This is a genomic window from Streptomyces sp. NBC_00554 (assembly GCF_041431135.1).
In the GTDB taxonomy this organism is placed as follows: domain Bacteria; phylum Actinomycetota; class Actinomycetes; order Streptomycetales; family Streptomycetaceae; genus Streptomyces.
Genome location: NZ_CP107799.1, coordinates 3789949 through 3847619, shown reverse-complemented (window position 1 = coordinate 3847619; position 57671 = coordinate 3789949). Strand labels below are relative to the sequence as shown.

47 protein-coding genes, 1 pseudogene and 2 CRISPR repeat arrays (2 of these 50 only partly in view) are annotated in these 57671 nt (G+C 69.6%); of the genes and pseudogenes, 20 read left to right on the top strand and 28 right to left on the bottom strand.

Annotated features, from left to right (window positions below; all coding sequences use genetic code 11):
* Positions 1 to 753 carry the 5' portion of an FAD-dependent oxidoreductase gene (locus OG266_RS16550; protein ID WP_371546486.1) on the bottom strand. Its footprint begins 678 nt before the window's first position, so only the first 753 of its 1431 coding nucleotides appear in the window; the start codon lies at positions 751 to 753; its stop codon lies beyond the left edge, outside the window.
* 68 nt (positions 754 to 821) lie between these two features.
* Here OG266_RS16550 and OG266_RS16545 point away from each other — a divergent pair, with 68 nt between their 5' ends.
* A complete protein-coding gene (locus tag OG266_RS16545) occupies positions 822 to 1472 on the top strand; it encodes a TetR/AcrR family transcriptional regulator C-terminal domain-containing protein (protein ID WP_371546485.1) in 651 nt (216 codons plus the stop codon).
* A 3-nt stretch (positions 1473 to 1475) separates the two neighbouring features.
* On the opposite strand, the gene OG266_RS16540 is transcribed toward OG266_RS16545, so the two are convergent.
* A complete protein-coding gene (locus tag OG266_RS16540; protein ID WP_371546484.1) occupies positions 1476 to 2534 on the bottom strand; it encodes a class I SAM-dependent methyltransferase in 1059 nt (352 codons plus the stop codon).
* A 114-nt stretch (positions 2535 to 2648) separates the two neighbouring features.
* Positions 2649 to 3758: an acyltransferase gene (locus OG266_RS16535; protein WP_266463821.1), complete on the bottom strand. Its 1110-nt coding sequence runs from the start codon at positions 3756 to 3758 to the stop codon at positions 2649 to 2651.
* A 282-nt stretch (positions 3759 to 4040) separates the two neighbouring features.
* On the opposite strand from OG266_RS16535, the gene OG266_RS16530 reads away from it, so the two are divergent.
* Genes OG266_RS16530 through OG266_RS16520 form a run of 3 tightly spaced genes read left to right on the top strand, consistent with a single transcriptional unit; the run spans position 4041 to position 9613 of the window.
* Complete coding sequence (locus tag OG266_RS16530; RefSeq protein ID WP_371546482.1) at positions 4041 to 5519, top strand: glycosyltransferase family 29 protein; 1479 nt, start codon at positions 4041 to 4043, stop codon at positions 5517 to 5519.
* The gene (locus tag OG266_RS16525) at positions 5516 to 7852 is read left to right on the top strand and encodes a glycosyltransferase (protein ID WP_371546481.1); all 2337 of its coding nucleotides are present in this window, start codon (positions 5516 to 5518) and stop codon (positions 7850 to 7852) included. Before OG266_RS16530 ends, OG266_RS16525 begins: the two co-directional genes overlap by 4 nt.
* A 3-nt stretch (positions 7853 to 7855) precedes the next feature.
* Entirely contained in the window at positions 7856 to 9613 is a 1758-nt protein-coding gene (locus OG266_RS16520; protein WP_371546479.1) for a hypothetical protein, read from the top strand.
* Positions 9614 to 9669: 56 nt separating this feature from the next.
* On the opposite strand, the gene OG266_RS16515 is transcribed toward OG266_RS16520, so the two are convergent.
* From OG266_RS16515 to OG266_RS16495, 5 genes are all read right to left on the bottom strand, one after another.
* Entirely contained in the window at positions 9670 to 10938 is a 1269-nt protein-coding gene (locus OG266_RS16515; RefSeq protein WP_371546477.1) for an NAD(P)/FAD-dependent oxidoreductase, read from the bottom strand.
* A complete protein-coding gene (locus tag OG266_RS16510; RefSeq protein ID WP_266455478.1) occupies positions 10935 to 11375 on the bottom strand; it encodes a GtrA family protein in 441 nt (146 codons plus the stop codon). The genes OG266_RS16515 and OG266_RS16510 overlap by 4 nt, the downstream gene beginning before the upstream one ends.
* Positions 11365 to 12462, bottom strand: a complete 1098-nt coding sequence (locus OG266_RS16505) for a glycosyltransferase family 2 protein (protein WP_371546475.1) — start codon at positions 12460 to 12462, stop codon at positions 11365 to 11367. Before OG266_RS16505 ends, OG266_RS16510 begins: the two co-directional genes overlap by 11 nt.
* Before the next feature lie 244 nt (positions 12463 to 12706).
* Complete coding sequence (locus tag OG266_RS16500; RefSeq protein WP_266455475.1) at positions 12707 to 14038, bottom strand: alpha-2,8-polysialyltransferase family protein; 1332 nt, start codon at positions 14036 to 14038, stop codon at positions 12707 to 12709.
* Positions 14038 to 15024, bottom strand: a complete 987-nt coding sequence (locus tag OG266_RS16495; protein WP_266455473.1) for a glycosyltransferase family 2 protein — start codon at positions 15022 to 15024, stop codon at positions 14038 to 14040. The genes OG266_RS16500 and OG266_RS16495 overlap by 1 nt, the downstream gene beginning before the upstream one ends.
* Before the next feature lie 177 nt (positions 15025 to 15201).
* Here OG266_RS16495 and OG266_RS16490 point away from each other — a divergent pair, with 177 nt between their 5' ends.
* The 5 genes from OG266_RS16490 (at position 15202) to OG266_RS16470 (ending at position 21324) form a co-directional block, all read left to right on the top strand.
* On the top strand, positions 15202 to 16575 hold the full coding sequence (locus tag OG266_RS16490; RefSeq protein ID WP_266455467.1) for a DUF6716 putative glycosyltransferase: 1374 nt from the start codon (positions 15202 to 15204) through the stop codon (positions 16573 to 16575).
* A gap of 77 nt (positions 16576 to 16652) precedes the next feature.
* A complete protein-coding gene (locus OG266_RS16485) occupies positions 16653 to 17963 on the top strand; it encodes an N-acylneuraminate cytidylyltransferase (RefSeq protein WP_266455465.1) in 1311 nt (436 codons plus the stop codon).
* A 14-nt stretch (positions 17964 to 17977) separates the two neighbouring features.
* Positions 17978 to 18913: an N-acetylneuraminate synthase family protein gene (locus tag OG266_RS16480; protein WP_266455464.1), complete on the top strand. Its 936-nt coding sequence runs from the start codon at positions 17978 to 17980 to the stop codon at positions 18911 to 18913.
* Positions 18914 to 18942: 29 nt separating this feature from the next.
* Positions 18943 to 20073, top strand: a complete 1131-nt coding sequence (locus OG266_RS16475) for a hypothetical protein (RefSeq protein ID WP_371546471.1) — start codon at positions 18943 to 18945, stop codon at positions 20071 to 20073.
* A 63-nt stretch (positions 20074 to 20136) separates the two neighbouring features.
* Positions 20137 to 21324 carry a low temperature requirement protein A gene (locus OG266_RS16470; protein WP_371546469.1) on the top strand — a complete coding sequence of 396 codons (1188 nt, stop codon included), beginning with the start codon at positions 20137 to 20139 and terminating at the stop codon, positions 21322 to 21324.
* Positions 21325 to 21419: 95 nt separating this feature from the next.
* A CRISPR array of direct repeats spans positions 21420 to 22912; the repeat unit is 29 nt; unit sequence GGGACCATCCCCGCGTGTGCGGGGAGCAG.
* Positions 22913 to 23003: 91 nt separating this feature from the next.
* Here the strand turns inward: OG266_RS16470 and cas2e are convergent.
* From cas2e to OG266_RS16420, 10 genes are all read right to left on the bottom strand, one after another.
* Positions 23004 to 23357, bottom strand: coding sequence for a type I-E CRISPR-associated endoribonuclease Cas2e (gene cas2e, locus OG266_RS16465; protein WP_371546467.1), 354 nt, complete (start codon positions 23355 to 23357; stop codon positions 23004 to 23006).
* On the bottom strand, positions 23354 to 24334 hold the full coding sequence (cas1e, locus tag OG266_RS16460) for a type I-E CRISPR-associated endonuclease Cas1e (RefSeq protein ID WP_371546465.1): 981 nt from the start codon (positions 24332 to 24334) through the stop codon (positions 23354 to 23356). Before cas1e ends, cas2e begins: the two co-directional genes overlap by 4 nt.
* A gap of 4 nt (positions 24335 to 24338) precedes the next feature.
* On the bottom strand, positions 24339 to 25082 hold the full coding sequence (gene cas6e / locus OG266_RS16455; protein WP_371546463.1) for a type I-E CRISPR-associated protein Cas6/Cse3/CasE: 744 nt from the start codon (positions 25080 to 25082) through the stop codon (positions 24339 to 24341).
* The gene (cas5e, locus tag OG266_RS16450; RefSeq protein WP_371546461.1) at positions 25082 to 25834 is read right to left on the bottom strand and encodes a type I-E CRISPR-associated protein Cas5/CasD; all 753 of its coding nucleotides are present in this window, start codon (positions 25832 to 25834) and stop codon (positions 25082 to 25084) included. The genes cas6e and cas5e overlap by 1 nt, the downstream gene beginning before the upstream one ends.
* The gene (cas7e, locus tag OG266_RS16445) at positions 25831 to 27024 is read right to left on the bottom strand and encodes a type I-E CRISPR-associated protein Cas7/Cse4/CasC (protein WP_329550123.1); all 1194 of its coding nucleotides are present in this window, start codon (positions 27022 to 27024) and stop codon (positions 25831 to 25833) included. The genes cas5e and cas7e overlap by 4 nt, the downstream gene beginning before the upstream one ends.
* The gene (gene casB, locus OG266_RS16440; RefSeq protein WP_371546459.1) at positions 27024 to 27725 is read right to left on the bottom strand and encodes a type I-E CRISPR-associated protein Cse2/CasB; all 702 of its coding nucleotides are present in this window, start codon (positions 27723 to 27725) and stop codon (positions 27024 to 27026) included. The genes cas7e and casB overlap by 1 nt, the downstream gene beginning before the upstream one ends.
* On the bottom strand, positions 27722 to 29392 hold the full coding sequence (gene casA, locus OG266_RS16435; RefSeq protein ID WP_371546457.1) for a type I-E CRISPR-associated protein Cse1/CasA: 1671 nt from the start codon (positions 29390 to 29392) through the stop codon (positions 27722 to 27724). Before casA ends, casB begins: the two co-directional genes overlap by 4 nt.
* A gap of 70 nt (positions 29393 to 29462) precedes the next feature.
* Positions 29463 to 32246: a CRISPR-associated helicase Cas3' gene (gene cas3, locus OG266_RS16430; protein WP_371546455.1), complete on the bottom strand. Its 2784-nt coding sequence runs from the start codon at positions 32244 to 32246 to the stop codon at positions 29463 to 29465.
* A gap of 377 nt (positions 32247 to 32623) precedes the next feature.
* Positions 32624 to 33752: direct repeats of the CRISPR family, unit length 28 nt; unit sequence CTGCTCCCCGCGCACGCGGGGATGGTCC.
* Between the two features lie 216 nt (positions 33753 to 33968).
* Positions 33969 to 34172 carry a DUF397 domain-containing protein gene (locus OG266_RS16425; protein WP_371546453.1) on the bottom strand — a complete coding sequence of 68 codons (204 nt, stop codon included), beginning with the start codon at positions 34170 to 34172 and terminating at the stop codon, positions 33969 to 33971.
* Between the two features lie 3 nt (positions 34173 to 34175).
* Positions 34176 to 35108, bottom strand: a complete 933-nt coding sequence (locus tag OG266_RS16420; protein WP_371546451.1) for a helix-turn-helix domain-containing protein — start codon at positions 35106 to 35108, stop codon at positions 34176 to 34178.
* 211 nt (positions 35109 to 35319) lie between these two features.
* Here OG266_RS16420 and OG266_RS16415 point away from each other — a divergent pair, with 211 nt between their 5' ends.
* Positions 35320 to 35769 (top strand): ATP-binding protein, encoded by a 450-nt coding sequence (locus OG266_RS16415; protein WP_371546449.1) that lies wholly within the window; start codon positions 35320 to 35322, stop codon positions 35767 to 35769.
* A gap of 176 nt (positions 35770 to 35945) precedes the next feature.
* On the opposite strand, the gene OG266_RS16410 is transcribed toward OG266_RS16415, so the two are convergent.
* The 3 genes from OG266_RS16410 to OG266_RS16400 form a co-directional block, all read right to left on the bottom strand.
* Entirely contained in the window at positions 35946 to 36974 is a 1029-nt protein-coding gene (locus OG266_RS16410) for a hypothetical protein (RefSeq protein ID WP_371546447.1), read from the bottom strand.
* Entirely contained in the window at positions 36971 to 37513 is a 543-nt protein-coding gene (locus OG266_RS16405; protein WP_266455456.1) for a SigE family RNA polymerase sigma factor, read from the bottom strand. The genes OG266_RS16410 and OG266_RS16405 overlap by 4 nt, the downstream gene beginning before the upstream one ends.
* A gap of 66 nt (positions 37514 to 37579) precedes the next feature.
* On the bottom strand, positions 37580 to 37798 hold the full coding sequence (locus tag OG266_RS16400; RefSeq protein ID WP_329545830.1) for a hypothetical protein: 219 nt from the start codon (positions 37796 to 37798) through the stop codon (positions 37580 to 37582).
* A gap of 341 nt (positions 37799 to 38139) precedes the next feature.
* On the opposite strand from OG266_RS16400, the gene OG266_RS16395 reads away from it, so the two are divergent.
* The 8 genes from OG266_RS16395 to OG266_RS16360 all read left to right on the top strand — a co-directional run bounded on the left by OG266_RS16395 (position 38140) and on the right by OG266_RS16360 (position 48212).
* On the top strand, positions 38140 to 39378 hold the full coding sequence (locus OG266_RS16395; protein WP_266455450.1) for an amidohydrolase: 1239 nt from the start codon (positions 38140 to 38142) through the stop codon (positions 39376 to 39378).
* Between the two features lie 370 nt (positions 39379 to 39748).
* A complete protein-coding gene (locus OG266_RS16390) occupies positions 39749 to 40804 on the top strand; it encodes a BMP family protein (protein WP_266455447.1) in 1056 nt (351 codons plus the stop codon).
* Positions 40805 to 41106: 302 nt separating this feature from the next.
* The gene (locus OG266_RS16385) at positions 41107 to 42156 is read left to right on the top strand and encodes a BMP family protein (protein ID WP_371546444.1); all 1050 of its coding nucleotides are present in this window, start codon (positions 41107 to 41109) and stop codon (positions 42154 to 42156) included.
* A 271-nt stretch (positions 42157 to 42427) separates the two neighbouring features.
* A complete protein-coding gene (locus OG266_RS16380; RefSeq protein WP_266455443.1) occupies positions 42428 to 44044 on the top strand; it encodes an ABC transporter ATP-binding protein in 1617 nt (538 codons plus the stop codon).
* Positions 44044 to 45174, top strand: coding sequence for an ABC transporter permease (locus tag OG266_RS16375; RefSeq protein ID WP_326721035.1), 1131 nt, complete (start codon positions 44044 to 44046; stop codon positions 45172 to 45174). Before OG266_RS16380 ends, OG266_RS16375 begins: the two co-directional genes overlap by 1 nt.
* A complete protein-coding gene (locus OG266_RS16370) occupies positions 45171 to 46436 on the top strand; it encodes an ABC transporter permease (RefSeq protein WP_266455438.1) in 1266 nt (421 codons plus the stop codon). The genes OG266_RS16375 and OG266_RS16370 overlap by 4 nt, the downstream gene beginning before the upstream one ends.
* On the top strand, positions 46433 to 46846 hold the full coding sequence (locus OG266_RS16365) for a cytidine deaminase (protein WP_266455435.1): 414 nt from the start codon (positions 46433 to 46435) through the stop codon (positions 46844 to 46846). Before OG266_RS16370 ends, OG266_RS16365 begins: the two co-directional genes overlap by 4 nt.
* Positions 46847 to 46928: 82 nt before the next feature.
* On the top strand, positions 46929 to 48212 hold the full coding sequence (locus OG266_RS16360; RefSeq protein ID WP_266463818.1) for a thymidine phosphorylase: 1284 nt from the start codon (positions 46929 to 46931) through the stop codon (positions 48210 to 48212).
* A 27-nt stretch (positions 48213 to 48239) separates the two neighbouring features.
* Here the strand turns inward: OG266_RS16360 and OG266_RS16355 are convergent, their stop codons facing one another.
* Positions 48240 to 49160: an AEC family transporter gene (locus tag OG266_RS16355; RefSeq protein ID WP_371546440.1), complete on the bottom strand. Its 921-nt coding sequence runs from the start codon at positions 49158 to 49160 to the stop codon at positions 48240 to 48242.
* A gap of 123 nt (positions 49161 to 49283) precedes the next feature.
* Here OG266_RS16355 and OG266_RS16350 point away from each other — a divergent pair.
* Positions 49284 to 49523, top strand: a pseudogene (locus OG266_RS16350) (STAS domain-containing protein); the annotation flags it as partial.
* A 39-nt stretch (positions 49524 to 49562) separates the two neighbouring features.
* Here OG266_RS16350 and OG266_RS16345 read toward each other — a convergent pair.
* Positions 49563 to 50606 (bottom strand): sigma-70 family RNA polymerase sigma factor, encoded by a 1044-nt coding sequence (locus tag OG266_RS16345; RefSeq protein WP_371546438.1) that lies wholly within the window; start codon positions 50604 to 50606, stop codon positions 49563 to 49565.
* A gap of 318 nt (positions 50607 to 50924) precedes the next feature.
* A complete protein-coding gene (locus tag OG266_RS16340) occupies positions 50925 to 52214 on the bottom strand; it encodes an MFS transporter (RefSeq protein ID WP_371546436.1) in 1290 nt (429 codons plus the stop codon).
* Positions 52215 to 52279: 65 nt separating this feature from the next.
* Between OG266_RS16340 and OG266_RS16335 the strand changes: the two genes are divergently transcribed.
* Positions 52280 to 53239: a LysR substrate-binding domain-containing protein gene (locus OG266_RS16335; RefSeq protein WP_371546434.1), complete on the top strand. Its 960-nt coding sequence runs from the start codon at positions 52280 to 52282 to the stop codon at positions 53237 to 53239.
* On the opposite strand, the gene OG266_RS16330 is transcribed toward OG266_RS16335, so the two are convergent.
* The 4 genes in view from OG266_RS16330 to OG266_RS16315 are tightly spaced (each overlapping or abutting the next) and all read right to left on the bottom strand, a layout consistent with a single transcriptional unit that may run on beyond the window.
* A complete protein-coding gene (locus tag OG266_RS16330; RefSeq protein ID WP_371546432.1) occupies positions 53193 to 54080 on the bottom strand; it encodes an anchored repeat-type ABC transporter permease subunit in 888 nt (295 codons plus the stop codon). The genes OG266_RS16335 and OG266_RS16330 overlap by 47 nt on opposite strands.
* Entirely contained in the window at positions 54077 to 54802 is a 726-nt protein-coding gene (locus OG266_RS16325) for an anchored repeat-type ABC transporter ATP-binding subunit (protein ID WP_371546431.1), read from the bottom strand. The genes OG266_RS16330 and OG266_RS16325 overlap by 4 nt, the downstream gene beginning before the upstream one ends.
* Positions 54799 to 56202, bottom strand: coding sequence for a TIGR03773 family transporter-associated surface protein (locus OG266_RS16320; protein ID WP_371546429.1), 1404 nt, complete (start codon positions 56200 to 56202; stop codon positions 54799 to 54801). The genes OG266_RS16325 and OG266_RS16320 overlap by 4 nt, the downstream gene beginning before the upstream one ends.
* On the bottom strand, positions 56202 to 57671 hold the 3' portion of the coding sequence (locus OG266_RS16315; protein WP_371546427.1) for an anchored repeat ABC transporter, substrate-binding protein. The gene runs 15 nt beyond the window's last position; only the last 1470 of its 1485 coding nucleotides appear in the window; its start codon lies beyond the right edge, outside the window — the gene reads right to left on this strand; it ends in the stop codon at positions 56202 to 56204. Before OG266_RS16315 ends, OG266_RS16320 begins: the two co-directional genes overlap by 1 nt.

Genomic DNA, 57671 nt, shown 5'->3' with positions numbered 1-57671 from the left:
GCGGGTGGCGACGACCTTGCGGATGCTGTCGAGGGAGAGGTCGATGTCCGTGCCCTCCGGGAACTGGGCCACGATCTGGAAGTCCTCGGTCCCCGCCAGCGGGAAGACCGCCATGAAGCCCTCGGTGCCGGCGGGCGGGAAGACGTGCACGTTGTCGCGGTCGAGCCCGGTGAGGCGGACGTCCGCCACCAGTACCGGGTTCGGATCCACCGTCTCGCCGGTCATGCCGATGCCGAGCGCGCGCCGAACGGTGGAACGGCCCCCGTCGGCGGCGACGGCGTAACGCGCGCGGACCGGAGCGCCCGCCGCGAAAGTGGCCGTCACCCCGTCCACGTCCTGCGCGACCCCCACCAGCTCCCGCCCGAACGCCACCTCTCCGCCGAGTTCCGTCAGCCGAGCGAGGAGGATCTCCTGCGTCCGCCACTGCGGCAGCATCCACGGCTCGTGGTACGGCTCGGCCTCCGTCGCCTCGGTCTCGTCGAACATCCGGTGCTCGCCCGCGCGCTCCCCGTCCAGCCAGATCATCCCGACCGGGTAGCGGCCGCCCGCCTCGCGGACCGCGTCGAGCACGCCGAGGTCGTCGAAGACCTCCTGGGTGCGGGGCTGCAGACCCTTGCCGCGCGAGCCGGGGAAGAGCCCGTCGGCGCGCTCCACGACGAGGGCGCGGGCCCCGCGCCGGGCGAGGTCCACGGCGAGCGCGAGCCCGGTGGGACCGGCACCGACGATGAGTACATCCGAGTCGTACGCGTTCATACCCAGCTCCTTAACGCTGTTAAGTTCCTTGCTTGGAGCATGCCCTTAACGGCGTTAAGCTGTCAAGCGTGGTTACCCAGAGATCCCCCAAGCTGGACAGGAAGCAGGTCGTCGATACGGCCCTGCGGCTCCTCAACGAGGTCGGCCTCGACGGGCTCACCCTCCGGGCGATCGCCAAGGAGCTGAACGTCCAGGCCCCGGCCCTGTACTGGCACTTCAAGAACAAGCAGGCGCTGCTCGACGAGATGGCGACGGAGATGTACCGCCGGATGGTCACGGACGCGGGCATCCCTCCCGGCGTCAGCTGGCAGGAGCGGCTCCTGCTGGGCCAGCGCGGCCTGCGCCGGTCGCTGCTCGGCTACCGCGACGGCGCGAAGGTGTTCAGCGGCTCCCGCTTCACCGGCACCGAACACGCCGTCGAGCTGGAACTGAACCTCCGCGCCCTGCTGGACGCGGGCTTCACCCTCCCGCAGGCCGCCCGCGCCTCCTCCACCGTCTACCTCTTCACCATCGGCTTCATCACCGAGGAGCAGGGCGTCCAGCCGCTGCCGGGGGAGCGCCGCGAGGGCTACGACATCGAGGAGCGAGCCGCCCGCATGGCCGCCTACCCCCTCGCGGCGGCCGTGGGTGCCGAGGTCTTCCAGGGCTACGACGAGGGGTTCGAGGAGGGGCTGCGCCTCGTGATCGCGGGGATCGAGGCGCGGTACGGGATCAGCTGAGCGTCAGCTCGCCGCCGCCCGCTTGGCGGCGCGGGCCCGGCGGATCGCACGTGTGATGACGGGTGGCAGCAGGTCGAGGGCGATGCGGCGGACGTGGCGGCGGGGGCCCGGGGCGGGCCTGCGGCGGGCCTGGGGCGCCTGGTGGGGCTGTTGGACGGCGGACGGGCTCGCCTCGGACGCGGGCGGGTCCGCCATCGCGGGTTGCGATTCCGCCGGCTGCGATTCCGTCGGAGCCGCGACGGCGACAGCGACGGCGACCTCGGTCGCGGGCTCCTCCGTGACGACGGTCGTGGCGTGATCGGTGTAGTGCCGGGACGGCGGGAAGGCCGGGGCCTGCATGCCCTTGGCCTTGAGGCGGATGATGCGGTGGCCGGCCGCATGCTGAACGCTGAGGTGGCAGTCCGTCCGCTCCCGGGCCATGGCCAGCAGCTCCTCCTGGACGGGCTCGGGATCGTCCCAAGTCCCGTACAGCTTCTGGGCGCTCAGGCAGATCGGGTGCAGGCCCCTGCTGAGCACGGCCTCCCAGGCGGCCACGGCGACGCCGGGCGTGTGCTCCGAGCGGAAGTCGTCCAGGACGACGATGCCGCCGGGCAGCAGCGCTTCGCGGGCCGCCGCGATGTCCCCGTGGACGTGCTCGTACAGATGCGAGCCGTCGATGTGGACGAACCGGCAGGAGCCGGGAGCGATTTCGGACGGCACCAGCGAGCTGGGGCCCTGTACGACGCGGGGCAGCTCGTCGTGGAAGGAGAGGTAGTTCTCCTCGAAGGCCCGCCGGGTGAGCGCGCTGTACGACTTCGTGGACTCCGCCTGATTGGCGTTGTCGGGCGCGTCTCCCTCGAAGAGGTCGCAGACCGTGTACCGCTCGCCCTCCTGCGCGTGGCGTCCCAGGAAGATCGCGCTCTTGCCCATGTACACCCCGACTTCGAGCAGATCGCCACGCATCCCTGCGGATTCCTGCCGGTCCAGGCACCAGTCGAAGAGCATCTGGTCGAGGACGGGGAACCAGCCGGGAACGTCGTCGAGCTGGTGGGGCGGGCGGGTGGCGGCTTGTGTGGCAGTCATGACGATCAGTGTTTCCGCGACTGCCCGGAGAGAGAAATCCCCACGCACGACCAGGTGAACCTGAGGGCAAAATGCATTTTATCAGACTTTGTCGACCGGTGATGCTGTAAGGACTCAGGTCCGGGACTTGGCCAGCGCCGAGCGCAGTCGCGGCGTCAGCTGCTTCTCCACGTACCGGTTCATCAGCCAGGCCAGCAGCAGCATGGTTCCGACCGTGAGCAGGAAGGTCCCGTACGACGGGATGTGCAGGGTCTGGTGGTACGCCTTTATCGCCACCCAGCCCAGGTGCTCGTGGACCAGGTAGAAGGGGTACGTCAGGGCGCCCGCGACCGTCAGCCAGCGCCAGTTCGCCCAGTTCAGCCAGCCCAGCGCGATCGCCGCGACCGCCACGAAGCCGAAGGCGACGACGAGGACGATGCCGAAGGTGGTGCGGTGGGCGAAGGCGTTCGGGTCCGCGGCGTTCCACAGCTCGCGCACCGCGTAGTGCTGCCCGATCAGGAAGCTGACGACCACGATGCCCCAGGCGTAGATGTCACGCCGGTCGCGGTGGACGAGGTAGAGGCCGACGCCGCCGATGAAGAACGGCGCGTACTCGGGCATCAGCACGATGTCCAGCAGTGGCATCTGCGCGCCCTGCGCGATCACGTACGCCAGCGTCCAGCCCGCGCAGAACATGATCACCCGCTGCCTGTTGGCCCCGGGCAGCACCACGAACAGCGCGAACAGCGCGTAGAACCGGATCTCCGCCCACAGCGTCCAGCAGACCCCCAGCACCCGGTTTACGCCCAGGGGTTGCTGAAGCATCGTCATATTGACGAGCGCGTCGCTCGGCGACACCGCGTGGTAGGCCACCATCGGCAGCGCGAACACCACCGTCACCAGCACGACCGCCGCCCAGTAGGCCGGCAGCAGTCGCGAGGCGCGGGACGCGAAGAACGACTTCAGCGGCCGGCCCCAGCCGCTCATGCAGATCACGAACCCGCTGATCACGAAGAAGACCTGGACGCCGAGGCAGCCGTACGCGAAATACTCGTGGAGCGTGGGGAACTGGCGTTCGGCGGAGCTTCCCCAGGCCCTGGTGACGTCACCGCCCCGACCGCCGTAGTGGTACGCGGCTACCATCAGGGCAGCGATCAGCCGCAGTCCGTCCAGTGCGCGCAGCCGGGTCTCCCGGGGCCTCGCCCGCTCCGGCCGGGGTACGTCGGTCACCGGACGGACGGTCATGCTGGTCACGAAAAAATCCCCTCGCGGGTGCTCCTGTGGGCGGGTTGTCCCAGCACGTTAGTCCGAATCACAGACTCGGCCTGGTTGACAGGCCAACGATTTTCCCTCCGGTTCCAACGAGTTCACCTGGAAGTCGTTTTAGCTTCCTAATTTTTCTCATCATCGCCCCACCGGCGTGTAAACGTGCGCAAGATCGTGCCATCGGTCAGTCAGCAGCGTCATTCAGCAGCAGCGAACGCAGCAGTGAACACAGCATTTGCTTTGCAAAAAATCAGGAGTGCCATGACGAGGGTCCAGAACAGACGGGCACGTGCGCGTGGAGGGGAGCTGGACGACTGCTTGCGCGCCTGCGCGGCGCACAGCGGGAAGCTCGTGGGCAGCATCGACCGCCGCCGTATCGAGCTTGCCGAGCAGCTGAGGAAGCTGCTGGTGGCGTGGGGTATGTCCGCCACCAGCGCCCCCGCGCCCGCCCCGACGGGCGGCGGCGCCACCGCCCTGCTCAAGCGCGCCGTCAAGGGTGCGGCGACCCCCTCCTCAGGGATCGACAACGCGCTGCTCGACGCCCTGCTCGCGGTCGCCAACAAGGCGATGGAGTGCGGCTACGACGACGAGCTGAACCTCGCCCTGGTGATCAGCGACACGGTCCTCGCCGAGCGCAAGAACTCCCGCGCCGGCTGGCGGCTGCGCGCCCGGCTCCTCGAGGCCCTCGGTGAGGAGACCGAGGCGCTGGAGGCGTACGAGCGCTACCTCGCGCTCACCACCGACGACGGGTTCGGCGTCGCCGCCCGCATCGGCGGTATGCGTGCCGCCGCGGAGCGGGAGCGGGAACTCCTCGCGCTCCTCAAGCGCCAGGTCCCGCGCGCCCAGGAATTCGCCGGCGGCCCCGTCACCGAGGTGTGGGCCGAGGGCCTCGCCCGGCACGACGCCGGCGACTGGGCCGGCGCGGAGCCGCTGCTGGTCGGCGCGCTGCTCGCGCTGGCCGCCGAGGACGCCCCGGTGAGCGACCGGCAGGATCTGCTCAGCCAGTACCTGGACCTGCGCACCGGCGTCTCCCGCGGAGACCTCGCCGCACTCCCCGCGCTCACCGAAGCGCTCTCGCTCTACGCCGAGCAGCGCCGGATCCGGGCGCGCGGCCCGGTCGTCGACCCCACCATCGGCGGCGTGCAGTGGCTCACGCTGGGTGAGTTCCGCAACCAGATCGCCGGCAAGTCCGTCTGTCTGATCGCCAACTCCGGCCGGGTCGGCGCCAGTTCGATGGGCGCCGAGATCGACGCGTACGACCTCGTGGTGCGCTTCAACTCGTACAAGATCGACGCGAAGCACACCGGCAGCCGTACCGACATCCACACCACGATCCACAAGCACGGCTTCAACTGGGACAAGCCGGTGACCACCCGGCTCGTCTTCGGCGGCATCTCCGGCGACTGGAAGTACTCGCTGCGCAACCGTCTGGTGCCCGGAGCGCAGCAGTACCTCGGCGACGAGACGCTGCGCTGGCCGCTGCGGAACATCGGCCAGGTCGGCGCCGACCAGTGGTCGGGCATTCCGACCACCGGCTTCAACATGCTGTGGCTGTTGGACTTCCTGGACGTCAGCCCGACCCTCGACCTGATCGGCTTCGACTTCTACGAGAGCGGTGCCTACCGCGTCCCAGAAGCCATGAAGCTGGCCATCACATCCGTGCACGAATACACCAGCGAGAAGGAATGGGTCATGCAGCGGGCTCAGAGCGTGACCGACATGAGGATATCCCTGCGATGACCACGACCTCCCTGACCGGAACCGCCGCCGCGGTCCCGGCCGTCGGCGCTTCGGCGGCCGACCTCACCGGCAAGCGGCGCATCGCGTTCGCGAGCTTCGTCGACGAGAACTACCTGCCGGGCTTCCTCGTCCTGCTGCGCAGCCTCGCCCTGTCGAACCCGAACGTGTGCGAGGACTTCGTCGTTCTCTACGACGACCTGCGCCCCGGCTCGATCGCCAAGATCCGCGCCCTGCACCCGCGCATCGTGCTGCAGCGCGTCAACGCCGAGCACTACGACTCGTACGCCAAGGGCGACCAGGACAACTACCTGGTGCGCAAGGCGTACTTCATCCTCGACATCTTCCGGCTGCGCGCGTACGACACGATCATCACGCTCGACACCGACATGGTCGTCCTCGGCGACCTGAGCGAACTGCTGAAGCTGCGCGAGGGCCTTGCGGCCGTACCGCAGTTCTTCTACGGGCAGCACAAGCTCAACTCGGGTCTCCTGGTCATCCAGCGCGAGTACCTGAGCGACGAGTTCTGCGCGAAGATCGACGCCACCGGACGCAGCGGCGACTACGAGCTCGACAAGCACGACCAGGGCATCCTCAACGCCGTGCTCGACGGTGACTTCGTCCACCTCGACGCCCGCTACAACTACGTCAAGCGGCGGCTCTCCGGCGACCTGCCGGTGCCCGAGGACGTCTCGATCCTGCACTTCACCGGGCGCCACAAGCCCTGGCAGGGCGGCGAGGCCGGGTACGGCCAGGCGGAGGCGCGCTGGCGCGAGTTCGAGCTCACCGACGCCGAGTTCCACGGCGCCTACCTGGAGCGCTCCGGCGGTCTCCACCACGACCTGCTGGTCCACTTCGGCACCCCGCACGTCGCCCGCACGGGGGACCCGGAACTCGCCCGCAAGGTCGCTGCGGCCCACATCGCCGCCGGTGACTACCAGGACGCCGTCGACGTGCTCGACAGTGTGCGGCTCCCGGTCGACGAGTCCTGGGCGCACGAGACGCTCGGCCACGCCCTGATGAGCGTCTCCCGCTACGAGGAGGCCAAGGCCGAACTGCTGCTGGCCACCGCCGCCCCCAACCGGGCCGCCACCGCCTACTCCCGCCTCGCCCAGATGGCCTGGGTGCACGGCGACAACGCCGAGGCCCTGAAGTACGCCACGGCCGGCATCAGCGTCGACCCCACCCACCGCGCCAGCCGCATGTGGGTCACCCGCGCGGCCTCCGTGCCCACCCAGGAACTCGGCACCCCCGAGGACCAACTCGCGCACGTCGCCTTCTACATGGACCGCCAGGGCAACGCGGGCGACAAGCTGCTGCCGGAGAGCGTCCGGCTCGCCTTCGGGCCCGACACCGGCTCCCGCCGCTGGCACCCGGTGCACGCCCACCGGCTGTTCGACGAGGCCGCCCTCAAGCGCGTCAACGAACGCCGCGGCCTGGTCATCGGCGGCGGCGGCCTGTTCATCCCGGACACCATGCCCAACGGCAACAGCGCCTGGCAGTGGAACGTCCCGGACGACCTGCTCAACCGCATCGACGTGCCGATCGCGGTCTTCGCCGTGGGCTTCAACGCCTTCGACGGACAGTCCTACCGCGCCGGACGGTTCCGCTCCTCACTGCAACAGCTCGTCGAGCGCTCCTCCTTCTTCGGACTGCGCAACCACGGCTCCATCGCGAAGGTGCGGGCCATGCTCCCCGCCCACCTGCACGACAAGGTGCGCTTCCAGCCCTGTCCCACCACGGTCACCCGCCAGCTCGTCGCCAACTGGCAGGACCCGGCCAAGCGCGAGGACACCATCCTGATCAACGCGGCCTACGACCGCGCCGGTCTGCGCTTCGGCCACGACTACGCCTACTTCCTGGCGCAGATGGCCGACGCGGTACGGGGCCTCGGGAAGCTCGCCGAGGTGCAGTGCGCCGCCCACTCGCTGGACGACGAGAAGATCGCCTTCGACCTGCGCCGCGAGCACGGCATCTCGATGCCCGTCATCCCGATGTACAACTTCGAGAACGACGAGATCCGCGATCTGTACGCCCGCACCAAGCTGGTCATCGGCATGCGCGGGCACGCCGGCATGATCCCGTTCGGCTGCGGCACGCCCATCATCAGCCTGATCTCGCACCCGAAGATGGCGTACTTCCTGAGCGACATCGAGCGGCCCGAGTGGGGCGTGTCCGTGCACGACCGGCACCTCGGCGCCAAGCTCGTGGAGCGCGCCCAGGGCCTGCTGTCCGACCACGCCGCGACCGTCGCCGACGTGCACGGCCGTCAGCAGGAGCTGTGGAAGATCACCGAGGCGAACGCCTCGGACCTGCGCATCATCCTGGGCGGCTGATCCGTGGCGACCGCCCTGGCCGACGACCTCGACGGCGCCACCCCAGCAGCACAGCCGAAGCAGCGCGTCCGCCGGTCACCCCTGTGGTGGCCGGTGGTCGCGCTGCCGGCCGCGCTGGCCGTGGCATACGTCGTGGTCTTCCGGCGGCTGACCGGCGACCTGGAGTACGTGCTCGGCGCCCTGCGGACCGGTGAGCAGGCCGGCTACTCGCCGTCGGAGATCTTCACCCACCGGCCGTACTTCTACCGGTGGTTCATCGCCGGCCTCGACAAACTCACCTTCGGCGACCTGATGGTGAGCGAGGCGCTGATGGGCGCGGCGGGCGTGCTGCTCGCCGCCGCGGCCGCCTACGCCCTGTACGTGGCGCTCCTGCGCCACCTCACCGGGCGGGAAGCGGCCCTCACCGCGGGCGCCGTCGGCCTCGCCATGACGCTGGCGCCCCGCAACGACTTCCTCCAGCCCGAGTGGGCGGCGGTCGTCCTCACCGTGCTGGCCGTCGCCGCGACACTCGGCCCCGCGAAGCCCTGGCCGGCGGCGCTGCTCGCCGCGCTGCCCCTGGCGCTCGCGGTGATGATGAAGTACTCCACCGCCGCCTCGGCCGCCATCGGCGTGCTCTTCGTGTACGCCGTCGACCGGGGCCGGGCCGTACGGCTCGCGCTGGTCGCGGTACCCGGCGCGGTGGCCCTGTTCGCGCTGAGTGTCCTCGCCGGGTCCCACGAGTGGCAGTGGACCGAGGACATGCCGCAGCTCAACCAGGCGTCGATCGGCCGCACCGGCATCCACCCGCGGTTCATCATCGAGCGCTCCGTGGACTTCCTCGCCGACCGCGCCGTGGAGAGCCCGGTGCTGCTGCTCCTGCCCGGAGCGCTGCTCCTTGTGCTCTGCCGGGTGCGCGGGCGGCGCCGCCGGGCCGAACTGATCCTGGTGGCCCTGACCATCGGCTTCGGCGCCCAGGCTGTCGTGGTCGTGCAGGGCAACTGGTTCCTGTACCACGGCGCCCAGATGCCCGTGATCGCCGCCGCCGTGTGGGGCCTGGCCGTGGGCGGCGCCCGCCGCTCCCCGCCCTGGTTCTTCGGCGCCGTATCGCTGCTCTACGGCGCGCTGCCCGTGCTGTACACCCACCTGCCGAGAGACCTCCAACGGCCGTACGTCCTCTGGGCCGCGGCTCTGGTCCCCCTGCTCGCCGCTGTCCTGGACGCCTGGCTGGAGGCACGCGCGCGGGCGGCGGGCGTGCGCGCCCCGCGGCCGAGGATCGCGCGCGGCGTGTTGCCGGCCGTGCTGGCCGCCCTGGCCGGCGTGGTGTGCCTGGCCGGGAGCAGCTGGCCCGACTCACCGCACCTCGTGCAGTACGGCAAGGTCCTGACGACGAACACCGCGTACCTCAAGTCCCTGGAGGACTCCGAGCAGGCGGCGGACCGGATCCGGGCCCAACTGCCCGCCGACGCCCCGGTGTTGTACCTCGCCTTCGGTGACGCGGCTTACTTCGTCGACCACCCGGCCCAGTGCCGGTACCCGATCGCCACGTTCCTCCAGCGCACCCGCTACCTCGCGGACGTCACCGAGCTGAAGTCGTTCCAGGAGAACGCCGACTGCGTCGACCACGACCCCGCCCCGTACGCGGTCCTGGACCGGAACTGGTTCCGGCCCGGCAAGGTCGACCCGGCACTCGCGCGGCGCATCTCCGCCGAGTACGACTGCCCGACCGCCGACGAGAGCGGCAAGGCCAAGCTGGTCCTGTGCGAGCGCAGGAGCGGCACCTGACAGATCGCTGCCCAGGCCGGTGACACCGGCCGGGGCAGCGTCGTTTCAACGTCCGTTCAGCGCAGACCGAGCGAGGCCGTGACCTTGCGGGCCAGCGCCACCGAGTAGCTCTGCCCCCGGTCCTGCGGATAGATCTGCGCCATCGTCACCAGCTTGACCCGGCTCATCGGCGTGTCGTGCGGCGGGATCAGTGAGCGGTACTCGGGGGTCACCACCGGCTGGGCGAACCCGGCCTTCGAGAAGTGCCAGTCCTTGATCCAGGACTCGTCGAACTCCGGGTTGATCCGCCGCAGATACGGCACGAACGCCTTCAGCAGCTCGGCAGGCTCGGTCGTGAACCGCCAGTCCTCGCGCTCCACGTAGTTGCCCACGTAGAGGATGTGCCGGCCGCCGTAGACCGAGGGGTCGATCATCCTGGTGTGCTCGACCACCGCGAGGAACGGGAAGTCCGGCTCGTTGATGTTGAGCCAGTAGTACGGGATCACGCTGCGGTCCAGCTCGAGGACGAAGCAGGTCGCGCCGAGGTACTGGTTCTTCCACACGGCGTCGTCCGCGGGCAGCCCGGCCGCCTTGGCGAAGGCGGGCTGCGGAGTGGTGACGATCAGCTGCTCGAACTCGTAACTCGAGCCGTCCGCGCACGTCACCACCGCCGGCGCCTCGTCGCCATCCTGCCGGATCGACTCGACCGCCTTGCCGAACTCGACCTTGCCGCCCAGCTCCTCGACGCCGTCCCGCAGCGCCGCGTACACGCGCTCGAACCCGCCGTCCACATAGCCGAGTTCGAAGGTGCGGCAGTGGATACGGGCCCACAGCCAGGCCATCGACACCTGCTCGGCGCGGTCGCCGAACTTGCCGGTCAGCAGCGGCTCCCAGATCGCCGCGGTGGCCTTGCGGCCCGCCCAGCGGCGCAGCCAGGCCAGCGCGGTCAGATCGTTGAACCGCTCACCGCTGCGCACCGCCTTCAGCAGCGCGGAGGAACCGGCGAACCGCACCGCGTCCAGCGGGGAGAACTCCGGGAAGCGCAGCATGTCGACCGGGCTGGTGAAGTTGATCAGCTTGCCGCCGCGGAAGATGGCCGTGGTCGGCTTGTGGAAGCGCAGCGCGTCACCGAGCCCCAGCTCCTCGATCAGGCCGATCATGGCCTTGTCGCTGCGGAAGATGTGGTGGTAGAAGCGCTCCAGCGGAACGCCGCCCACCTCCAACGACGCGGCGAGACCGCCGAGTTCACCGGCCGCTTCCAGGACGGTGACCTGGTGGCCGGCGCGTACGGCGTCCCAGGCGGCGGTCAGGCCGCTGGCACCCGCGCCGATGATGCCGAGGTTCATGCGAAGCTCCACTTTTTGTTGAGCGCGAACTGAAGCGCCAGGACCAGCGGGAGCGAGCCGACCTTGACGAGGTTGGCGTCGATCCCCAGTGCGTCGGTGAAGGCGAGGAAGAGCAGGTTCGTCAGGGCGATACCGGTCAGCCCGACGGCGTAGAAGCGCAGGAAGCGCACGACGATCCGGTCGCGCCGCTCGAAGGTGAACAGCGCGTTGAGGACGAAGTTGTTGGCGATGCCGAGGGTGGTGCTGATCGCGTTGGCGAACTGCTCGTCCATCCCGGCCAGGTTGTGCAGCAGGAGGAAGACCGCGAGGTCGAGCGCGAGGCCGCTGCCGCCGATGAGGGTGTAGCGCAGCAGCTGGCGCAGGGTGCGCGCGCGACCCTCCGGGGCCTCGTCCGGGGTCACTGTGGGGGCGGCCGTGGAGGTGGTGTCAGACGCCACGGCGACCGTCCCGCTCCTCGGTGCGATCACCGGTACCGGGTCCGTCCCGCTCGTCCTTGCGCCGTCCGATCACCTCGCGCACCAGGTACAGCGGGCGCCCCTGCGTCTCGCTGTAGATGCGCCCTATGTAGCTGCCCAGCACACCCAGGGACAGCATCTGGGTGCCGCCCAGGAACAGCACGACGACCATCAGCATCGTCCAGCCGGAGACGGTGATCTCGGGCCGGAAGAACTTCATGGCCAGCGTGTAGAGGATGCCGACCAGCGACAGCACGAGCACCAGAAAGCCGAGGCGGGTGATCATCTTCAGCGGTGTGGTGGAGAAGCTGGTCATCCCGTCGACCGCGAGGCGGGCCATCTTGCGCAGCGGGTACTTCGTCTCGCCCGCGAACCGCTCGTCGCGGTCGAAGGCCACCGTGGTCTGCCGGTAGCCCATCGAGGCGACGATGCCGCGCACGAAGCGGCTGCGCTCGCGGTACCGGCGCAGCTCGTCGGCGACCCGCCGGTCGAGCAGCCGGAAGTCTCCGGTGTCCAGGGGGATGTCGACCTCGGTGCTGGAACGCAGGACGCGGTAGTACAGGTGCGCGGTGGCCCGCTTGAAGGCGGTGTCCTGCCGGCTGCGGCGGCGCGCGTGCACGATCTCGGCGCCCTCGCGCCAGGCGTCGACCAGTTCGAGGCTGACCCGCGGCGGGTCCTGGAGGTCGGTGTCCATGACGATCACCGCGTCGCCCTGGGCGAGGTCGAGGCCCGCGGTGATGGCGACCTGGTGTCCGAAGTTACGGGCGAAGTCGACCACCTGGACGCGCCCGTCGTTCTTCGACAGGGCCTTGAGGATGGCGAGCGAGCGGTCCGAGGAACCGTCGTTGACGTACAGCAGCTCGAAGTCGAGCTCCGGACGGCCCTCGATCGCGGCGATCAGCTCGGTGTGGAAGGCGGCGATGCCGTCCTGCTCGTTGTACACCGGCAGGACGTACGAGATCAGCGACCTCTTGGCCGGCTCCGGGTCCGGTTCCGGGGGCGCGAGCGTGACGCCGGCAGGAGCGGGGGACGAGGCGGGGGCAGGCGGACGTATGTCCTGCTGGGTCATCTCCACCCACCCGTAAACCCGAACGGGCGTATGGAGAAAGCTATTTGCTGCATTGGAGGAAGCTATGGAGCCTTGGTTAAGGAACGATGAACACCCCGGGTCCACGAGTTGTCTGCATAGTCTCCCTTCACCCATTTGAGTGGGCTGCTCGATCGAGTCCGGGAATACGGGCAGCAGTAGACGGTGGGTGGGTGGATCACTGGCTGATCCACCCACCCACCGCACCGCTCTCAGGCGCCCGCGTTCAGCGCCGTACCGCCTTGCGCAGTGCACGCGCCTGCCGCACCACCCGGCGTGCCGTGGAGTTGCGGGGCACGAAGGCCAGCCGCTCCGGGATGCCGCCGGGAAGGCCGAGCGAGGTGAGCCGGCGGCGCTTGAAGTAGCGCTGGGTGCGCGGGCCGAAATGCTGGGACAGATAGCGTTCCGTGGCCGGGCGCAGCCGCGGGTGGATCTGCGGCTGCATGGTGAACCCGAGCGCGACGACCAGACCGTTCAGCTCGTCGGTGGGGAGGGCGTCGTTGTCCTTCTTGCCCTCCAGGTCGGGCAGCAGTGCGTCGGCGAGTGCGACGGGCACGCGGTTGCTGTTCTGGTAGGGCGTGAGGCGATCCAGTATCGGTTCGGTACCGATACGGGCGACCGGCAGGTCGTAGAACACGGAGGCCGTGAACAGCGCGGTCGAGAAGCAGCCGACGACCAGAGCGGGCCGGGCCTTCTCGAACAGCACCTCGGCGAGCACCGGTGTGTTCAGGACGGTGAGTTCGACGCCGAGCTTGGCGGCCTCGGTCTCCAGGGCGCGGCTGTAGCTGGCCGGGGCGGTCGGGTGCGGCTTGAAGACGATGCTGCGGTGCCCGCGGTCGACGGCTCCGCGCATCATCCGCACGTGCAGGTCTTCCTCTTCCTTCGCGGAGAGGATGTTCAGGGCCGACAGGTACTGGCCGAGCAGGAGTGCCGCGTTGTCGGGCAGCGCGGGCAGCTCCGGCACGGCGCCGCCGAGCCCGCTCAGCACCTTCAGGAACGCGTCCGCCGGCACGATCTCCGCGGGCACGTCGAACTCGGTCAGCAGCAGCGGTGTCAGTCCGGGCACCAGGTCCAGGTGCAGCAGCCGCCGCACCCGCGTGCCGACCAGCGGGTCGAGCTTGTTGCGGGTGGGCCCGTAGCTCATCAGCCCGTCGGCGTAGACGTCGATGGGAGCCCCGGTGAACAGCTGCGCCACCGTGAAGGCGGGGGTGACCTGGATGGACTCCAGGACCAGCTCCACCCGGTCGTCGCCGAGATCCCACAGCAGCCGCAGATAGCGCTCGAACAGCGGGATGTCGTCGGTGCGCGGCGTCCACGCCCCGGGGTGGAACGGCCGGATGGCCTCGTTCCAGGACAGCACCCCGTCGAAGTGGTCGCTCAGCGACGCGAACCCGGGCATCTCGTCGACGGCGGGGGTGGTCTCCGGAGTCGTGGAGTTGTTGAACACCAGCAGCAGGCGGCGGTCGGCCGCGGTGAACTGGTCGGACTCGATCGCGGCGGCCAGGGTCGCGGCGCCGTACAGCGTCGAGGCGCAGAAGATCTGGGTGGTACGGGACATCAGGCGGCCGCCTTCGCAGTGGTGATCCGGCGCCGCAGCCGCCGCAGTTTCGAGGAACGGCTCAGGTCCATGGTGTCCAGTACGTCACCGAGCGCGTCCTGCGGCATCCGCTTTATGGCCGCCGCGCTCATCGACCGCAGCTGCTTGGCGACGGCCGGTTCGAACTTGTCGATCTCCGAGAGGTGGTGGGCGATGATCGCGCAGTACGTCCGCACCGCCTTGGGCAGCAGCCGGTCGGCGTCCGGGTCGGCCGCGGTCTCCTCGACGACCTGATCGAAGGCACGGATGAAGTCGAGCTGACGGACATCACCGATTTGAGTGAGTGAGGAAGCGACCCCACGCCGGTAGAAGACCCCCAGCAGGCTCACCACGGCGAACGACTCCGCCTCGCGGTGCAGCTTCCAGATCCACGGCCGGTCCTCGGCCGTGCGCAGCCCGTCGGTGAAGTGCAGCAGCCCCCGGTCGAGCAGCCTGCGGTGGTAGGCGCCGGCCCAGGCGTACGCGTAGTCCACCGAGGTCGTCCGGTCGACGGGCAGGATCGCCTCGCGCGGGTTCATCACCTCGTCGCGCCGCCCGTGCGGGGCCCGGTGCACCGTACGGCCGCGGTTGGTGGCCTGTACGTGGTCGGTGCGGATGAAGTCGCAGCCCAACCCCTCAATGGCCGACACGAGTTCACCCAGGTAGCCGGGCGCGAGCCAGTCGTCGCCGTCCAGGAAGGTCAGGTACTCGCCCCGCGCCGCGTCGAGGCCGGTGTTGCGCGCGGTGGCGAGCCCCCCGTTCTCCTTGTGGCGGACGTAGCGCACCTGAGCGACATCCGAAAGTTCTTCGGCCGCTCGTTCCAGGATTGCCGGAGTTTCATCCTTCGAATGGTCGTCCACCAGCACGAACTCGAAGTCCTGCCGGGCGTTCAGGCGGAGGCTTCTGAGAGTGTCCGGTGCGTACTGCTGGACGTTGTAGAACGGCACGATCACGGAGAGCTTTGGCACGCCAGGAAGCCTATGAGGCTGCCCGGATCCGGAACTTTCCGGGACGGGTACGGGGGGTGAACTCGATGTGTCGGAACGGTGCATTCCGTACTCTTCCTGGTCTTCGACGGGCCAGTTGGGCTTGGGGAAGTGTGCTGTTAACTTTTTGTTGAGTTGAGGTTGGGTTATATCTAAGAAATGGTTCCTAGCGTCTTGGGTGTGCCACCAAGTGCAACTAGTACAACGAAATCTCTGCGGATCGCAGTACTCGCGGACTCGGACACCCGATGGAAATGGGGTGCGCTGACCGCGGACCGCATTGCCCCGGGCCCGTCCATGGAAGCCGGATCGCGCGGCGACGCGCAAGTCGGCCCTGCGCTGAGCGGATTCCTGCTGCGCGGCCGGGCCACGCCCACGGCCCGCCAGCTGGCGGAAGTCGGTGTCCGCGCGGACTCCATCCGTGAGGTGACGGCCGTCGAATTCCTGCGCACCATGGAGCGGGAGTCGTACGACGTCGTGATCCTCGCCCTGGTCGGCGGCGCCGTCCAGGCGATGCTGCACGGCCTGCGACGGATCTGGGACGGCCGCGCCGAGCGGCCCCTGGTCGTCACCGGCTATGTCGGAGTCGTATACGAAAAGCTCGCGGACGGCCTCCTGCTGCGGCACGGCGCGGACCTCGTCCTCGCCAACTCCCGTCAGGACGCGGACCGTTTCCGGGCCGTGTACGAGGGGGTGGGCGCCGACGCCTCGGCGGTCACCGAGGTGGCACTGCCCTTCCTCGGGGGCGAGCCCTACAAGAAGGGCAACGACCCGTACACCGTCGTCTTCGCGGCCCAGCCCTCCGTACCGGAGAACCGCAAGGACCGCACGTACCTGCTGAACCGCCTGATCCAGCACGCACGCCTGCACCCGGACCGCGAGGTGCTGCTCAAGCTCCGCTCCAAGCCGGGCGAACACACCACGCACATCGAGGAGTTGCCCTACCAGAAGCTGGTCCAGAAACTGGACCCGCCGGCCAACTTCCGCCTCGTGTACGGGCACATGGGCGAGGTCCTCGACAACACCGACCTGCTGGTCACCATCAGCTCCACGGCCGCCCTTGAATCCCTGCACCGCCGTATCCCCACCGTCGTCCTCAGCGACCTCGGGGTGCGCGAGGCGCTCGGCAACCACCACTTCGTGGGCTCCGGATGCCTGGCCTCCTGGGACCAGCTCGACGACGGACACCAGCCGGTGCCCGACGCGGCCTGGGTCTCCCGGCAGGGCGTCGCCGCCGACGGGTCGTACGAGACGGCCTTCGACGTGGCACGGTTCAGGATCACCGAGCTCCTCGAATCGGCCGAACTCCCGCCGCTCGCCCCGTACTACACGCCCGTCACCGCGCCCGGCTACCTGCCCGGCATCCTCGCCCGCCACCACCTCGGCCCGGACGGCACCCCGCTGCCCGGCGCGCCCGCGGCGGACAAGGAGCCCAGCCCAGTTCGGCAGATAGTGCGCCGTGCGGCCCGTGGCGCCTACCGCCACGGTGTCCAGCGCGTGGCACCTGTGATCCGGAGGATGGGCGAACTGTGAGCGACTCCAACCCAAGCGTCCCGGGCTCTTCGGGCCTCCCACGCCTCTCTCGCCTTCCTCGTCAAGGAGAACAGCGAATGTCCAACTCGGAAGCCGGCCAAGCGGGTCAGGCGGCCCCGGTGCGCCGTGTGCTCGCGGTGATCCCCGCGCGCGGCGGCTCCAAGGGCGTCCCCGCGAAGAACCTCCTCCCCGTGGGCGGTGTGCCGCTGGTGGCCCGCGCCGTGCGCGAGTGCCTCGCGGCGCGCCTCGTGACGGACGTCGTCGTCTCCACCGACGACCAGGCGATCGCCGCCGCCGCCCGTCACGCCGGCGCCGAGGTGGTCCTGCGCCCCGCCGCCATCGCCGGCGACACCGCGACCTCCGAGGCCGCCGTCCTGCACGCCATGGACGCCCACGAGGCCCTGCACGGCTCGCCGGTCGACGTGGTCCTGCTCGTGCAGGCCACCAGCCCGTTCATCGTCCGCGAGGACATCGACGGGGTCTCGGCCGCCGTCGTGGAGAACGGCGCGGACACCGCCGTGACCGTCGCCGCCTTCCACGGCTTCATCTGGCGCGACGCCGACGACGAGGCCACGGCCGTCGACACCGGCGCCACCGCGTCCGTGGGCGGATCGGCGGTGGCGGTCGCCAACGCCAAGGTCACGAGCGGCGGTTACGGCGTCAACCACGACAAGTCCTTCCGCCCGCGCCGCCAGGACCGCCCCCAGGACCTCCTGGAGACCGGCGCCGCGTACGCCATGGACGCCACCGGCTTCCGCGAGCACCAGCACCGCTTCTTCGGCCGTACGGAGCTCGTCCGCACCGACCCCGCGCGGGTCCTCGAGATCGACGACCCGCACGACCTCGCCCGTGCACGGGCGTTGGCGCCGCTGTTCGACGCCAACCGTCCCGGCACGCTCCCGACCGCCGCCGACATCGACGCGGTCGTCCTCGACTTCGACGGCACCCAGACCGACGACAGGGTGCTGATCGACTCCGACGGACGGGAGTTCGTCTCCGTGCACCGCGGAGACGGCCTCGGTATCGCGGCCCTCCGCAAGAGCGGCCTGAAGATGCTGATCCTGTCCTCGGAGCAGAACCCGGTCGTCGCCGCCCGGGCCCGGAAGCTCCAACTCCCGGTCCTCCACGGCATCGACCGGAAAGATCTCGCACTGAAGCAGTGGTGCGAGGAACAGGGCATCGCGCCCGAGCGCGTGCTCTACGTCGGCAACGACGTCAACGACCTCCCGTGCTTCGCCCTGGTGGGCTGGCCCGTGGCGGTCGCGAGCGCCCACGACGTCGTGCGCGGCGCCGCACGCGCGGTCACCACCGTGCCCGGTGGCGACGGCGCGATCCGAGAGATCGCCAGCTGGATCCTCGGCCCTTCTCTCGACTCCCTCGAAAAGTAAGGAACCACACCCCCATGAGCAACTCCCGTCTGCGCAGCTTCGGTTCGAAGACCGCCGGCCCCGGCCACCCCGTCTACGTCGTCGGCGAGATCGGCATCAACCACAACGGCGAGCTGGAGAACGCGTTCAAGCTGATCGACGCCGCCGCCGAGGCCGGCTGCGACGCCGTCAAGTTCCAGAAGCGCACCCCGGAGATCTGCACCCCGCGCGACCAGTGGGACATCGAGCGCGACACCCCCTGGGGCCGCATGACCTACATCGACTACCGCCACCGCGTGGAGTTCGGCGAGGACGACTACCGCCAGATCGACGAGTACGCCAAGTCGCGGGAAATCGACTGGTTCGCCTCCCCGTGGGACACCGAGGCCGTCGCCTTCCTGGAGAAGTTCGACGTCCCCGCCCACAAGGTCGCGTCCGCGTCGCTGACCGACGACGAGCTCCTTCGCTCGCTCCGCGCCACCGGCCGCACGGTCATCCTCTCCACCGGCATGTCCACCCCGAAGCAGATCCGCCACGCGGTCGAGGTCCTCGGCTCGGACAACATCCTGCTCTGCCACGCCACTTCGACCTACCCGGCGAAGGCGGAGGAGCTCAACCTCCGCGTCATCAACACCCTCCAGGCGGAGTACCCGAACGTCCCGATCGGCTACTCCGGCCACGAGACGGGCCTGCAGACCACCCTCGCGGCGGTCGCCCTCGGCGCCACCTTCGTCGAGCGCCACATCACCCTCGACCGCGCGATGTGGGGCTCCGACCAGGCCGCCTCTGTCGAACCCCAGGGCCTCGTGCGCCTCGTCCGTGACATCCGTACCATTGAGGCGTCTCTCGGTGATGGCATCAAGAAGGTCTACGAGTCCGAGCTCGGCCCCATGAAGAAGCTGCGCCGCGTCACGGGCGTCGTCGCGGAGGCGGAGATCGCCGACGCCGCCGGCGAGCCGGTCTCGGTCTGAACCCCTTACGACGGGACGGTCGTACGTCGATGAGCCCCCGCGCCGGTTCCTCCGGCCCCCACACTCTCGCCTTCGTCGAGAGTCCGGTACAGCTCCTGAACGTGCTGGAGTGGGCGTACGCCCATGCCCTCCGGCCCGAGCGGGACAGTTTTCCGGCGCCCGTAGGGGCGCCGGCCGGGGGGGCCGCCGGGCCGCCCGGCGCGGGGCTCACGCTCGTCGTCCTCTCTCCCAACGACCCGATGACCCGCGGCCAGTTGCGCCGCATGGCGGACCTGGCCCGCGACGAGGGCTACGAGGTGCGCTGGGAGGAGGCGCGCGGCGGCACCATGGCGCCCTTCCACACGATCGGCGGCCTCGCCCCGCTGTTGCGCAAGGCCCGACGCATCGTCATGGGAGACCCGTTCTCCCGCTACGTACAACTGCTGCTGACGATCACGAAGGCCCGCGAACTGGTCGTCGTGGACGACGGCACGGCGACGATGGAGTTCGTCGCCCAACTGGCCCGCGGTGAACGCCTGGTGCGCTGGCACCGGCGCGGTGGCCGCCCCGGCCCGCGCGACCTGCTCTTCGCGCCGGTCTCGTCCTCGGCCCGCCGCCGTCTCACCCCCTCCGAGAGACGCTCGGTGGAGGTCTTCTCCTCGATGCCGATCGACTCGGCCCCGGAAGGCGTCCGCCTCACCTCGAACGACTTCTCCTGGACCCGCGCCCGCTTCGGCCCGCCCCGCATCACCAAGGGCGCGGACCTGGTTGGCACCTCCCTGGTCGAGACCGGTGTGGTCGACCCGGACCACTACCTGGAGGCGGTCCGCACCCTCGCCAAGACCCACGGCGCGACCCGCTACTTCGCGCACCGCCGCGAGAGCACGGAGAAACTCCACCGCCTGGCCGTCGAAACGGGCCTGGAAATAGTCCGCCCGGACCTCCCCCTCGAACTGATCGCCCGCCGCGGCCCCATCGGCCGCACGATCCTCAGCTTCCCGTCGACCGTCGTCCACACCCTGCCGCTGGCCCTGGCCGGCACCGAGGTGCGCGTCGCCGTCTGCGACATCGACCCGACCTGGCTCACGGAGAACGCCTCACCGCGGGCACAGGGGTTCCTGTCGGGGGTTACGGGGACGGCGAGGGACGTGACCCGCCTGTCGGCGAGTACGGCCGTCTGACCCTGCCCTGACCCGAGCCCTGGGTATTGTTCGCGCGGGGTACACGGCGGGGGAGGGGGAACCGTGGTGACACGGAGCGAACGGTCGCGGATGGCGGCAACCGAGGGCGGCCACCGGGTGACACCGGCGGAGCTGTTCTTCGACCTGGTGTTCGTGTATGCGATCACCCAGGTCACCGCACTGATGGCGGCCGATCCGACGGCACAGCGGCTGCTCGGCGCGGGCGTGGTGCTCGCGCTGCTGTGGTGGTGCTGGTGCTGCTTCGCGTGGCTGGGCAATGTCGTACGGGCCGACTCCGGGCCGATGTTCGGAGTGCTCATCGCCGTGATGGCGGTCGTCCTGGTCGTCTCCCTCACCGTGCCCGAGGTCTACACCGACGCACCGGGCGGCCTGGACACACCCCTCGTGTTCGTCCTCTGCTACGGCGCGGTCCGCATCCTGCACCTCGTCACGTACTGGCTCTCCGACCGCGAGGACCAGGCCCTGCACGCCACCCTCCGCCGGACCGCCCTGCTCTCGGTGGCACCCCCGTTCGTACTGCTCCTGGTGGGCAGCGCCTTCACCGGGATCACCCAGATCCTGATCTGGCTGGGCGCGGTGCTGATCGACTACCTAGGCATCTACGTCACCGGATCCTCGGGCTGGCGGGTGGCCTCGCCGGGACACTTCTCCGAACGCCACGGACTGATCGTCATCATCGCCCTGGGCGAGTCGATCGTCGCCATCGGCGTCGGGGTGTCCGGACTGCCGCTCAACGCCCCGGTGCTCCTCGCGGCCCCCGCGGGCCTGCTGGTCGTCGCCGGCCTGTGGCGCCTGTACTTCCGCCGCCTCAGCGAGCCCGCCGAGCACCGCCTCGCGGCCCTGGAGGGCGACGACCGCACCCGTTTCGCCCGCGACGTCTACACCTTCCTCCACCTGCCCCTCGTGGCCGGCGTCGTCCTCACCGCCCTCGGCATGAAGAAAGCCCTCCAACAGGTCGCCGACACCGACCACTACGACCTGTCGGAACCACTCCACGGAGTCGTGGCCTGGGCACTCACCGGAGGCGTCGGCATCTTTGTCCTGGCCGCCGCGGCAATCCTGCTCCGGACCACCGGGCGAGCGTCCCCGGTCCTCGTCGCCGGCGGACTCGCCCTCCTGTGCGCGGGCCCGGCCGTCGCGGTCGTCCCTGCCTTGCTCGCCCTCACCGTGCTGGCCGCCGTAACGGCCCTGCTGCTCCTGGACCGCCGGACGGCCACCCACGAGGGGTGATCCGCCCGACGCCCACTCCGACGGTCTACGGCAGTGCTTCTCTGCGATGTGTGCGCGGGGCCGGTGCTGTGGCAAAGACCTCCAGTGAGCACGCAGGGACCATCCCCGCGTGCGCGGGGAGCAGAACGCGCCGTCCATACGGCTGTACCCGCCGGTGGGACCATTCCCGCGTATGCGGGGAGCAGCGCCAGGCGTTCGGCCGCCGCTGCTGGATCCAGGGACCATCTCCGCGTGTGCGGAGAGCAGCTGGTCGAACTCATTCCGTCGCAGATGACGGCAGGATCACCCCCGCGTGTGCGGGGAGCCGGACGCTGACCAAGTCGCCGACGCCATCGGCCAGGGACCATCCCCGCGTGCGCGGGGAGCAGACCGACGTCGAGTACGAGAAAATGGCCGCGCGGGGACCATCCCCGCGTGTGCGGGGAGCAGCACGGCCCCGGCACCGGAACCTCCGACGACGTGGGACCATCCCCGCGTGTGCGGGGAGCAGGCGCGCGTCGTTGAAGTCGGCGAGTGCGAGGAGGGACCATCCCCGCGTGTGCGTGGAGCAGCCCTCATCGGCCCGCCCGCGCGTGATGACGATCGGACCATCCCCGCGTGTGCGGGGAGCAGCCACAATGCCGGCGCGGAATGGGCCGCCCACAGGGACCATCCCCGCGTGTGCGGGGAGTAGATGGAGACGCGGCGGTCAAGGGCTTCGACCAGGGGACCATCCCCGCGTGTGCGGGGAGCAGTTGTGGATGTGCCATTGGGGCTCATCCTTGGAGGGACCATCCCCGCGTGTGCGGGGAGCAGCGCTCGGCGGCGTCTCCGTAGTCCCGCTTCTTGGGACCATCCCCGCGTGTGCGGGGAGCAGGGACTGATCGCCACCACGGAACCGGCCACCCTGGGACCATCCCCGCGTGTGCGGGGAGCAGTGCTTGTCGTTCTCGGCGTAGACCAGCGTCTTGGGACCATCCCCGCGTGTGCGGGGAGCAGCGCCGCCGACGAACGGCCACCACAGGTTGGTTCGGACCATCCCCGCGTGTGCGGGGAGCAGGACGCCTCCCTGCAGGGCGACCTCTTCGACGGGGGACCATCCCCGCGTGTGCGGGGAGCAGTTCGAAACCTACTGCTCCGGCGACTACCCGATGGGACCATCCCCGCGTGTGCGGGGAGCAGCTCGGCCACCACTCCGGGCTGCAGATCGCCAAGGGACCATCCCCGCGTGTGCGGGGAGCAGTCTGTGGGGCGGATCTGCCAGTGGTGTTCGTGGGGACCATCCCCGCGTGTGCGGGGAGCAGCAAACGTGCTCCCAACGGGGCGTTTGGCGAGCGGGACCATCCCCGCGTGTGCGGGGAGCAGAGGTTGGATCGGAAAAGGGCGATGACGGCCGCGGGACCATCCCCGCGTGTGCGGGGAGCAGTTTTTTCTCCGACGTCTCTACCTGCATGGGGAGGGACCATCCCCGCGTGTGCGGGGAGCAGTTGATGGTGCTGGGGAGTCCGCTGGCCCAGTTGGGACCATCCCCGCGTGTGCGGGGAGCAGCGCGAGGATGACCGGGTTGGCGTTGGCGACCGGGGACCATCCCCGCGTGTGCGGGGAGCAGTCTCCGTGACCTGCAAGTTTCTTAGGCGGTAGCCGAGAAAAGCAGGACTTTCGGAGAAGTTCTCATAACGGGCATGTTGCGTCTAACGCCCCTAACCTTTGCCGTACCGGCGCCGTTGTGAGGCTTTGCTCCAGCCCCTTTTCGGGGCGGTCTGCGGAGTCGCGGTGGCAGGCGCCTTGGGGCGATGGATGAGGGTGAGGCCCTCGTGGTCGCGGGGATGCCAGGCGTGGTCGTGGGTGCGGAAGGTGAAGCCCTGCTCGTTGTTGGTTGTGTGGGCCAGTAAGGCGCGGCCTTGGTCGGCGTATTGGCGGACCTCCTCCCACAGGGCATTGCGCACCCTCGTCGAGGGGTTGCCGATGAACACGCCGGGCGAGATCTCCAGTAGCCAGCGGGTCAGGAAACCGCGCAGTCCCACTGGGCAGTTGGTCAGGACGATGACTGTCACCAGGTCGTCTCCTCAGAGGAGAAGCCATAGTTGACGCCCGCGGCGACCCGAGCGTCCTGGTCGGACTGGAGCGTGACGACATCCACTTCGCCGTCGATCGCGGCGGCATCCGCGTTTCCGGCCACGCCACCCCCGGTGGGGAGTAGCAAGGCTTTCAGGTCATCGACGACCCGGTCGAGGAGCCCCACCTCATGAATGCGATCCCGGAGAGTACGGCGCGTACGAGCCCCCACGTCCTCGTCGGACTCGGCGGCGGCATCGAAAGCGACCGGGATGCCAAGCTCAGTCTTGTAGAGATCGGCCACGTCCAGGACGAACGACAGCTCGTGGCCCGAGTGGACGAAGCCGAGCGCCGTGGAGAGGCCGAGCGCAGCGACGACGGCGTGCGCCACGCCGTACATGGCCTGGGCCGCCGCAGTGACAGCTTGGTTGACCGCGTCTCCTGAGGTGAAGTCACCGGGTTTGTACCGTCGCCCCTTCCAAGGGACGCCCGTACGCTCGGCCTGCATGCGATAGCAGTCCTTGACCCGGCGGCCTTCCCGGCCTAGAAGTTCCTGGCGCGTGAGCCCAGCAGGATCCTCATCGGGAAACCGCAGGCGATACATCGCTCTGGCCACATCCAGTCGGCTGCGGCGGTTGGCCCAGCACAAGGCCTGCGCCTCGGCCAGTGCCGAGGAGCGGGTGAGGGCACGCCCTCCGGCGTAGAACCGGACCCCGTGCTCGCCGACCCACACCACCCCCGCCCCGGTCTCGCCGAGCACGCTCATCGCCTGGTGGGTGATGCGCGTGCCAGGACCGAGGAGCAGTGTCCCGATGGTCGCGGAGGGTATGTGGGTCACCCCCTCCGCGTCCTCCGCAGTGATCGCGTTGGCGTCACGATGGACGGTGCAGCGTTCCAGATAGACGAAGGACGAGCGATCGCCGACGCGAGCCAGTTCCCGTGGACCGCTTGCCGCCCGTTGGCCGGTGGTTCCCACTGCCTCAGCCCGCCGGCGCCAGGGTCATGAGGCCACCGCCGTACGCCTTCGCCCTTCCGAGGCCCTGGGTGAGCACACGACGCAGAGCTTCGGGATCCGTGACCTCCAGGCGGCCGTCGTACGTCACGAGTTTGAGTGTCACCCGGCCCGTACGACCGCCGCCTCCGCTCGCCTCCCGCTTGCCGAAGTTCAGATCACGCTGATCACGAACGACGACCTGATACTCGTCCCCGCGCTCGGTATGGCGCCGCTCCTCCGACTTCTGCACCAGCCGGAACCCCGCCGCCTCCTGACGCTGCAGCAACCAGCCCAGCTGGTGACGGGCATTGAGGTGCGCAGTCAACTTCGTCGGTGCGTCATCCCGATTGCGCACACTGTGGACAGGGTTGGCGGTGAGGCGGAAGTTCCAGATGCCACCCTTGTCGAGGCGACCGAGGAAGGATCCGTAGTCGTACGTCTTCCAGCCCAGAGACCCTGAGGCCGCCGCTGCGGGCCAGCCCGCCTGCTCGACGAGGTGTGTCAGATCGGGCCGGTCGGGACTCACCACGTACAGGAGGACTTCGGCCGGCGAGTTGCGGTCCAGGCGCCACAGGACGCGAGGACCGTCCTTGTTCCCCCGGTCGCTCGGGCTGCTGGGCAGAAGCTCCGGAAATGACGACATGACCGCAGCGTGCATCCGCTGCGGCGAGGCGAGGAGTCGTCGGCCGTCGGGTCGAGCGGTGTTGACTCGGAAGCGGGTCAGGAACATCAGGCGCCTTCCAGGACGCTGGTCGGATCGTGGGCCGGGGCACCGTGACGCTGATCTGCCGTATGCGTATGTACGGGGCGGCCGTGAGGGTTGGCGACCCGTACCGTCGCCCTGCGCAGGGTGCGTAGGGCGTAGCGCCGGTGCCGGGGGTCGAAGCTGAGCGGTTGGTCGCGCAGCGTGTCTCCGGGTGAACCGCCGCCGTCCCCGCTACGACCGGGCTCCGTGATGACCTGAAGCTCCACGGTCGCTTCCTGCCGGCGCCGTCGCTGATGCCATGCTGCGGCCCGCCAAGGCTCGTCCCTCAGTACGTCCTCCAGGTCGGCGTCCGCGTGCACGCCAAGCTCCACCGGTCGGGACGGCGGACACGAGCGTCTGCCGAGGTACGGCAGAAACCGCGGCGCCCGCACTGCGTCGTACAACTCGGCGATGAGCCCGCCCTCACCCTGCACCGCGGCGACGAAGACAGCGTCCGACAGGTAGTAGCGCTCGGATATGGGCATTGCGTCGTCCGTCTCGGCGTGGTGAGCCGTCTGGAAGTCCCTTGTCCGCGTGCCCTGTTGATCGACCCGGACGCCGAAGCGGAGTGCTGCGAGATCGGAGAGGTCTGCGTCGCGCTCAAGCCCTTGAGCTGCAGCCAGCAAACCGATGACACCGCTCTTCGTGGGCGCGTTCTCCGTCGTACGCCTGGCGAAACGGGCAGTTGACCCCCACGACTGCAAAGGGCCGGCGAGCTGTAAGGCCAGAACGCTCATCCGCGCCGCTCCAGGCGGTCGGCGACGGCCGCGCCCGCAACGTCGACAAGCCGCTTCAGACTGGGTACTTCGGTGCCGAGGCCGGAGACCTTCTGCGTGGCCGGTCCGATCCGCAGAAGCCAGGTGTCGGTGGACTCGTCGCCGTAGGCACGCTCGATTTCCGGGATGTAGTCGGCCAGCCGGGCACAGGCAGTCTCCATGTGTCCGCCGAACTCGTCCGCCACAACCGGCTTTTCGAAGGCCGAGACGAAGCTGACCGGGCGCGAAGAGCGCAGCGTGACGACGACGGCGTCCGGCAGCGTGTGGTTGCCGAATGTATTGATCTTCCCGGTGGGCAACGAGGCGACGAACCCCTCCACGAAGGCTTCGACGGCCCTGCGGACCGGAGTGGTGGGCGACTCTTCCGCATCGAGTCCCTTGCCCAGGTTCCTCTCCAGCAGGTCGACGTCGACTGCCGCGTACCGGTACAGCGTGGCCGAGTTGAAGTCGACTGTGCCGATCATTCCGGCGCCCGGTTCGGCGCCGGAGTTCCGGTCGTCGACGGCGGTGAAGTAGTCGGACTCGTTGGACACTTGGTGCACACTCAGCGCGTGCGCGACCTGGGTCGCAGCATCGACGTTGATGTCGGGGGAGTCGGCGACCATACGTCCGAACAGTGCGATGTCGACGGAATGGCGGGTGTCGGCGATGCGCTTGGCCCGGGCCTTGTTGTCCTTGTCCTTCAGGAAGCCCTTGATGTCCGCGGCGCCCTGGACGGCGAGTTCGGCAAGTCCGTCGAGCTGACGGGAGCTGAGGAACATCAGGTACGAGGACTCGGGAGCGGGCTCCTCCGCCCCCTTCTTCTTCGCGGAGTCCGCCTTCCGCTTGGGCGGCTCGACCTTCGAACCGGTGGCGGCCTGCAGCACCTCTGCCGCGATCTCCCAGGCCGCGGGACCCACGACGGCCGGAGCGCGCGCGGTGATGCGCTCGGCGAGTACTTCCGCCACTCGCTTGGTACGTACGCCCAGTTCGCCGGCGTCGAGCAGCTTGGTGAAGTACCGCCGGGTGGCTCGCTTCCACGCCTGGCTGGAGACCCGGGCGCGCGTGACGCCACCGTAGACGGCGGACTTCGGCGTACCAGTGTCGTCTCGGTTCAAGTTGCTCGGCGGGACGTTCTGCAGGACGTGCACTTCAAGAATGATGCGGCTGATCACTGAACGTCCTTTGTGTCGGAGTCGTCGTGGGCGCTGGTGCGGTCGCTGACGTCGTCGCCGTCGGGATCGGCGGTCGGGCTTTCAGCCGGAGTCGAGTCCTTCCGCATCGGTGCCACGGCGGCATGGAAAGAGCGCCCCCAGGAACGCCGTACGCCGTCGCGGCCTCCGGGCCGCTGCCAGAGGTGCAACTGGTCAGCGAGGAGGGCGTAGTCGAGGCCGATCTCGTCTCGGCGCAGAAGCGTCACCAGGTCTCGCATCCGGACGGAGAGCACCTTCAGGGAGGGTGCGGAGCCGACCCGGACGAAGCGTTTGCGGACCGGCTCGTCGATGGCGCCCACCGGCATCAGCCTGCGGACAGCCGAACCCAGTTCGAGCCCTCCGGTGCGGTGCATGCCGGTCCTCCGGGACTGCTGGTGCAGCGCCCACAGCGTCATGGCGGTGCAGACCGCGTTCTGAGCTTGGATGAGGGAGTTCTCGCTGGAGAGGTCCGCGTCCTCGTGCAACCCATCCAGTTCGATCAGACCCCACAGGTCGGGTACCGCCAGCGGGTCCTCCCCTGCCCCGCGGCGGAGCCGGGCAAGGGCGGCGACGGATTCGGACCGGTCGTTGAGATATCCCCGCTGCAGTCGGCCGATCTGGTCGCCGACGAGCGTTCCCACGGTGCCGAGCGGCGCGCGTGCTGGTGCTGCGATCGTCATGAGGGCACCTTCTGGGGGTCGGGAGCGGCTGCGGGAACCGTCTCGGGGGCGGCCTCGGCAGCGGCGGAATCGCCCTCGTACGTGGCGGAGCGCTCGTAGGCGAGCGGAAGGTGCTTCTTCAGAGCGGATCTGAAGCGCAGATCTGCCGAGGCCGCATCAAGCCACGATTGCCCCTTGGCGTGCTCGATGACCCGCCCCACCCAGGCGGCCTCACCGGCCGCCGAGACCAGCTCGCCACCGATCGCACCGATCTCCCGGCGGACCGTCCGCTGCCACACCGCACGCAGTTCCCGAGGATCGTCGCTATCGCGGATACCGGTCAGCCAGACACGGTACGGGTGATCGAGCGCACCGAATCCCCGGTCGAGGGCGGCGTTCTTTCGCGGATCCGGGGCGCTTCCTGCCGCCCCCGCCAGGTCGGCGGCGAGGTGTCCGAGGACGCCGACCGCGGATTCTGCGACGGCGACGGCGTCGACTGCGGTCTGGCCGAGGCGGCGGTCACGATCATTGAGGAGGACCACGTCCATGGTGACGCTGTCCTCGGTGATCTCGTCGATGACGGACTGCTGGGTGCCGTAGACCGCCCCGTATGTCCGCACGCGGATCAACGTCCCCTTCGGCAGGGCTCGTTCAACGATCAGCCGAGCCAGCCAGTCGACAATGCCCGGCCGCAGTCCCGGCGGCGGATCGCTGCGCCCTGACGCGCCCTGGTCACGTGGAGCGATGAGCGCGGCCAAACCCCGCCATGCCGCCCGCGCCGGATCGTGCTCGCGAGGCATGTACACCAAGGGCTGTCCGAGCTTCTTTTCCTGGGCCTGGCTGCGTCGCCATCCCGACATGGGCTCATGGGGCTGCATGTTCTGTGGTGCGAGCGGATCGCCGTACGTGAGGACGACGCCGTACGCGCCGTCGACATCCGCGCTGAGCAGCAGCCGACGGGACTGCCAGGTGTACAGGTCACGGATGCCGTCGGGCCGCGAGGGAAGATCGGCGCCGGTGCCCGGTGCGGACGGGGCACGCCGCCACACCGGCCGGTCGTCCTTGCCTGCGTTCGCCGGTCTGCTTTCCGTGGCCATGAGGTTCATCAGCAGAGTGGTGCAGAGGGTCTCGCCCTCCGCCACGACACCGCCGAGGTTTCCGGCCCAGGCAACACCCTGCGGGTAAGCCTTCCCGGCCTTGGCCCTGCTGTCCCCGACTACGCCTGTCTTGATCCCTGACGTGTCGTACGCCTGGGCGTGCACCACCCATCGGGCTGCCTCCCCGAGTGAGATCCGGCGGACACCGGGCGAGCGCATCGTGAAGAACGGCGATCCGTTCGGGACGTCCGCGACGATTCGGTTGAGTGAGAAGACGTCGTCCTTCGGCGTCCGCAGTCCACCCGTCTGGAAGAACGGCACCACCGGATCCAGCAGATCGAACCGCCCCCGATGCTCCTCCAGATACCCCGGCACAGCCCCGAACGGATCATCCGCTTCCCACAGCTCGGCCCAGTCGTCCACATCCTGGGGACCGTCGAGCGCGTCGTGCAGGATGGCGAGCAACAGCCGTAGCAGTGCGAAGTCCTGCGTGGAGATGTCTCCGGCGAGCCGCCGAATCTCCCGAGCCCGAGTGAAGACCTCCCTCAGCGACAGCTCGGCTTCTCCGCCGTCGAGCAACTGCACCCGCACCCACGGACGCTCGACGAGATCGAAGGAAGGAGGGTGGCTGCGTAACTCCCTTGTGTCAGCAGAGTTCTGACTACTCGTCATTGAGTACCTCAAGTCCGTCTGCGAGGCTGTACCTGAGGGCGAACCCTGCCAGCCGGGTCTGACAATCCCTCTGAACAGGCAGAATGAGCTCTCCGGCCAGCCAATGGCTCTCCTTGGACTGCCACGCCGGGACACAGAACTCCTCAAGTTCCGCGATCACCCGGCCGATGACGCCCGGATGCGCGAGCTGGAGCGGCAGCCGCAGCCCGCACGCGGCAGCGGCCTTCGCCGCCGGTGCCGACGGCACCGCGTCCTCGGGCAGCGGCAACCCGCCACGGCCGTCACCGATCCACTCCACGGTGGTCAGACGTCCGTCCGCATGCCGCTGTACGACGATGACCTCCAGACTCTCCTGGCTGTCCCGCACCTGCGCGCGCCCGGCCCGGGTGTCGTCCGCATCCCCCGCCCCGGCGGCGACCCACCCCGTCAGCGGGCGCCCCGTCTTGGCCTCCGGACCGAGCCGGAAGGTATCGGCACGCCGCTCCTTGTCAGCCTGCTTCCGCTCGTGCTCGCGCCGGGCCTCGTCCATTGCACTGGCCCACTCGCGCGGCCCGACGGCGGTGTCCCCGTACGCCTCCTGCACGAGCGGACTGATGTCCTCCGGCAGTCGTACGGGCATGTCCGCACCGTCGAGATGCGGTTGGAGAACGGCCAGCGATCGCAGCAACGCATGCCGCCCATAGACCACCTCCGACCCGCGCACCGGTACTGGGGGTGAGGCCTTCCACTCCACCCCCGTCACCAGACACCAAGGTGTGCTCAGTGGCCCGGGCCGACTTTCCCGGCGGTGCCGGTGGAGGCGTCCCATCCGCTGCAGAACCAAGTCGATGGGTGCGAGGTCCGTGACCAACAGGTCGAAGTCCACGTCGAGGGACTGCTCGGCGACCTGGCTGGCCACGACGATGTGCCGTTCGGGCCGAACTGACGACGACGGTCCGAACCGATCGAGCAGGTCCGCGTCCTTCGCCGCCCGGTCCAGGTCGATGAACCGGGCGTGCGCCACGGTGACCACGTCTTCGCCGAACCTCTCGCGCAGCGCCTTCGCCGCCTCCAGCACGCGGCTCACGGTGTTGCGTACGACGAGGGCACAACCCCCGTCCGTCAGCTCGGCTTCCAGCCGGTCTGCCAGTACCACCAAGTCGTCGTCCACCGACTCAACTTGGACGGCGCTCGCGCGGCCCGACCCACCGGGAAACTCCACGACGGGTGGCTGCCCTGGTGCAACGGCGGTCACCACGGGGTAGCCGTCGGCCTCCTCCAACGCGGCATACGCGCCGGCCGGCTCACCCGCGTAGGCCTCCGACAGCGCCCTGCGCCGCGCGGCGGGCAGCGTGGCCGACAGGACGATCACCGGCACCCGGTAGGCGCCCAGCCAGGACAGCACACGATCGAGATACGAGTTCATGTACGTGTCGTAGGCGTGCGCCTCGTCGATGACCACCACCTTGCCCGCCAACGCGAGGTGACGCAGTGCGAGATGACGACTCTTCAGCCCCGCGAACAGCAGCTGGTCGATGGTCCCGACCGTGAACGACGCAAGCATGGCCTTCTTACGCCCGCGAAGCCACGCGTGTGCGACGAGCTCGGCGGGAGCGGATCGCAGCTGTGCCCCCGAGCGGGGTGACTCCTCCCGCCCTTCGGTGTCGATCGCGGCGATGCCCTGCCTGGAAGCACGCATCAGCCCGTCGAAGTCCTTGTTCAACGCGGCTTTGGAGTGAACGAGGTTGACCGACAGCCGCCGGTCCATCGGGCCCATCGAACCCCCTGCCTCGACCGGTAGCCGGTCCAGCCACCGTCGCACGCGAGAGAACATCGCGTTGCCAGTCGCCATCGTGGGCAGGGCGAAGAAGACTCCTCCCGCACCGGAACGCGCCGCGAATACCTCGGCGACGGCCAGCGCGGCCTCGGTCTTGCCCTCGCCCATGGGGGCTTCGATGAGCATCAGGCCGGGTGCGGCTGTCCCGCGGGCGATCCGGACGGCGGCTTCCTGCACAGGGCGGGGCTTGGCGCCGGTGGGCAGTTCGAACCGCTCGGCGAACAGTTGATCCACCGACGCCTGCGGCATCTCGGGCCGCCAGGGCGCAGGCAGATCCAACCCCCGCCAAGCTGCGGCTACGCGCTCGCCATCCGTATGGGCGGCTGCCTCTGGGAAGTAGGGGAAGAGGTCGCGATTGCTGGCGACCCAGTCGGCAACGATGACGAGGGAGGACAGCAACACCTGGACGTGCTGGGGCAGTTTGACGCGGGCCCATTCGCCGAGCCGGTCGCGCACGCGAAACTCATCGGCGCAGGAGTCCAGGAGCTGGTGCTGGACACGCTTCCACAAGTCCTCGCTGGGCCCGGGAGTACGCAGCAACTCGGGATGGCACTCAAGATCGTAGATCTGCGCGTCGTCCGGCGGAGCCCCGTGATGACCCCCGACGACGACAGCGAACTGACCAGTGCTCCGCCCCGACCACCCCTGCTCCTCTTCCAACCACTCCTGCAGCAGCAACTGGCCGGCGAGCCCATGAGGCGCCATCCGCCGGTCCATCCCCATCTCCCGGCGATACGCCATCGCGAGCCCGGCCGCCCGCATCCGATCCGCGAGCCCGTCGACCTGACAGGCGAACGCCGGTGTCGCCTTCCCGATGTCGTGTACCCCGGCGATCCAGACAACCAGCCGACGCGCATCGTCGACGCCTCCGGGCAACACGTCGGCGACCAACCGCCGCACACTCCCAGGCACCCATCGATCCCAGAGCATCCCGGCCACCGCGGCGCTGTCGGCCATGTGCCGCCACAACGGCAACCAACCATCGCTGAGGGCATCATGCTTCGCCCACACAGTCCGAACCGCCCCACTCAACCGTGCGCCCAACTCCTGCGCCGGAGCCCCCTCCAGATCGGTCACATCGGCAGTCAAGGCCACGCGGCCGAGGTGTGTGTGGATTCCCGGGTTTTCCTGTCAGGTCAAACGGGGCGCTGCTATGACGGTTGCTCGCCGAACGGGCGCACACCACACTGGAGATCACAGCTTCCGGCCGGACCTTGCGTCCAGCGAGGTCGCGATTCCGCAAGGACGTTAGGCCTACTTCACCCGCAATGTCGCAATACTGGAAAGTGCCTCACCCTGACCACGGGTTCAACAAAACCCCCAGGTCACGGAGTCTGCTCCCCGCGCACGCGGGGATGGTCCCGCCCGGTCACCCCGACCGGACACGACCCACGAACTGCTCCCCGCGCACGCGGGGATGGTCCCTCCGAAGGACTGCTCGAAGCAATCGCGACCGTCTGCTCCCCGCGCACGCGGGGATGGTCCCCACGAACGCGCTCGTCGGCCAACTGTCGACCGCTGCTCCCCGCGCACGCGGGGATGGTCCCTGGTCGTCGGGGGCGGTGACGAGGAAGGCGATCTGCTCCCCGCGCACGCGGGGATGGTCCCGCATGGCTGGCAGGGGCAGGGCTTGCGGTAGCCTGCTCCCCGCGCACGCGGGGATGGTCCCTCTGGGCTCGTTCGGTGAGATGCGAGGCGTGCCTGCTCCCCGCGCACGCGGGGATGGTCCCACCTCGACCGGTACGCGGAGGTGCTCCGAGAGCTGCTCCCCGCGCACGCGGGGATGGTCCCCAGGTGGTTCTCCGGCCGTCCGCATTCCCCCACTGCTCCCCGCGCACGCGGGGATGGTCCCGGCCGGGAGCGGGGAACGGCCCGAACGATGCACTGCTCCCCGCGCACGCGGGGATGGTCCCGCCGGCCTGATCGGCAAGCGATGCGGCAACGGCTGCTCCCCGCGCACGCGGGGATGGTCCCGGCACGAGGTAGCCGCCCGCGTTGTCCGTGAGCTGCTCCCCGCGCACGCGGGGATGGTCCCGTCCGTCAACCGTCGAACCACCGACTGCACCGCTGCTCCCCGCGCACGCGGGGATGGTCCTCGTCCGCACCTTCGGCCTCAGGGTCGTCTACGCTGCTCCCCGCGCACGCGGGGATGGTCCCTCCCAGGTCAGAACGGATGTTGCTGGCCTTGACTGCTCCCCGCGCACGCGGGGATGGTCCCGACCAGTTCGCGGGCACCCTCACCATCCCCACCTGCTCCCCGCGCACGCGGGGATGGTCCCGCGGTCGCGGGATCGGCCACCACCCGATCCAAGCTGCTCCCCGCGCACGCGGGGATGGTCCCGGGGTGTGGGACCTAGAAGTCGTACAAGGCTCCTGCTCCCCGCGCACGCGGGGATGGTCCCGTCGGATGGCGGGCTCGAAATCGCCCCAGTCACTGCTCCCCGCGCACGCGGGGATGGCCCCTAAGGCTCCGACTGGGAGCGAGGGAGTTGGGCATGGAGGTAGATCCTCCGGTGCCGTATTCGCCCAGTGGCTGGCTCGCATGCGTCGCCAACGGCTCAGTGGACCGCGAGCCAAGTGCAGGCCCCGGACGCAAGGGGACACGAAGTGCCCCCGCCTGTTGATGAGTTGTCGGCCTATGGTTGAGCCGGGCGGCGGTCGCGCGGTACGGCGCGCGCACTACGGGCGGTGAGGTGCGCCGCCCATTCGCTGCCCGGCGTGCACTGAGAAAGCCACCCAGGCCGAGGCAGTGACCCGGAGTATGGGCCCGTCCACATCCTTGGAGTCACGGATGGCGACGGTGCCGGGGATGTTGCGGGCGACTTCGACGCACTCGCCATTACCGCTGCTGCGGCTGGACTTGACGAACTCGAAGTGCGGCACGGCTCACAGCTCCTTGCGGATACGTTCGATCAGGTCGACGGAATCGCGAAGGGCGAGCCCGTTCCGGACGATCCGCTCGAACGTGACGTTGTGACGTGTGGCGTCCGCCTCGCTCTCCAGCCACAGGGTAGACGAGGTCGTGTCCATGTAGACCACGTCCATCGCGCCGGGTTCGGCGAACGAGACGACGCTGAACGCGCTGGTCATGCCGGGGTGGGAGCCCGCGAGGAAAGGGACCACCTGGAGTTTCACGTGGGGCAGGCGGGCTGACTCAACCAGGTGCGCCAGTTGTACACGCATGACCTCGCGGCCACCCACCAGTTGGCGCAGCGCTCCCTCACCCACAACCGCCCACAAGCTGAGCGGGTTGCCGTCCGCGAGGCGCGCCTGCCGTGCGACCTTCGCTTCGACGAAGCGCTCGATCTCGTCCGGGTCGTCCCAGTCCGCGTTGCCGACCGCCAGGGCCCTGGCATAGTCCGGCGTCTGCAACAGCCCGGGGACGAAGGCGCCTTGCCACGTACGGACGCTGGTCGCAATGTCCTCCAGGGCCACGTACTCCACCAGGGAGCGCAGCTCGGGGTACTGATTCCACCACCCCTTGGCCTTACGACGCTCACGGTCTGTCTTCGCCAGGTTGAGCAACCGCTCAACGGCCCTCGGATCACTCACGCCGTACAGATCGCACAGGATCCGGATGTCCGGGTCACGGAAGGGCACCCACCCCCGTTCCATCTTCGCGACCTTGGCCGCGGTCGCCGAGAGCGCGGCCGCGGCTTGCGGCTGCGTGAGGCCGGCATCGTCACGGAGCCGCAGCAGTGCACCGCCCAACTTGCGTGCGAGCACGGTGGATACGCGGTTGCCGCGTGTGAACTGGCCTGCGGTCACGTCCGGGTGCCTCCTGTGTCCCGGCCAGTGTGCAGCTCGCCGAAGCAGCATCGCAAGCAAGTTTGGGGATAGATATCCCCGAGACTGCTTGCGCACATCTCCGGCTCGCCACTACCTTCGGTACTCAATCGCCTACTCAGCGACACCAGTTAGCGGAAGTGCACCGCGCTGCTCACCCCAGGGCCGTACGGCTGAGCCACCGCCCCCCACCCACCTGGCCGCTGCCCCAGGCACCCGACCCCGCACAAGGAGGTGCGCGCCCATGACCGGCTCCTGCGACCCCGATTGGCACGGCCGCCGTCGCCACGCCCCCGACCACTACGACGCCGTCAGCTACACCCCGTACCCCCAGAACATCCCCCATGCCCGCAGACGCGTGGCCCGGCTGGCCACCGAGTGGGGCCACCCCGGTGCGGCCGGTGACGCGGCACTACTGGCAAGCGAGTTGTGCACGAACGCGCTGCTGCACGGGTCTCTGCGAGACCGGCTGTTCCGCGTGGAGACGTCGCTCACCGACCAGGTGCTGCGCGTAGCCGTGACCGACCCGAGGGGTGAGCGTCTTCCGGAAGTCCGCGCTGCGGAGGACGGTGAACAGTTCGGACGTGGACTGCTCATTGTCGGATTACTGGCCGCGCGGTGGTCCGTGGAGAAGCTCACCGTCGGCAAGAGGGTCTGGGCGGAACTGGATGTCCCGGGAGGGCGCGATGCGTAATCGGCTCGCCCGTCTCCGAGGGTGTGGTGGTGGGGCTCGGTCGAAGAATGAAAGGGGACGCATATGGCAGTCGAGTGACAGCGTGCGGTGGGAGAGTCCGGGCGGCCACCGGCGGGGCCGACCCGCCCGATGCCCGCCCCGGCCCCGGCCCCGGCCCCGGCGCCGACGCCGACGCCCTACGACAACGTCTTCGCGTAGAACTTGTCCCGGTCGGAGTCGTACACCAGCTTGCCGGCGGCGTCGTAGCCCTTGATGCGAGGGGCCGCGGTGACCTGCTGGTCGAGGATTCCGGTGGCGGCGAACCAGCCGTGGTCCAGGGCCGCCTCGCTCGTCCTGCTGCCGTACGTGACGGTCACCTTTGCCACCGAGGAGTCGAAGGTGCCGATGCTGCCCCAACGGAACGGCAGCTTCCAGCCGTTGCTGGTGATGATCGTCTGCTTGTAGAGCTTGCCGCCGTTCATGTCGGGGACGACATGGCCGGTGTCCGGGCCGGCGTCCGAGCCGCTGATGTTGATGCCGCTCGCCTTGCCGTCCTTCACGTTGCAGATGAGTCGCGTCTGCTCCTGCTTCGGCTTCTCCCTGACCGCGACGACGAAGATGCCGTCGCCGGGGGCGTTGTCGTCCCCGGTGCTGTTCATGGCGAGGAGGACGCGGTAGTCGGCGGCGGTCCCCAGATCCGAGTGCGAGAAGCCCAGGTCGCCGTTGTAGGCGATGCACGCTTCCAGCCCGTCCGCGGCCTGCGACAAGGTGATGCCGTCGACGAGCTGGCCGGGGGTCGCCGGGCCGGCGGGACCGGACGGCGACGGGGATGGGGATGGGGGCGCCGAGGTGGGGGGCGCGCTGGAGGTGGGGGAAGCCGTCCCCACCACCGTGTCCGCGCCGGCCGGCGAGCCGTCCGCGCGTCCGAAGGCGTACGCCCCCGCGGGCACGGCGGCCAGGGTCACCAGCACGACCCCGGTGGCCGCCGCACGCCGCCGGCTGCCCGTGCGGCCCTGCCGCTGGATGGTGGCGCAGGGAGCGGGCGAGGGCGCGATGGCGTACGCGTCCTCGGCCAGCAACTCCCTCAGCTGCGCCTCGAATCGGCCTGGAGCGGAGTGCGCGTCGAGACCCGGACCGGAGGGCGTTCCACCGCCCGGCTTCGAGCCCTTCGACCCCCAGGAAGGGTCCCAGCCCTCGTACATGCCCTCGTTCTCGTCCCGGCTCACCGGCTGCCTCCCCGTTCGAACGTCATGGGTCCGGGCGCGTCCATGACCCGCGCAAGACCCGGATACTCACGCAACTTCGCCAGCCCCTTGGAAGCCTGGCTCTTGACCGTGCCCTGCGAGCAGCCCAGTACCTCGGCGGTCTCCGCCTCGGAGAGGTCCTCCCAGTACCGCATGACGACCACCGCCCGCTGCCGCGGCGGCAGCCCCGCCAGCGCGGCCATCAGCACGCTCCGCTCGTCGGCCCGTGAGACGGCGTCGTCCTGCCCCGCCCGCTCCGGCGGCGCCGCGGTGAGCCGCTCGGTGACCCGCCGCTTGCGGAAGCGGTCGCTGTTGCAGCTGACCAGCACGCGCCGCACGTACGCCTCCGGGCTGTCACTGCGCCGCACCCGCCGCCACGACCGGTAGGCCTTGGCCAGCGCGGTCTGCGTCAGGTCCTCCGCGTCGTGCGGATCACCCGTCAACAGATAGGCGGTCCGCACCAGATGGGTCCATCGCGCTCTCACGAAGGCCTGAAACTGGGCATCTTCCTCGACCTGCATTCCGCACCCCCTCGCCCCCCAGACCACCGGTTCGGGGAATTTGGTTGCCCGGACGCCGGGAGTCTTCTACGGCTCCTCCTCCCGCCAGGTGAACCCCGCAAGTCCCGCCCCGTCGGCAGGCGCTCCGGTGCCGCGCCGCCGGAGCAGCCAGACCCCCCACCCCAGCACCCACCCCGCGAGGATCATCACCACCAGCCCCCCGACGACCAGCCCGGCCGTCCCGAGGAACCCGAACCTCGCCAGCATCCAGGGGATCTGGTCCTCACCGCATCCACATGCCCGCATGCGCCGAGCCTGCCCCGCGAGGGACCGGCAATCACGGTCCGTGTCGGAACCGCCGCGTGGCGGTGATGGTTCCGGGATCACGGGGCGGGCTGTGAGACCGTGGAGAGCGAGTACGGGAATGGGCTCGGGCACATGGGACGTTTCCACTCGGGAGTCCGCGGGAGACCCTCGGCGGATCGGCTCAAGATCCAATCGCCCGGAAAGCCGGGCGAGTTTACCCATCCCATTCACTGTGTATGCGCCGTGCGGCCAGATTTTCTTCCCCTAACGGGTTGAAGTTTTGTTGATCGTGGGTCAGTTGGCCGCCCGATCGCCCTACCCTTCAGAGGGTGAACGAAGTCATGTCCCGAGAGTCCGAGGCCGATCTCCCCGGGGAAGCCGTGCTCCCCGGCGCGCTGCCCGAGGCGCTGCGCGCCGAACTCGTCGCGTTCCGCCGCGACTTGCACATGCACCCCGAGCTCGGCAACCACGAGTTCCGCACCACCGCGGCGCTCAAGGCGCGCCTGGAGCTGGCGGGCCTGGAGCCGCGCGTGCTCGCCATCGGCACCGGGCTCATCTGTGACATCGGCGACTGGGACGGCGTACGCCCCCTGCTCGCCCTGCGTGCCGACATCGACGCGCTGCCCATCCCGGACACGAAGGCCGACTGCGCCTACCGGTCGACCGTGCCCGATCGCGCGCACGCCTGCGGACACGACGTGCACACGTCCGTCGTGCTCGGCGCCGGTCTCGTCCTCGCCGAGCTGCACCGCGAGGGGCGGCTGCCGCGGCCCGTACGGCTGATCTTCCAGCCCGCGGAGGAAGTACTCCCTGGTGGCGCCCCCGACGCGATCGAGTCGGGCGTCCTCGAAGGCGTCGGGCGGATCATCGGTGTGCACTGTGACCCGAAGGTCGACGCGGGGCGCATCGGATTGCGGCACGGCGCCATCACCTCCGCGTGCGACCGGCTGGAAGTCGCACTCGACGGCGCGGGCGGCCACACCGCACGCCCGCACCTCACCACCGACCTCGTCACCGCCGCCGCCCGCGTCGCCACCGACGTTCCCGGCCTGGTGGCCCGGCGCACCGACGCGCGCAGCGGGCTCGCCGTGACCTGGGGGCGGATCGAATCCGGGCACGCCTGCAATGTGATCCCGAACCACGCCGAGCTCTCCGGGACCGTGCGCTGCCTGGACCTCGCCACCTGGCGGGCCGCGCCCGACCTCGTGCACGCGGCGATCGACGAGATCGCGAACATGTACCGGGCGAAGTCCGAGATCAACTACATCCGGGGCGTTCCGCCGGTCGTCAACGACCCGGTCGTCACCGACCTGCTGCGCGACGCCATGACCGCCCGGCGCGGGGTGCACTCCATCGAGGACACCGAGCAGAGCCTCGGCGGCGAGGACTTCTCCTGGTACCTGGAGCACGTGCCCGGCGCGATGGCCCGGCTCGGAGTGCGCACGCCCGGCGAGCGCGCCCCCCGCGACCTGCACCAGGGCGACTTCGACGCCGACGAGTCGGCGATCACGGTGGGCGTGGAGCTGTTCACCGCGGCGGCTCTGCTGGACGGGGCGTCCCGCTCCGACGCCGGGGTCTGAAGGGACGGGCGCGACTCCTCCGCGGTCGCGCCCTCCCGGTCGACTCCGGTCACTTCGGTCGCGTCCTCTCCGCCGACTCCGGTCACTCCGGTAGCGCCCTCCACCCCTGCGTCGTAGCGTGGTGCCGAGACACCCGTAACCGCTTGTCCAGTCACGCATACTCGCAATCCGCACACGGATCGTCACCACGACAGTGGGCGCTCTGTCCTCAAGTGAACCTTTTGGCCCCACGGTTCACAGGGACGTAACCGGCCATCGGCACGAATGGATAACGGCCAAGCCAAACCCCGTTCCCTGGACGGTCTACGCGCGTTAATGTGCGCCGAACTCAGCACCCACTGCGGGGCTTTGGAGAATGGGGAACCTTCAGATGCGTCGGATATCCAGACTGACCCGCGTCGCGGTGGGGGTCGCGTCGCTTGCACTCGCGGCCACGGCCTGTGGCGGTACCAGTAACGAAGCGGGCGACGACAGCAGCAGTGCGAGCAGCGGGGGCAAGGGCCTCGCCATCGCCTACGACATCGGCGGCAAGGGCGACCAGTCCTTCAACGACGCGGCGTACGCCGGCCTTGAGAAGGCGAAGGCCGAGTTCAAGTACGAGACCGCCGACATCGAGCCCACCGACGGTGAGACCGACGCGGACAAGGAGCAGCGGCTCGCCTCGCTGGCCAAGCAGGGCTACAACCCGGTCATCGGCATCGGGTTCGCCTACGGCCCCGCGCTGACGGCCGTCGCCAGCAAGTACCCGGACACCACCTTCGGCATCGTCGACTCCGTGGTCGAGGGCGCCAACGTGGCGTCCCTGGTCTTCGCCGAGCAGGAGGCCTCGTACCTCGCCGGTGTCGCGGCCGCCAAGGCCACCAAGACCAACACCGTCGGCTTCGTCGGCGGCGTGGACATCCCGCTGATCCACAAGTTCGAGGCGGGCTACAAGCAGGGCGTCACGGACACCAACTCCAAGGTCAAGGTCGTCTCGCAGTACCTGACGCAGACCGCCGAGGAGGGTGGCTTCTCCAGCCCCGACAAGGGCAAGGCGGCCGCCGAGGGCCAGATCGAGAAGAACGCGGACGTGGTCTACCAGGCGGCCGGTCTGTCCGGCCAGGGTGTGATCGAGGCCGCCGCCGCGGCGAAGGTCTGGGCGATCGGTGTCGACTCCGACCAGTACAACCAGGCGGCCCTGAGCAAGTACAAGGACTACATCCTGACCTCCGCGCTCAAGGACGTCGGTGGCGCCGTGTACTCGCTCGCCAAGTCCGTGAAGGACGGCAAGCCGCTGACCGGTGTGCAGACGTTCGACCTGAAGGTGGACGGCGTCGGTCTCGCCGACAGCAACCCGAAGATGGCGGAGATCGCCGGTCTCACCGACGCCGTGGCCAAGGCCAAGGCGGGCATCATCGACGGCACGATCAAGGTCAAGACCGAGTAGTGACCGCACCGGCGGCGGGCTGAGGCCCGTCCCGCGCCCGAACGGGCGAACAGGATCAAAGTCACATGGAGCGGGCGGGTGCCGAAAGGTACCCGCCCGCTTCCGTGTCCGCGCCGCAGGTCACCCACCGCCACCGCCCCTTTGCGGTCGGCAAGGCTCGACCCGTCAAATGAGCGCCGTCGGGCACAGCCGCATAACAAGGTGGACAGAAGGGGTTTTCTAGTTGGTCTACGCGCGTTAATCTGCGGCGAAGCCAGCGCCGAGCCGTTCCGTCAGGCGCTTGTACGACAGGAGCACAACTCATGCGCCGGGTTCCCCGCATCGCGCTCGCAGGCGCTGCGACCGCGTCTCTCGCCCTCGTTCTGTCCGCCTGTGGCGGCACCTCGACCTCCTCGAGCTCGTCGGAGTCGAAGGGCGACCTCGGTCTCGCCATCGCCTACGACGTCGGCGGCAAGGGCGACCAGTCCTTCAACGACGCCGCGTACGCGGGTCTCGAGCAGGCGCAGAAGGAGTTCGGCTACAAGACCGCCGACGTGGAGCCCACGGACGGTGAGACGGACGCCGACAAGACGCAGCGCCTGGTCTCGCTGGCCAAGCAGGGCTACAACCCGGTCATCGGCATCGGCTACGCCTACGCGCCCGCCATCAAGGAGGCCTCGGCGAAGTACCCCGACACCACCTTCGGCATCGTCGACGACTCCACGGTCGAGACGGCGAACGTCGCGGACCTGGTCTTCTCCGAGCAGGAGGCCTCCTACCTCGCCGGTGTCGCGGCCGCCAAGGCCACCAAGACCAACACCGTCGGCTTCGTGGGCGGCGTGGACGTTCCGCTGATCCACAAGTTCGGCGCGGGCTTCGAGCAGGGCGTCAAGGACACCAACTCCAAGGTCACCGTCCTGTCGCAGTACCTGACGCAGACCGCCGAGGAGGGTGGCTTCTCCAGCCCCGACAAGGGCAAGACGGCCGCCGAGGGCCAGATCGAGAAGAAGGCCGACGTCGTCTACGCGGCCGCCGGTCTGTCCGGCCAGGGTGTCATCGAGGCCGCCTCCGCCGCCAAGGTGTGGGCGATCGGTGTCGACTCCGACCAGTACAACCAGGAGGCCCTGAAGGCGTACAAGGGCTCCATCCTGACCTCGGCGACCAAGGACGTCGCCAAGGCGGTCTACAACCTCGCGAAGTCGGTCGAGGACGGCAAGCCGGAGACCGGTATCGTTCGGGGCGACCTGAAGTCCGGTGAGGTCGGCCTGGCCGATTCCAACCCGGAGTTCAAGAGCAACACCGCTATCCAGGACGCCGTCGAGGCGGCCAAGGCAAAGATCATCAGCGGCGAGATCAAGGTCAAGACCAGCTGACGAGCAAGACCTCAGGACCGCTGAGCGGCTCCGGGGAAGTTCAGGAGGCTCCACAGGTGCCGCCCGCTCTTCCCCGGAGCTGCTTAGTAACCGCGGGGTTACGTCCGCTCAACGGGGTACGGGGAGTCTGGCTCTCCGTATCCCGTTCTCGCGGCGCGTCGCCCCTTATGTTGCCGTAGGGGCGCTACGCGCGTAGACGACCCCCTTTCCCTCAGGAGAGTGCGCCATCAACGCGTCCAGCAGCCCTCCGGCCGGCGCGGTCAACGGTCAGGTGACCGCAGTCGAACTCGCCGGGATCACCAAGCGGTTCCCCGGCGTCGTGGCCAACCACGACATCCACCTCAGCGTCCGCAAGGGCACGGTGCACGCCCTCGTCGGCGAGAACGGTGCCGGCAAGTCGACGCTGATGAAGATCCTCTACGGCATGCAGAAGCCGGACGAGGGCACCATCGCCGTCGAAGGCGAGCAGGTCACCTTCTCCTCGCCCGCCGACGCCATCGCACGCGGCATCGGCATGGTCCACCAGCACTTCATGCTCGCCGACAACCTCACCGTCCTGGAGAACGTGGTCCTGGGCAGCGAGAAGCTGTACGGCATCGGCGGCAAGGCCCGCCGCAAGATCCTGGACCTCTCCAAGCGGTACGGCCTTGGTGTGCGCCCCGACGTCCTCGTCGAGGAGCTCGGTGTCGCCGACCGCCAGCGTGTGGAGATCCTCAAGGTCCTCTACCGCGGCGCCCGCATCCTCATCCTCGACGAGCCCACCGCGGTCCTCGTCCCGCAGGAGGTCGAGGGGCTCTTCGCCAACCTGCGCGAGCTCAAGGCCGAGGGCCTGTCGGTCATCTTCATCTCGCACAAGCTGGGCGAGGTGCTCTCCGTCGCCGACGACATCACCGTCATCCGCCGCGGTACGACGGTAGGCACCGCCGTCCCGTCCCAGACCACCTCGCGCCAGCTCGCCGAGCTGATGGTCGGCAGCGAGCTGCCGACCCCGGAGACGGCGGAGTCCACGGTCACCGACCGCCCGGTCCTGACCGTCACCGACCTGCGCCTGGTCGCCCCCGGCGGCAAGGCCCTCCTCGACGACATCACCTTCACCATCCACGCGGGCGAGGTCCTGGGCCTCGCCGGTGTCGAGGGCAACGGCCAGACCGAGCTGATCGACGCGCTCATCGGCCTCAAGGGCGCCGACTCCGGCACCATCACGCTGGCCGAGGAGGAGATCACCTCCTGGGCCACCCGCAGGCGCCGCGAGCAGGGCATCGGCTACATCCCCGAGGACCGGCACCGCCACGGCCTGCTCCTGGAGGCCCCCCTCTGGGAGAACCGCATCCTCGGCCACGTCAGTGAGAAGCCCAACGCGAAGGGCATCTGGCTCGACATCAAGGGCGCCCAGGCAGACACCCGCCGGATCGTCGAGGAGTACGACGTCCGCACCCCCGGCATCGACGTCACGGCGGCCTCGCTCTCCGGCGGCAACCAGCAGAAGCTGATCGTCGGCCGCGAGATGAGCAGCAAGCCGCGCTTCCTGATCGCCGCCCATCCCACCCGGGGTGTGGACGTCGGCGCGCAGGCCCAGATCTGGGACCAGATCCGGGAGGCGCGCCGCGAGGGTCTCGCCGTACTGCTGATCTCCGCCGACCTGGACGAGCTGATCGGCCTGTCCGACACCCTCCGGGTGATCTACAACGGCAAGCTGGTCGCCGACGCCAACCCGGCCACCATCACTCCGGAGGAGCTCGGCACGGCCATGACCGGCGCCGCCACCGGCCACCTGGAGAACGAAGAGCTCGCCGAGCAGGTGGAGCTCGAAGAGCAAGCCGAGCAAGCCGCCGATCAAGCCGAGACCACGGCAGACACCCCGGACGCCCCGGAAGACGAGGCCCGCTGATGAAGAAGTTCGACAAGGAGCGCCTGCTCCTCGCGGTGGCCGGACCGGTCATCGCGCTCGTCGTGGCCGTGGCGCTGACCTCGGTCGTGCTGATCGCCTCGGGCAAGAACCCGATCGAGCCGTACACGCTCATGTTCGAGCAGGCCACGTACTCCGACATCCAGGTTCTGATCATCAACCAGGCCTCGATGTACTACATCGCGGCCCTCGCGGTGGCCATCGGCTTCCGGATGAACCTGTTCAACATCGGTGTGGACGGCCAGTACCAGCTGGCCGCCATGATGGCCGCGGTCGTCGGCGCCCATGTCGCGCTGCCGACCGTCCTCCAGGTCCCGCTGCTCATCCTGACCGCGGTCTGTACGGGCGCGTTCTGGGCCGGCATCGCGGGTGTCCTCAAGGTCACCCGAGGGGTCAGCGAGGTCGTCGCGACGATCATGCTCAACGCGATCGCCACCTCCGTCATCGCCTACCTCTGGCTGCCGAACGTCTTCGGCGTCAAGGTCGGCAACAACAACACCACCGGCGAGATGGACAAGTCCGGCTGGGTGCCCGGCTTCGACATGGGCGACTCGGGCGAGATCTACGGCCTGGTCGTCCTCGCGGCGCTGCTCGGCATCGGCTACTGGATCGTCCTCAACCGGACCCGCTTCGGCTTCGACCTGCGCGCCTCGGGCGCCTCGGAGACCGCCGCCGCGGCCAGCGGTGTGAACCCCAAGCGCATGGTGCTCACCGCCATGCTGGTCTCCGGCGGACTGGCGGGCCTCGCGGGCCTGCCGATCCTGCTCGGCGACTCGCACACGTACAGCCTGAACTTCCCGACCGGCATCGGCTTCCTGGGCATCGGCATCGCCCTCCTCGGCCGCAACAACCCCACCGGCATCGCCTTCGCGGCCCTGCTGTGGGCCTGGCTGGACAAGGCGTCGCCCGAGCTCGACTACAACGGCTACGACAAGGAGATCGCGGTCATCATGCAGGGCCTGATCGTGCTCTCGGTCGTCGTCAGTTACGAGTGGGTACGCGAGTGGGGTCTGCGCCGCCAGCAGCGCCGCGTCGGCGCGGAGCTGGCCGCGGGCAACGTCCTCGGCGCCTCCTCCGACAACGACACCAAGAAGGAGGTGGCGGGCCGATGACCACCGCAACCGACGTCAACCAGCCCTCGCTGGAGACCGCGCCCCCCGGCGGCCGCCGGCTGTCGCTTCCCGTCCTCCTGCTGGTCATCGCGGGCGGCCTCGCGCTGACCTCGATCGTCCGCATCATCACCGGCGCCGACGGCATCACCAACGTCAGCCAGATGTCGACCGCCCTCGAACTGGCCGTCCCGATCGGCCTTGCCGGTCTCGGCGGTCTGTGGGCCGAGCGCGCGGGCGTCGTCAACATCGGCCTCGAGGGCATGATGATCCTCGGCACCTGGTTCGGTGCCTGGGCCGGCTACCAGTGGGGCCCGTGGAACGGCGTCCTGGTCGGCATCATCGGCGGCTGCATCGGCGGTCTGCTGCATGCGATCGTCACCGTCACCTTCAACGTCAACCACATCGTCTCCGGTGTGGCCATCAACATCCTGGCGCTCGGCGTCACCCGCTACCTCGCCCCGCTCGCCTTCGAGGGCGTCCAGGGCGGCTCGGCCAAGCAGTCCCCGCCGGTCGACTCACTCGGCAGCTTCACGGTGCCGGGGCTGTCCGACTGGCTCACCACCCTCAACTCCAAGGGCTGGTTCTTCGTCTCGGACATCGCGGGCCTGCTCGGCGGCCTGGTCACCGACGTCTCCTGGCTGACCCTGATCGCCATCGCGCTGATCCCCGCCACCTGGTGGATCCTCTGGCGCACGCCCTTCGGCCTGCGTCTGCGGTCCTGCGGTGAGAACCCGATCGCGGCCGAGTCGCTCGGCGTCAACGTCTACAAGTACAAGTACATCGCCGTGATCATCTCCGGCGGTCTGGCCGGCCTCGGCGGCGTCTTCCTCTCCACCGTCGCCAACCCCTTCTACCTGGAGGGCCAGACCAGCGGACGCGGCTACATCGGTCTCGCCGCGATGATCTTCGGCAACTGGATGCCGGGCGGACTCGCCCTGGGCGCGGGCCTGTTCGGCTACACCGACAGCCTCAACCTGCGCGGCGGCTCCGAGAACGTCCACGCGCTGCTGCTGCTCGCCGCCATCCTGCTGCTCATCGGCGCGATCTGGCTGGCGATCAGGAAGAAGTATGTGCCCGCCGTGATCACCCTGGTCATCGGTGTCCTGGTGTTCCTCTGGTACGCCCTCACCAACGAGGTCCCGAACCAGGTCGTCTCCGCCACGCCGTACGTCATCACGCTGCTGGTGCTCGCGCTGTCGGCGCAGCGCCTGCGAATGCCGAAGGCGGACGGTCTGCCGTACCGGAAGGGGCAGGGCAAGTGACGGCCGCACACGGGGGTTCCTCGGCCGTCGACTGGGATGCCCTTCGGGAGGTGGCCCGCGCGGCCATGTCCCGTGCATACGCGCCGTATTCGGGCTACCCGGTCGGTGTCGCCGCCCTCGTCGACGACGGCCGGATCATCTCCGGCTGCAACGTCGAGAACGCCTCCTACGGGGTCGGACTGTGCGCCGAGTGCGGTCTGGTCTCCGAGCTGCACAACACCGGGGGCGGCCGGCTGACGCACTTCACCTGTGTCGACGGGCGGGGCGAGATCCTCGTCCCGTGCGGGCGCTGCCGTCAGCTGCTGAACGAGTTCGGCGGTCCTGATCTGATTCTGGAGACCCCGGCCGGGATCCTGCCGCTCTCCGAGATGCTGCCGCAGGCCTTCGGGCCGGAGCATCTCACCAAGTAACTCCGTGCGGCCCCTCCCGATCGACCGATCACCGATCGTCGGGAGGGGCCGCTCACCTTTCGGAAGGAAAGCCATGACTGTGTTGTCGATGGATGCCGTCTCCGTCATCCGCACCAAGCGGGACCGCGGTGAGCTCAGCGACGAGCAGATCGACTGGGTCATCGACGCGTACACCCGCGGCGAGGTCGCCGACTACCAGATGGCCGCCCTCAACATGGCGATCCTGCTCAACGGCATGGACCGCCGTGAGATCGCCCGCTGGACCGCCGCGATGATCGCCTCCGGCGAGCGCATGGACTTCTCGTCCCTGTCCCGCCCGACCGCCGACAAGCACTCCACGGGCGGCGTCGGCGACAAGATCACGCTCCCGCTGGCGCCCCTGGTGGCGGCCTGCGGTGCGGCGGTTCCGCAGCTGTCCGGGCGCGGCCTCGGCCACACCGGCGGCACGCTGGACAAGCTGGAGTCGATCCCCGGCTGGCGCGCGCTGCTCTCCAACGAGGAGATGCTCGCCGTACTGGACGGCGTGGGCGCGGTGATCTGCGCGGCGGGCGACGGTCTCGCCCCCGCCGACAAGAAGCTGTACGCGCTCCGCGATGTCACCGGCACGGTCGAGGCGATCCCGCTGATCGCCTCCTCGATCATGTCCAAGAAGATCGCCGAGGGCACGGGCTCGCTGGTCCTGGACGTGAAGGTCGGCACCGGCGCCTTCATGAAGACCATCGAGGACGCGCGTGAACTCGCCTCCACGATGGTCGGGTTGGGCACGGACCACGGCGTGAAGACGGTCGCGCTCCTTACCGACATGTCGACACCGCTGGGTCTGACGGCGGGCAACGCGCTCGAAGTACGGGAATCCGTCGAGGTGTTGGCAGGCGGCGGCCCCTCGGACGTCGTCGACCTCACCGTCGCCCTGGCCCGCGAGATGCTCGACGCGGCCGGCATCAAGGACGCCGACCCGGCGAAGGCCCTGGCCGACGGCTCCGCGATGGACGTCTGGCGTCGCATGATCGCCGCGCAGGGCGGTGACCCGGACGCCACGCTGCCCGTCGCACGCGAGCAGCACGTCGTCACGGCGCCCGAGTCTGGCGTACTCACCCGCCTCGACGCCTACGACATCGGCATCGCCGCCTGGCGCCTGGGCGCAGGCCGCGCCCGCAAGGAGGACCCGGTCCAGGCCGGAGCAGGCGTCGAACTCCACGCCAAGCCGGGCGACACGGTGACCGCGGGCCAGCCCCTCCTCACCCTCCACACGGACACCCCGGAGCGCTTCGAGTACGCGCTCCAGTCGGTCGAGGGGTCCTACGACATCGCGGCCGCCGGCACGGACTTCAAGCCGACCGCGATCGTGCTGGACCGGATTTCCTAGCCTCAGTTGTTGCTCATGGGCTGGTGGTCATCCCAGTAGTGCCGCGATGACCACCAGCACCGGTACCGCCAGGATCGTTGACAGCAGGATCGACTCGCGGGCCAGGGTTTCGCCGACCCGGTAGCGCGAGGCGTAGGTGAAGAGGTTCTGGGCGGCGGGCAGGGCCGAGGTGACCACGACGTCGAGCAGGGGTGCGCCGTGCAGGCCGAAGACGCCGACGGCCAGGGCCCAGGCGGCCAGCGGCTGGCCCACGGACTTGAGGGCCACGGAGAGCAGTACCGGGTGCCGGTCGGAGCCGCGCCCGGGGAGGCTGCTGCCGCACAGCGAGATGCCGAACGCCAGCAGTACCGCGGGCACCGACATGTTCCCGATCAGCGTGAGCGGGTCCAGGACGGGGCCCGGCACTGTCAGGCCGGTCGCCGAGACCAGGACCCCGGCGAGGGAACCGACCGCGATCGGGTTGCGGAGCGGCGTGATCAACTGATGCCACAGGGGACCCTTCTCGCCGTCCCCGGACAGGTCCAGGACGGTGAGCGCGACGGGAGTCACGGCGACCACCTGGAAGAGCAGCACGGGCGCGACCAGCGAAGCGTCCCCCAGCACGTATACGGCGATCGGTATGCCGAGGTTGCCCGAGTTGACGTAGCTGGAGCACAGCGCGCCGATCGTCGTACGCCCCACGCCCCAGCCCCGTACGGCACCCACCGCGACGAAGACGCCGGCCGCCGCGGCCGTGCTCAGCGCCGTGACCAGGAGCCGGCTGGAGAAGATCACCGACAGGTCGGCCCCCGCGAGCGTCGTGAACAGCAGGGCGGGTGATGCCACGTGGAAGGCGAGCTTGGTGAGCACCTCACGTCCGTTGTCCCCGAGGTATCCGCGCCGTCCGATCACATAGCCGACCCCGATGACGACGGCGATCACCGCGAAGCCGGTCAGCACCCCCTGCACGTCGCCCCCTCGGCGGGGAGGCGGCCGTCGGGTATCGCATGAGGTGTTGGTTCGTGGGGCATACACCCAACCCTCTGTGGGCAGCCCGGCTCAGGTCAATGTGATCCTGTGCGGACCCTCGCGATGAGTTCCGTGCCCCCGGCCGGTCTACTGAATGTGGATGCCACGACACCCGCGGTACTCGTGCTGCCGGGCCCGGTCACCAGGGACGAGGTGCCCCGGCTCTGTGACGACGTGCGCGCGCGACTGGAGACGAGCGGGAGCGGGGTGGTGGTCTGCGATGTCGCGGGGATCGGGCCGCCCGGCCTGGGCGCCGTGGATGTACTGGCTCGGCTGGAGCTCGCCGCGCGGCGGGCCGGAGGCCGGATACGGCTGCGGAATCCGGACCCGGCCCTTCGCGCCCTACTCGACCTGGTCGGTCTCCGCTTCGAGGCCTTCGACACCCTCGACGCCCTCGACGCCTTCGAGTCGGAGGGGGAGGCCGAAGAGCGGGAACCAGCGGGCGGTGTCCAGGAAGCAGTGGAACCCGGTGATCCGCCCCTTTGAGATCTCCAGGACCTGCACGGCCCAGGGCGAGAAGCCGCCCTCCTCCGGATCCGGCTTGTAGTGCGCGAAGCCCGGGAGGCCGTTGACCTCCACCGGCACCAGGCGCGAGCCCGCGCAGCCGGCGCCCAGCGTCGTCATGAAGCCGGTGATGTCGTCCGTGCCGACCAGCCACAGGTCGAACGGCGGCATCGTCATGATCGCGTCCTCGTGGAGCAGCGCCGTCAGCGCCGTCATGTCGTACCCCTCGAACGCGGCGACATAGCGCTCCAGGAGCTTCTGCTGCTCCTCGTCGAGCGGGTCGGAGGTGGCGGCGTCCGCTCCCGCTCCGTCGCTCTCCGCGAGGGTCGCGCGGGCCCGCTGCAGCGCGCTGTTGACCGAGGCGACCGTCGTGCCGAGCAGCTCGGCGACCTCGCTCGCCTTCCACGCGAGGACCTCGCGCAGGATCAGCACCGCCCGCTGCTTGGGCGGCAGTTGCTGCAGGGCGGCCATGAAGGCGAGCCGCACCGACTCCTTCGCCACCGCGGCCTCGGCCGGGTCGGTGACCTCGGGCAGGACGCGGGCGGTCGGCATCGGTTCCAGCCAGGTGTGGTCAGGGAGGGGGTTGAGCGCCGCCTGTGCCAGCGGTGAGGGTGCCGACAGGTCCATGGGGCGTGCCCTCTTGTTGCCCGCGTTCAGCATGTCCAGGCATACGTTCGTCGCGATGCGGTACAGCCAGGAGCGCATCGAGGAGCGGCCCTCGAACTTGTCGTAGCTGCGCCAGGCTCGGACCATCGTGTCCTGCACCGCGTCCTCGGCCTCGAAGGAGGAGCCGAGCATTCGGTAGCAGTACCCGGTCAGCTCGACCCGGTGCTTCTCCAGCCGGACGTCCAGGTCTGTTGTCGTCGCCGTGCCGTCGCTCATAGCCAACCCACCCCTGTGGCTGCTTCCGTCGCGTCTTCGCGCCGCACTTCGGAAGCTACCGCAGGCCACTGACAATGGCCCCCGGAGTGGGGAAAGGTGCAGGTCAGGGGGTGGGCGGTTTTGTTCGCCCCCTCCGCCCCTGCCCGTCCCTTGCTTCCTGGGGGCTGCCGCCCCCAGACCCCCGCATCGCGCTGACGCGCTCGTCCTCAAACGCCGGAGGGGCTGAAGAATTTCAGCCCCTCCGGCGTTTGAGGAGCGGGGTCTGGGGCGGAGCCCCAGGAACAAGGGACGGGCAGGGGCGGAGGGGGCGAAAAAACGTCAGTGCGCCAAGACCGGCCCCCGCCGCGCCCGCGCCCGCGCCGCGTGCGATCCGAGCACCGTGATCGCGACGACTCCGAGCACGGCGAGCAGGCCGAGGGAGACCGTGCCCGCCCAGCCACCCGCGTGGAACGCGACCGCGCCGAGCGTGCTGCCGGCGCTGGAGCCGACGTAGTACGCGGACTGGTACAGAGCGGAGGCCTGCGCCCGCCCCCGCGTCGCCGTGTGACTCACCGAGGACGACGCCACCGCATGCCCCGCGAAGAACCCCGCGGTGATCAGGACGAGGCCGAGCAGGATGAGCGGCAGCGAGTCGGCGAGGGACACCAGCAGACCCGCGGCCGTCGTGCCGCCCGCCAGGTAGAGGGAGCCCCGGCGGCCCAGGCGGCCGACCAGCCTCCCCGCCGTGGACGCCGACACCGTACCCACCAGGTACACCAGGAAGATCGAGCCGATGATGCCCTGGGGGAGGGAGAAAGGCGCCTCGGTGAGCCGGTACCCGATCACCGTGTAGACCCCGCCGAACACCGTCATGAACAGCGCGCCGATCGCGTACAGCCGGCACAGCAGCGGGTTCGAGAGGTGGTCACGGACGGTACGGACCAGCACCCGCGGCCGCAGCGAGCCCGGCGCGAAGTGCCGCGGAGCGGGCAGCAGCAGCCGGAACGCCACCGCGCACGCCACCGCGATCAGGCCGATCACGCCGACGGCGACCCGCCAGCCCCACTCCTGTGCGACCCAGCCGGTGATGACCCGTCCGCTCATGCCGCCGACGCTGTTGCCCGCCACGAACAGACCGATCGCGGTGATCAGCGCCTTGGGGCGGACTTCCTCGGCCAGATACGCGGTCGCCGAGGCCGGCAGCCCCGCGAGCGCGGCACCCTGTACGGCCCGCAGCGCGATCAGCGCGCCGATCGACGGGGCGAAGGGGACAAGGAGGCCGACTGTCACGGCCACCACCAGGGAAGCCGTCATCAACGTACGACGCCCGAACCGCTCCGACAGCGCACTCATGGGGAGGACGAACAGCGCAAGCGCGCCCGTCGCGGCCGACACCGTCCAGCTCGCCTGACTCGCACTCACCGTGAAGTCGTGCGAGATGAGGGGGAGCAGCGCCTGCGTGGAGTACAGCAGCGCGAAGGTCGCGACGCCCGCGAGGAAGAGGGCGAAGCTCATCCGGCGGTAACCGGGCCCGCCCGGGGCCATACGGGAGTCGGTCGGGACGGCACGAGCGGAAACGGTGGTCGCGGCGCCCACGGTCGTGGACGCCCCGGTACTGGCAGAAGGCATGCTTCGAACCTAAAGACCCGCCGCTCATCCGTCCAATGCACAGAAACGCCATAATCGTTCCCGTGATGCATGAGCAGAGGTCAGAGGCGCACCTGTCACCGTCCAGTGACACAGAAGGCAGCGCGGACATGTCGAGGCTGCTCGCTCCGCGCCTCGCGTACTTCGCCGGAGTGGCCCGCACCGAGCACGTCACGAGGGCCGCGCACGAGATGGGCGTGCCGCAGTCGACCCTGTCGCGGGCCATGGTCCGGCTCGAACAGGACCTGGGCGTCGACCTGTTCGCGAGAAGGGGACGGACGGTCTCGCTCACCCCGGCAGGGCGTACGTTCCTCGGCTCCGTCGAACGGGCCCTCGCCGAGATCGAACGCGCCGCCGACGAGGTGCGCGCGGACGCCGACCCGGCAACCGGCAAGGTCGCCTTCGGCTTTCTGCACACCATGGGCTCGGAAACGGTCCCCGGGCTCATCCGCGCCTTCCGCGCCGACCACCCCCGCGTCCGCTTCAGCCTCGTCCAGACCTATGGCGAGGCGATGCTGGAACGGCTGCGCTCCGGCGAGCTGGACCTGTGCCTCACCTCGCCCGTGCCGGACGCGCCCGACCTGGTGGCCCGCCGCCTCGACGAGCAGAAGCTCCGGCTCGTCGTCCCCGCCGACCACCGCCTCGCCGCCCGCAAACGCATCCGCCTCGCCGAGGCCGCCGACGAGACCTTCGTGACCCTCGAACCCGGCTACGGCCTGCGCCGTATCACCGACGCCGTCTGCCAGGAGGCGGGCTTCCGGCCGAAGGTCGCCTTCGAGGGCGAGGAGGCGGAGACGCTACGAGGACTCGTCGCCGCAGGGCTCGGGGTGGCATTGCTCCCTCCACCGGCCTTCGCCCGCCCGGGAGTTGTCGAACTGACCGTCACCGCTCCGCGCGCGGTACGTGAGATCGGCGTCGCCTGGCTCGACGGCCACCCGGACACCCCGCCCGTCGCTGCCTTCAAGAAGTTCCTGCTGTCGCGGCGGGGGCACTTGCTGCCGGAGTGACTCGCTGCCGCAGGGCCCGCGTCAGCAGCCCGTGCCGCGGCGCCAGACACCAGGTGACGATGAAGACGCCGGTCAGCACGACGACCACCGAACCACCCGCCGCGAGGTCATAGGCGTACGACACATAGAGCCCGGCCACACTGCCCGCGCAGCCGATCCCGGACGCGAGCATGGTCATCACCCACAACCGGTCCGTCAGCATCCGGGCGGTCGCCGCGGGCGTGATGAGCAGCGCCAGGACGAGTACGTTCCCGACGGCCTCCAGCGACATCACGATCGTCGCGGTGACGACGACGTACAGGGTGAGATCGAGGCGGAAGACCGGCAGCCCCGCCGCGCGGGCGGTTTCCCGGTCCAGGCTGACGGCCACCAGCTCCTTGCGCAGCGCGAGCACGACGGCGACCAGCACCGCCCCGATCCCGGCCACCGTCCACACGTCGGACGCCGACACCGCGAGCACCTGCCCGAACAGGAACGACGACAGGTCGGTCGTCCAGCTGTCCCGCGTCGACACGAGCACGATCCCGAGCCCGAACGCGAAGGCGAAGAACACCCCGATGACGGTGTCCTCCTTCAGCCGCCGGTTCTGCGACACGAACGCGATCAGTACGGCGGTGGTGATCCCGGCGGCCGCCCCGCCGATCAGCAGGTTCCCCTCGAAGGTGTAGGCGAGTGCCACGCCGGGGAACGCCGAGTGCGCCACCGCGTCCCCGATGAACGCCATCCCGCGCAGCACGACGTACACCCCGACGACCCCGCAGACCAGCCCGACGACGGCGGCGACGGCGAACGCCCGCTGCATGAAGGGGAGTTCCCAGGGGTCGAGCAGAAACTCGATCACGCGATCACTCCCTTGCCCGCCATCGCCCGGTCGAGTCCGAACGCCCGCAGCATCTGCTCCGGGTCCGTGAGAAGCTCCGGCCCGCCTTCCGCGACGACCGTCCCGTTGATCAGCACCACCCGGTCACAGGTGCGGGCGGCGGCCGCCAGGTCGTGGGTCGTCATCAGCAGCGCCTTGCCCTGTTCGCGGGTGAGTTGTCCGAAGAGGTCGTTGAGCAGGTGTTGCGTGGGTACGTCGACTCCGGTGAACGGCTCGTCAAGGAGCAGGAGTTCGGGCTCGGCGGCGAGTGCGCGCGCCACGAGCACCCGCTGCCGCTGCCCGCCCGACAGTTCGCCGATGGGCCGGCGGCGGAGCCCCGTGAGCCCGGTCAGCTCCAGGGCCCGTGCGACGGCCGCCCGGTCCGCGGCCCGCGGCGCCCGCAGCCAGCCGATGGAGCGCGTACGTCCCGTCAGCACGGCCCCCGCGATGTCGATGGGGAAGTCCCAGGCGAACTCGTGCCGTTGGGGCACGTACCCGATGGGCGACGACTCGGCCCGGACGGCTCCCGAGGCGAGCGGGACAAGACCGAGGACCGCCCTCAACAGGGTGGTTTTTCCTGCCCCGTTGGGCCCGATGAGCCCGACCAGCTCGCCGCCGTCGACGGTCAGCGAAGCGTCCCGCAGGGCCGGGCGCCCGCCGAGGACGACGGACGCCGAGTCGACCGTGAGCCGGGTGCCGCTCACGCCTCCTCACCCGTACGGCGACGTCGTACGGCCCAGACGGCACCGGCGCCCGCCACCGCCAGACCGGCGGCCATGGATCCGAGGAGGACGGTGTCGTCCGCGCCGGTGTGGGCCATGGAACCGGAAGCGTCGGTGCTCCCGGTGGCCGCGTCCTCGGACGTCCCCGAACTCCCGGAGTTCGTATTCGTGTCCTCGGCGGAGTCCGACGAACCGTCCCCACCGCTCACCTCCGACGGATCGGTGCCGTCCCCGACCACGAACGCGAGCGTCTCCGTGTCGCTCACCTTCGTCCCGTCCGCCAGCTGCCCGGACATGGTGAACGTCAACCGGTAGGTCCCCTCCTTCCGGAAGGCCCAGCCGCCGTGCGCGTGGGTGTTCAGGGCGACGTCGAAGGAGTCCGGCACGCCGTCCGCGCTGTCGAAGAGCACATCGGCGCCCGACAGCCCGTCGTAGGTGTAGAGCGCGAAGTCCCCCGGCCCGTCGGCCTTGTCGAGCGAGAACCTCACCTCGCCCTCGGTCGCCCCCGCCGCGATGTTCTCGGTCGACCAGCCGGGCCACAGCAGCCCGTCCTGCTGCACCTGGTCGAGCAGCCACACCGGGTCGCCCGCCTTGCCGAGGAACGCGAAGTCGTCGCTCTCGGGGACGGTCTTCCTGGCGGCCGGCTTGACGTGCAGTACGAGGGACGAGGGTTCGCGCCAGGTGGTCTTCCCGGCGACGGTTCCGTCCTTGACGTGGATCTGCATCCTGCCGTCCACGACCCGGGCGGCGATGTCGATGTGCCCCTCGTCGAGGGTCGCCTTCGTGGAGACTACGGTCACGTCGTCCTCGGCGGTGGACCGGACTTCATCGGCGGCGGACTGGACCTTCTCGGCGGCGAGTTGGGGCAGCTGCTGGGCGGCGAACATCGAGACGGCGGGCGTCTCGGTCGCCTCGGCGGAAGGAGCCCCGACGGCTACCGAAGGCGTCGCATCCGGCTCGGCCTCGGTCTCCGCCTCCTCGATCGCCGCATCCCCGACAAGCACCTGATACCGCGCCTCGGTCGCCTCACCCGTACGGAAGACCAGCGCGTACGTCCCCGCAGCCGCGAACGCCCAACGCGCGTCGCCCTCTTGACCCTCCGAGGTCACCGCGCCCGGCCCCTCGGCCCCGCTCAGCGACCACCCGTCCCGGCCCCACCCGTCCCGGCCCCAGCCGGTCTCGTCCGCCGTCACCTCCCACACGCGCGAGCCCGCGAAGTCCTCGCCACCCCCGGACACGACGACCCGATGGGAGTCGTCCACCTCCACCACGGGAACCCCGGTGTCCGCGCTGTCGTCCGCCGCGAGGGCCGCACCCCCGCCCACCGTCAGTGTGGCGGCCAGCGCCACCGCCACTGCCGTACCAACCCTGCCGCCGCGCATCAACGTGCCTCTCCCTCAAGGCACTTCGCGAGCTCGGTCGCGTTGTGCCGCATCATCGCCACGTAGTCGTGGACCTTGTCGTCGAACGAGTCGCCGTAGATCGTGCAGACGCGTACGCCCTCGTCCTCGGCGACCCGGCGCAGCACGTCGGCGCGGGCCGCGAGGTTCGGTTCGAGGAAGACCGCCGGGACGTTCTTCTCCCGGATGGTGTCGCCGAGTTCCTCGACCTCGGCGGCGCTCGGCTCCTGGTTCGGCACGGGGACGACGAAGCCCGCGACCTCCATGCCGTACGCCTTCGCGAGATAGCCGAAGGCGTCATGCGTGGTGATGAGCCTGCGGTTCTCCTCGGGGATCGTCGCGAGCGTGTCCGCGACCTCCTGGTCGAGCGCGCCGAGCGTCTTGAGATAGGCGGAGGCGTTCTTCTCGTACGCCGCCCTCCCGGCCGGGTCCGCCTTGACCAACTCGGCCTCGATGCGGCGCACATAGGCCTCCGCGTTGGCGACGTCCTCCCACGCGTGCGGGTCCAGATCGCCGTGCACGTGCTTGCCGATGACGGCCTGCGGCAGCACCCACAGGTCGGCTCCGGGCGCGCCCAGGAAGCCGTACGCGCCCTCCTCGGGCACTTCCTCCTTCGCTCTGTCCGGCACATTGAGCGTGACGTCGCCGGTCGCGTGGTACGTCCGCTTCCCGGTGTCGGGGTCGTCGGAGCGTACGGACACCTTGTGCCGCTCGGCGTCGAAGGCGACGTCCGCGTGCCCGCCGTCGAGAACCGAACCCCCTGCGGGAGCCGCGCCGCCGACCGAGAAGGTCAGCGTGCCGCTGCCGGCACCCGAGCCCTCGACGGTCAGCCGGTACGTACCCGGCTCGGTGAAGGCCCAGTTGACGTGGGTGTGCGCCTCGGCGGGCAGCTCGAAGGAGTCGTCCTCGTCGAAGCCGTCGGTGGAGTCGACGTAGCTCCGGGGGCTGCCGAGGGTGTCGGTGAGATAGACGTGCAGGTCGCCCGGACCCTCCAAGTCCGTTGCGCTGATCCGCATTTGGTCACCTGCGCCGCCGAGATCGCCCTCGACCGCCCAGCCAAGCCACAGCACATCGAGCCCGAGGTCCTCCTCCAGCTTGATGACCGTGCCGCCGTACTCCTCCAGCTTCTCGCTGATCCCGACCTTGGGCGCGTCCTGCCGGGCGTTGCTGTGGACCATCTTGGTGATCCCCGGCTCTTCGAGCAGCAGCCCGTTGCTGAAGACCAGGTCGGCCCGCGCGACCTTCGCCGCGTCGCCGGGGCTCGGTTCGTAGGAGTGCGGGTCGCCGTGCTGCGGCACGATCGAGGTGACGTCGACCCGGTCACCGCCGACCTGGCGCACCAGGTCGGCGATGATCGCGGTGGTCGTCGACACCTTCAACTCGGGGGTGTCCGAGCCCTGTTGGGGTGCGGCGCACCCGGCGAGCAGTACGCCCACGAGGACCGCCGTGAC

Coding starts and splice junctions, on each gene's coding strand:
- OG266_RS16390 (WP_266455447.1), top strand. CDS start 39,749: ATGCGTCGGATATCCAGACTGACCCGCGTCGCGGTGGGGGTCGCGTCG.
- OG266_RS16500 (WP_266455475.1), bottom strand. CDS start 14,038: ATGTCCCGTACCACCCAGATCTTCTGCGCCTCGACGCTGTACGGCGCC.
- OG266_RS16415 (WP_371546449.1), top strand. CDS start 35,320: ATGACCGGCTCCTGCGACCCCGATTGGCACGGCCGCCGTCGCCACGCC.
- cas3 (WP_371546455.1), bottom strand. CDS start 32,246: ATGGCCGACAGCGCCGCGGTGGCCGGGATGCTCTGGGATCGATGGGTG.
- OG266_RS16490 (WP_266455467.1), top strand. CDS start 15,202: ATGGTTCCTAGCGTCTTGGGTGTGCCACCAAGTGCAACTAGTACAACG.
- OG266_RS16395 (WP_266455450.1), top strand. CDS start 38,140: ATGTCCCGAGAGTCCGAGGCCGATCTCCCCGGGGAAGCCGTGCTCCCC.
- OG266_RS16345 (WP_371546438.1), bottom strand. CDS start 50,606: ATGAGCGACGGCACGGCGACGACAACAGACCTGGACGTCCGGCTGGAG.
- OG266_RS16375 (WP_326721035.1), top strand. CDS start 44,044: ATGAAGAAGTTCGACAAGGAGCGCCTGCTCCTCGCGGTGGCCGGACCG.
- OG266_RS16370 (WP_266455438.1), top strand. CDS start 45,171: ATGACCACCGCAACCGACGTCAACCAGCCCTCGCTGGAGACCGCGCCC.
- casB (WP_371546459.1), bottom strand. CDS start 27,725: ATGACGATCGCAGCACCAGCACGCGCGCCGCTCGGCACCGTGGGAACG.
- cas5e (WP_371546461.1), bottom strand. CDS start 25,834: ATGAGCGTTCTGGCCTTACAGCTCGCCGGCCCTTTGCAGTCGTGGGGG.
- OG266_RS16385 (WP_371546444.1), top strand. CDS start 41,107: ATGCGCCGGGTTCCCCGCATCGCGCTCGCAGGCGCTGCGACCGCGTCT.
- OG266_RS16475 (WP_371546471.1), top strand. CDS start 18,943: ATGAGCCCCCGCGCCGGTTCCTCCGGCCCCCACACTCTCGCCTTCGTC.
- OG266_RS16400 (WP_329545830.1), bottom strand. CDS start 37,798: ATGCGGGCATGTGGATGCGGTGAGGACCAGATCCCCTGGATGCTGGCG.
- OG266_RS16530 (WP_371546482.1), top strand. CDS start 4,041: ATGACGAGGGTCCAGAACAGACGGGCACGTGCGCGTGGAGGGGAGCTG.
- OG266_RS16335 (WP_371546434.1), top strand. CDS start 52,280: ATGCATGAGCAGAGGTCAGAGGCGCACCTGTCACCGTCCAGTGACACA.
- cas6e (WP_371546463.1), bottom strand. CDS start 25,082: ATGTTCCTGACCCGCTTCCGAGTCAACACCGCTCGACCCGACGGCCGA.
- OG266_RS16340 (WP_371546436.1), bottom strand. CDS start 52,214: ATGCCTTCTGCCAGTACCGGGGCGTCCACGACCGTGGGCGCCGCGACC.
- OG266_RS16525 (WP_371546481.1), top strand. CDS start 5,516: ATGACCACGACCTCCCTGACCGGAACCGCCGCCGCGGTCCCGGCCGTC.
- OG266_RS16320 (WP_371546429.1), bottom strand. CDS start 56,202: ATGCGCGGCGGCAGGGTTGGTACGGCAGTGGCGGTGGCGCTGGCCGCC.
- OG266_RS16485 (WP_266455465.1), top strand. CDS start 16,653: ATGTCCAACTCGGAAGCCGGCCAAGCGGGTCAGGCGGCCCCGGTGCGC.
- OG266_RS16420 (WP_371546451.1), bottom strand. CDS start 35,108: ATGCTGCTTCGGCGAGCTGCACACTGGCCGGGACACAGGAGGCACCCG.
- OG266_RS16505 (WP_371546475.1), bottom strand. CDS start 12,462: ATGACCCAGCAGGACATACGTCCGCCTGCCCCCGCCTCGTCCCCCGCT.
- OG266_RS16405 (WP_266455456.1), bottom strand. CDS start 37,513: ATGCAGGTCGAGGAAGATGCCCAGTTTCAGGCCTTCGTGAGAGCGCGA.
- OG266_RS16540 (WP_371546484.1), bottom strand. CDS start 2,534: ATGACTGCCACACAAGCCGCCACCCGCCCGCCCCACCAGCTCGACGAC.
- OG266_RS16515 (WP_371546477.1), bottom strand. CDS start 10,938: ATGAACCTCGGCATCATCGGCGCGGGTGCCAGCGGCCTGACCGCCGCC.
- OG266_RS16480 (WP_266455464.1), top strand. CDS start 17,978: ATGAGCAACTCCCGTCTGCGCAGCTTCGGTTCGAAGACCGCCGGCCCC.
- OG266_RS16535 (WP_266463821.1), bottom strand. CDS start 3,758: ATGACCGTCCGTCCGGTGACCGACGTACCCCGGCCGGAGCGGGCGAGG.